This is a genomic window from Streptomyces sp. NBC_01016, assembly GCF_026341035.1.
GTDB lineage: Bacteria > Actinomycetota > Actinomycetes > Streptomycetales > Streptomycetaceae > Streptomyces.
On sequence record NZ_JAPEOQ010000002.1, the window covers coordinates 913,335 to 971,005 of the forward strand.

At 71.3% G+C, this 57,671-nt stretch carries 49 protein-coding genes (2 of these 49 cut by a window edge); 27 read left to right on the top strand and 22 right to left on the bottom strand.

Annotated elements, in window-relative coordinates:
- The 9 genes from OG746_RS30845 to lgt form a co-directional block, all read left to right on the top strand.
- Nucleotides 1-256, top strand: the end of a protein-coding gene (locus tag OG746_RS30845; protein ID WP_266720652.1) for a TIGR02234 family membrane protein. It extends 401 nt beyond the left edge of the window; the window shows 256 of its 657 coding nt (coding positions 402-657); its start codon lies off the left edge, out of view; the stop codon is at nt 254-256.
- Between the two features lie 127 nt (nt 257-383).
- A complete protein-coding gene (locus tag OG746_RS30850) occupies nt 384-635 on the top strand; it encodes an HGxxPAAW family protein (protein WP_266720653.1) in 252 nt (83 codons plus the stop codon).
- A 121-nt stretch (nt 636-756) separates the two neighbouring features.
- Nucleotides 757-1,194: a DUF2752 domain-containing protein gene (locus OG746_RS30855; RefSeq protein WP_266725543.1), complete on the top strand. Its 438-nt coding sequence runs from the start codon at nt 757-759 to the stop codon at nt 1,192-1,194.
- A gap of 125 nt (nt 1,195-1,319) precedes the next feature.
- Nucleotides 1,320-2,126 (top strand): indole-3-glycerol phosphate synthase TrpC, encoded by an 807-nt coding sequence (gene trpC, locus OG746_RS30860; RefSeq protein ID WP_266720654.1) that lies wholly within the window; start codon nt 1,320-1,322, stop codon nt 2,124-2,126.
- A gap of 10 nt (nt 2,127-2,136) precedes the next feature.
- On the top strand, nt 2,137-2,283 hold the full coding sequence (gene trpM, locus OG746_RS45680; protein WP_425835010.1) for a tryptophan biosynthesis modulator TrpM: 147 nt from the start codon (nt 2,137-2,139) through the stop codon (nt 2,281-2,283).
- 219 nt (nt 2,284-2,502) lie between these two features.
- Nucleotides 2,503-3,789 (top strand): tryptophan synthase subunit beta, encoded by a 1,287-nt coding sequence (trpB, locus tag OG746_RS30865; protein WP_266720656.1) that lies wholly within the window; start codon nt 2,503-2,505, stop codon nt 3,787-3,789.
- The gene (gene trpA / locus OG746_RS30870) at nt 3,786-4,601 is read left to right on the top strand and encodes a tryptophan synthase subunit alpha (protein WP_266720657.1); all 816 of its coding nucleotides are present in this window, start codon (nt 3,786-3,788) and stop codon (nt 4,599-4,601) included. The genes trpB and trpA overlap by 4 nt, the downstream gene beginning before the upstream one ends.
- Before the next feature lie 96 nt (nt 4,602-4,697).
- Nucleotides 4,698-5,468 (top strand): DsbA family protein, encoded by a 771-nt coding sequence (locus OG746_RS30875; protein WP_266720659.1) that lies wholly within the window; start codon nt 4,698-4,700, stop codon nt 5,466-5,468.
- A 73-nt stretch (nt 5,469-5,541) separates the two neighbouring features.
- On the top strand, nt 5,542-6,462 hold the full coding sequence (gene lgt, locus OG746_RS30880; protein ID WP_266720661.1) for a prolipoprotein diacylglyceryl transferase: 921 nt from the start codon (nt 5,542-5,544) through the stop codon (nt 6,460-6,462).
- Between the two features lie 70 nt (nt 6,463-6,532).
- Here the strand turns inward: lgt and OG746_RS30885 are convergent, their stop codons facing one another.
- From OG746_RS30885 to OG746_RS30930, 10 genes are read right to left on the bottom strand one after another with little or no spacing between them, the layout of a single operon-like run.
- A complete protein-coding gene (locus tag OG746_RS30885; protein ID WP_266720663.1) occupies nt 6,533-7,378 on the bottom strand; it encodes an HpcH/HpaI aldolase/citrate lyase family protein in 846 nt (281 codons plus the stop codon).
- Entirely contained in the window at nt 7,375-8,586 is a 1,212-nt protein-coding gene (locus OG746_RS30890) for a CaiB/BaiF CoA transferase family protein (RefSeq protein WP_266720665.1), read from the bottom strand. The genes OG746_RS30885 and OG746_RS30890 overlap by 4 nt, the downstream gene beginning before the upstream one ends.
- The gene (locus OG746_RS30895) at nt 8,583-10,037 is read right to left on the bottom strand and encodes an ADP-ribosylglycohydrolase family protein (protein ID WP_266720667.1); all 1,455 of its coding nucleotides are present in this window, start codon (nt 10,035-10,037) and stop codon (nt 8,583-8,585) included. Before OG746_RS30895 ends, OG746_RS30890 begins: the two co-directional genes overlap by 4 nt.
- Nucleotides 10,037-11,176, bottom strand: coding sequence for an ADP-ribosylglycohydrolase family protein (locus OG746_RS30900; RefSeq protein ID WP_266720669.1), 1,140 nt, complete (start codon nt 11,174-11,176; stop codon nt 10,037-10,039). The genes OG746_RS30895 and OG746_RS30900 overlap by 1 nt, the downstream gene beginning before the upstream one ends.
- On the bottom strand, nt 11,173-12,639 hold the full coding sequence (locus tag OG746_RS30905; protein ID WP_266720671.1) for an ADP-ribosylglycohydrolase family protein: 1,467 nt from the start codon (nt 12,637-12,639) through the stop codon (nt 11,173-11,175). The genes OG746_RS30900 and OG746_RS30905 overlap by 4 nt, the downstream gene beginning before the upstream one ends.
- Complete coding sequence (locus tag OG746_RS30910; protein ID WP_266720673.1) at nt 12,636-13,781, bottom strand: ADP-ribosylglycohydrolase family protein; 1,146 nt, start codon at nt 13,779-13,781, stop codon at nt 12,636-12,638. The genes OG746_RS30905 and OG746_RS30910 overlap by 4 nt, the downstream gene beginning before the upstream one ends.
- Nucleotides 13,782-13,833: 52 nt before the next feature.
- Nucleotides 13,834-15,150: an ABC transporter substrate-binding protein gene (locus OG746_RS30915; protein ID WP_266720674.1), complete on the bottom strand. Its 1,317-nt coding sequence runs from the start codon at nt 15,148-15,150 to the stop codon at nt 13,834-13,836.
- Nucleotides 15,150-15,998 (bottom strand): carbohydrate ABC transporter permease, encoded by an 849-nt coding sequence (locus OG746_RS30920; RefSeq protein ID WP_266720676.1) that lies wholly within the window; start codon nt 15,996-15,998, stop codon nt 15,150-15,152. Before OG746_RS30920 ends, OG746_RS30915 begins: the two co-directional genes overlap by 1 nt.
- Complete coding sequence (locus OG746_RS30925; RefSeq protein WP_266720678.1) at nt 15,995-16,963, bottom strand: carbohydrate ABC transporter permease; 969 nt, start codon at nt 16,961-16,963, stop codon at nt 15,995-15,997. The genes OG746_RS30920 and OG746_RS30925 overlap by 4 nt, the downstream gene beginning before the upstream one ends.
- 16 nt (nt 16,964-16,979) lie before the next feature.
- A complete protein-coding gene (locus tag OG746_RS30930; protein ID WP_266720680.1) occupies nt 16,980-18,053 on the bottom strand; it encodes a LacI family DNA-binding transcriptional regulator in 1,074 nt (357 codons plus the stop codon).
- A 304-nt stretch (nt 18,054-18,357) separates the two neighbouring features.
- On the opposite strand from OG746_RS30930, the gene OG746_RS30935 reads away from it, so the two are divergent.
- The 3 genes from OG746_RS30935 (at nt 18,358) to gltD (ending at nt 25,483) form a co-directional block, all read left to right on the top strand.
- The gene (locus OG746_RS30935; protein WP_266720682.1) at nt 18,358-19,089 is read left to right on the top strand and encodes a VIT1/CCC1 transporter family protein; all 732 of its coding nucleotides are present in this window, start codon (nt 18,358-18,360) and stop codon (nt 19,087-19,089) included.
- 339 nt (nt 19,090-19,428) lie between these two features.
- Entirely contained in the window at nt 19,429-24,027 is a 4,599-nt protein-coding gene (gltB, locus tag OG746_RS30940) for a glutamate synthase large subunit (protein WP_266720683.1), read from the top strand.
- The gene (gene gltD / locus OG746_RS30945; protein ID WP_266720685.1) at nt 24,020-25,483 is read left to right on the top strand and encodes a glutamate synthase subunit beta; all 1,464 of its coding nucleotides are present in this window, start codon (nt 24,020-24,022) and stop codon (nt 25,481-25,483) included. Before gltB ends, gltD begins: the two co-directional genes overlap by 8 nt.
- Before the next feature lie 126 nt (nt 25,484-25,609).
- Here gltD and OG746_RS30950 read toward each other — a convergent pair whose 3' ends face one another.
- The 4 genes from OG746_RS30950 to OG746_RS30965 form a co-directional block, all read right to left on the bottom strand.
- Nucleotides 25,610-26,512 carry a chitosanase gene (locus tag OG746_RS30950; RefSeq protein WP_266720687.1) on the bottom strand — a complete coding sequence of 301 codons (903 nt, stop codon included), beginning with the start codon at nt 26,510-26,512 and terminating at the stop codon, nt 25,610-25,612.
- A gap of 685 nt (nt 26,513-27,197) precedes the next feature.
- Nucleotides 27,198-28,133: an acyl-CoA dehydrogenase family protein gene (locus OG746_RS30955; protein WP_266720689.1), complete on the bottom strand. Its 936-nt coding sequence runs from the start codon at nt 28,131-28,133 to the stop codon at nt 27,198-27,200.
- A complete protein-coding gene (locus OG746_RS30960; RefSeq protein ID WP_266720691.1) occupies nt 28,133-29,272 on the bottom strand; it encodes an acyl-CoA dehydrogenase family protein in 1,140 nt (379 codons plus the stop codon). Before OG746_RS30960 ends, OG746_RS30955 begins: the two co-directional genes overlap by 1 nt.
- A complete protein-coding gene (locus OG746_RS30965) occupies nt 29,269-30,150 on the bottom strand; it encodes an enoyl-CoA hydratase (protein WP_266720693.1) in 882 nt (293 codons plus the stop codon). Before OG746_RS30965 ends, OG746_RS30960 begins: the two co-directional genes overlap by 4 nt.
- 89 nt (nt 30,151-30,239) lie before the next feature.
- On the opposite strand from OG746_RS30965, the gene OG746_RS30970 reads away from it, so the two are divergent.
- The 7 genes from OG746_RS30970 to OG746_RS31000 all read left to right on the top strand — a co-directional run bounded on the left by OG746_RS30970 (nt 30,240) and on the right by OG746_RS31000 (nt 36,390).
- Complete coding sequence (locus tag OG746_RS30970) at nt 30,240-31,028, top strand: SDR family oxidoreductase (RefSeq protein ID WP_266720695.1); 789 nt, start codon at nt 30,240-30,242, stop codon at nt 31,026-31,028.
- Complete coding sequence (locus OG746_RS30975) at nt 31,025-31,618, top strand: TetR/AcrR family transcriptional regulator (RefSeq protein ID WP_266720697.1); 594 nt, start codon at nt 31,025-31,027, stop codon at nt 31,616-31,618. The genes OG746_RS30970 and OG746_RS30975 overlap by 4 nt, the downstream gene beginning before the upstream one ends.
- 22 nt (nt 31,619-31,640) lie before the next feature.
- Nucleotides 31,641-32,798: an acetyl-CoA C-acetyltransferase gene (locus OG746_RS30980; protein ID WP_266720699.1), complete on the top strand. Its 1,158-nt coding sequence runs from the start codon at nt 31,641-31,643 to the stop codon at nt 32,796-32,798.
- On the top strand, nt 32,795-33,574 hold the full coding sequence (locus OG746_RS30985; RefSeq protein ID WP_266720701.1) for an SDR family NAD(P)-dependent oxidoreductase: 780 nt from the start codon (nt 32,795-32,797) through the stop codon (nt 33,572-33,574). Before OG746_RS30980 ends, OG746_RS30985 begins: the two co-directional genes overlap by 4 nt.
- 76 nt (nt 33,575-33,650) lie before the next feature.
- On the top strand, nt 33,651-34,289 hold the full coding sequence (locus tag OG746_RS30990) for a TetR/AcrR family transcriptional regulator (RefSeq protein WP_323179704.1): 639 nt from the start codon (nt 33,651-33,653) through the stop codon (nt 34,287-34,289).
- 173 nt (nt 34,290-34,462) lie between these two features.
- Nucleotides 34,463-34,666, top strand: a complete 204-nt coding sequence (locus OG746_RS30995; RefSeq protein ID WP_266720703.1) for a cold-shock protein — start codon at nt 34,463-34,465, stop codon at nt 34,664-34,666.
- A 131-nt stretch (nt 34,667-34,797) separates the two neighbouring features.
- Nucleotides 34,798-36,390, top strand: a complete 1,593-nt coding sequence (locus OG746_RS31000) for a DEAD/DEAH box helicase (protein ID WP_266720705.1) — start codon at nt 34,798-34,800, stop codon at nt 36,388-36,390.
- A gap of 177 nt (nt 36,391-36,567) precedes the next feature.
- Here the strand turns inward: OG746_RS31000 and OG746_RS31005 are convergent, their stop codons facing one another.
- The 5 genes from OG746_RS31005 to OG746_RS31025 are packed head-to-tail and all read right to left on the bottom strand — an operon-like array spanning nt 36,568 to nt 41,048.
- Nucleotides 36,568-37,521 (bottom strand): tyrosine-protein phosphatase, encoded by a 954-nt coding sequence (locus OG746_RS31005; RefSeq protein WP_266720707.1) that lies wholly within the window; start codon nt 37,519-37,521, stop codon nt 36,568-36,570.
- 41 nt (nt 37,522-37,562) lie between these two features.
- Nucleotides 37,563-38,612: an NAD(P)H-dependent flavin oxidoreductase gene (locus tag OG746_RS31010; protein WP_266725546.1), complete on the bottom strand. Its 1,050-nt coding sequence runs from the start codon at nt 38,610-38,612 to the stop codon at nt 37,563-37,565.
- A gap of 50 nt (nt 38,613-38,662) precedes the next feature.
- Entirely contained in the window at nt 38,663-39,430 is a 768-nt protein-coding gene (locus OG746_RS31015; RefSeq protein ID WP_266720708.1) for a CoA-transferase subunit beta, read from the bottom strand.
- Nucleotides 39,427-40,281, bottom strand: coding sequence for a CoA transferase subunit A (locus tag OG746_RS31020; RefSeq protein WP_266720709.1), 855 nt, complete (start codon nt 40,279-40,281; stop codon nt 39,427-39,429). Before OG746_RS31020 ends, OG746_RS31015 begins: the two co-directional genes overlap by 4 nt.
- Nucleotides 40,278-41,048, bottom strand: a complete 771-nt coding sequence (locus tag OG746_RS31025) for an enoyl-CoA hydratase family protein (protein WP_266720711.1) — start codon at nt 41,046-41,048, stop codon at nt 40,278-40,280. Before OG746_RS31025 ends, OG746_RS31020 begins: the two co-directional genes overlap by 4 nt.
- A 131-nt stretch (nt 41,049-41,179) precedes the next feature.
- Here OG746_RS31025 and OG746_RS31030 point away from each other — a divergent pair, with 131 nt between their 5' ends.
- Both OG746_RS31030 and OG746_RS31035 read left to right on the top strand, forming a co-directional pair.
- On the top strand, nt 41,180-41,920 hold the full coding sequence (locus OG746_RS31030; RefSeq protein ID WP_266720712.1) for an SDR family oxidoreductase: 741 nt from the start codon (nt 41,180-41,182) through the stop codon (nt 41,918-41,920).
- 1 nt (nt 41,921) lies between these two features.
- Complete coding sequence (locus tag OG746_RS31035; protein ID WP_266720714.1) at nt 41,922-42,878, top strand: SDR family oxidoreductase; 957 nt, start codon at nt 41,922-41,924, stop codon at nt 42,876-42,878.
- A 110-nt stretch (nt 42,879-42,988) separates the two neighbouring features.
- Here OG746_RS31035 and OG746_RS31040 read toward each other — a convergent pair whose 3' ends face one another.
- Nucleotides 42,989-43,909, bottom strand: a complete 921-nt coding sequence (locus tag OG746_RS31040) for a zinc ribbon domain-containing protein (protein ID WP_266720716.1) — start codon at nt 43,907-43,909, stop codon at nt 42,989-42,991.
- 212 nt (nt 43,910-44,121) lie between these two features.
- On the opposite strand from OG746_RS31040, the gene OG746_RS31045 reads away from it, so the two are divergent.
- Nucleotides 44,122-47,274 carry an endo-alpha-N-acetylgalactosaminidase family protein gene (locus OG746_RS31045; RefSeq protein WP_524540544.1) on the top strand — a complete coding sequence of 1,051 codons (3,153 nt, stop codon included), beginning with the start codon at nt 44,122-44,124 and terminating at the stop codon, nt 47,272-47,274.
- 104 nt (nt 47,275-47,378) lie between these two features.
- On the opposite strand, the gene OG746_RS31050 is transcribed toward OG746_RS31045, so the two are convergent.
- Nucleotides 47,379-49,124 carry a glycoside hydrolase family 35 protein gene (locus OG746_RS31050; RefSeq protein ID WP_266720720.1) on the bottom strand — a complete coding sequence of 582 codons (1,746 nt, stop codon included), beginning with the start codon at nt 49,122-49,124 and terminating at the stop codon, nt 47,379-47,381.
- A gap of 137 nt (nt 49,125-49,261) precedes the next feature.
- Between OG746_RS31050 and OG746_RS31055 the strand changes: the two genes are divergently transcribed.
- The 5 genes from OG746_RS31055 to OG746_RS31075 all read left to right on the top strand — a co-directional run bounded on the left by OG746_RS31055 (nt 49,262) and on the right by OG746_RS31075 (nt 57,256).
- Nucleotides 49,262-50,149, top strand: a complete 888-nt coding sequence (locus OG746_RS31055) for a helix-turn-helix domain-containing protein (protein ID WP_266720722.1) — start codon at nt 49,262-49,264, stop codon at nt 50,147-50,149.
- A 6-nt stretch (nt 50,150-50,155) separates the two neighbouring features.
- Entirely contained in the window at nt 50,156-50,479 is a 324-nt protein-coding gene (locus OG746_RS31060; RefSeq protein ID WP_266720724.1) for a chorismate mutase, read from the top strand.
- Between the two features lie 177 nt (nt 50,480-50,656).
- Nucleotides 50,657-53,146, top strand: coding sequence for an aminopeptidase N (gene pepN, locus OG746_RS31065; protein WP_266720726.1), 2,490 nt, complete (start codon nt 50,657-50,659; stop codon nt 53,144-53,146).
- A gap of 1,210 nt (nt 53,147-54,356) precedes the next feature.
- Entirely contained in the window at nt 54,357-55,826 is a 1,470-nt protein-coding gene (locus OG746_RS31070; RefSeq protein ID WP_266720727.1) for a pyridoxal phosphate-dependent decarboxylase family protein, read from the top strand.
- On the top strand, nt 55,823-57,256 hold the full coding sequence (locus tag OG746_RS31075) for a lysine N(6)-hydroxylase/L-ornithine N(5)-oxygenase family protein (protein ID WP_266720728.1): 1,434 nt from the start codon (nt 55,823-55,825) through the stop codon (nt 57,254-57,256). Before OG746_RS31070 ends, OG746_RS31075 begins: the two co-directional genes overlap by 4 nt.
- Nucleotides 57,257-57,274: 18 nt before the next feature.
- Here the strand turns inward: OG746_RS31075 and OG746_RS31080 are convergent, their stop codons facing one another.
- Nucleotides 57,275-57,671 carry the end of a bifunctional metallophosphatase/5'-nucleotidase gene (locus OG746_RS31080; RefSeq protein WP_266720729.1) on the bottom strand. Its footprint extends 1,409 nt past the window's final position, so only the last 397 of its 1,806 coding nucleotides appear in the window; its start codon lies beyond the right edge, outside the window; it ends in the stop codon at nt 57,275-57,277.

The following is a 57,671-nucleotide window of genomic DNA, read 5'->3' on the forward strand; positions in this document are numbered from 1 at the left end:
GGCCGCGGGGGACGCCTCCGCCACCATCCACGCGCTCAGCAACACCGCATGGCCGTACGTCTCCGCGGCCGGCGGCGCACTCATCCTGATCGCCGGGATCCTCGCCGTGATCTACGGCGCGGCCTGGCCGTCGATGGGCGGCCGCTACGAGCGCTCCGGCGCCCCGCGGACCCGCCGCGCCAAGGCCGTGGACCCGGACCGCCCCGAGGAGCTCTGGAAGGCCCTCGACCGCGGCGAGGACCCGACCGGCGCATAGGTCCTGGACCAGGTCCTGGACGTAGGCCCGGACCCCGCGTTCCGAGCTGGTGCGCGGGTGCGGGACAATAGATAGGAACGTCGTACGTCATGCGTACGCATAGGCCATAAGCAACGAGGAGCAAGCCATGGCGGACAGCAGCCACGGACACACCCCGGCCGCCTGGACCGGTGTCATCATCGCCTTCATCGGTTTCTGTGTCGCGGGCGCCTTCATGGTGATCGGCAACGTCGCCGGTTTCTGGGTCGGCATGGCCCTGCTGGCGATCGCCGCGGTCGCCGGCGGCCTGATGAGCGCCATGGGCATGGGCAAGCCGAAGCGTGCCGAGCTGCAGCTCAAGTCCACCGGGGCGGCGCGGCCCGCGGGCTCGGAGGCCTGAGTCCTCGCACATACCCGCGAAAGGGGTGGAACGGCCGACCGACCGGCCGTCCCGCCCCTTTCGTGTTTTCCGGGGAGCGGTCCCGGGCCCGCGGATGCAGAATTCACGGGTGACCGTGGAGATGTCGGAGCAGACCGAGAAGACCGAGAAGACCCCCCGTTCCGGCGCTCTGCGCCGACTCGCCGTCCCGCTCGGCGTGCTCGGCGGTGTCGCCCTCGCCTTCGCCTATGTGGGCGCCGTCGACCCCAATGAGCCCGGCCACTACCCGGCCTGCCCGTTCCTCCAGCTCACGGGCGCCTACTGCCCCGGCTGCGGCGGGCTGCGCAGTGCCCACGCGGTCGCGCACGGGGATCTCGCGGGCGCGTTCGGGGCCAATGCCCTCGCCGTCGTCGGCTACGCGCTGTTCGCGGTGATCTGGACGGTGTGGGCGGTGCGGGCGGCCCGCGGCAGGGCCGTGAGCCTCGCGCTGGGCCGCGTACAGCTGTGGATCGTCGGCGGGGTCGTGCTCGCCTTCACCGTTGTCCGGAACCTGCCCTTCGGTGGCTTCCTAACCCCTTGATCAACTGCGTTTGTCCAGGTAGTGGGACCGGCGTCAACCGGATGCGGGACCTTCGCCCATTGACGGATACCATTCACAAGGACCAGATGAACACCCAGGGGATGCCCGGAAAGGAGTCCGCTCGCGTGAGTGTGCTCGACGAGATCATCGACGGAGTCCGTGCCGACCTTGCGGAGCGGCAGGCGCGCGTCAGCCTCGACGAGCTCAAGGAGCGCGCGGCGAAGGCTCGCCCGGCCAAGGACGGGGTTGCCGCGCTCAAGGGCGACGGCGTCAAGGTGATCTGCGAGGTCAAGCGGTCCAGCCCCTCCAAGGGCGCGCTCGCCGCGATCGCCGACCCTGCCGCCCTCGCCGCCGACTACGAGGCGGGCGGCGCGGCCGTCATCTCCGTACTCACCGAGCAGCGCCGTTTCGGCGGCTCGCTCGCCGACCTGGAGGCCGTCCGCGCCAAGGTCGACATCCCGATCCTGCGCAAGGACTTCATCGTCACGTCGTACCAGCTGTGGGAGGCCCGCGCGTACGGCGCCGACCTCGCGCTGCTGATCGTCGCCGCCCTGGAGCAGCCCGCCCTGGAGTCCCTCATCGAGCGCGCCGTCTCCATCGGCCTCACGCCGCTCGTCGAGGCGCACGACGAGGACGAGGTGGAGCGCGCGATCGACGCCGGGGCCAAGATCATCGGCATCAACACCCGCAACCTCAAGGACCTTTCGGTCGACCGCGGCACCTTCGAGCGCGTCGCCCCGGACATCCCGGACCACATCGTCAAGGTGGCCGAGTCCGGCGTGCGCGGCCCGCACGACCTGATCGCGTACGCCAACGCGGGCGCGGACGCCGTCCTCGTCGGCGAGTCCCTGGTGACCGGCCGTGACCCGAAGTCCGCCGTCGCCGACCTCGTCGCCGCCGGCGCCCACCCCGCCCTGCGGCACGGACGGTAAACTCTCCGCCATGGCCATTGCCTCCCGCCTCGCTCCCGGTTGCCGCCCCCGCGGCTGCCGGGCTCCGGCGCGCCGTGTGCGCGGCAGGCGGGTCAGGTACCACATCGGCGCGGAGCCGGGCCAGATCAACGGCATGCGATGGCGAGGCGCCCTTTAGGGGCGCGGGTTTCTCCTGACAGGCGGCCACCTCACAGTCGGCCACTGGACAGACGGCCACCTCACAGGCGGCCACCGCCACGCGGGCGCGTGCGTCATCGCAGCCCGCGGTCGAGTACGTACCTTTGGCCCCATCAAGGGGCGCGGGACCGTGCCTGACAGCGACCACCCACGCCCCCACGGCGACCAGTCACCACCCAACTCACCGTGAGGGTTACGCATGCCCAGCGAGTACTTCATTCCCGACCCCGAGGGTCAGATCCCGAGCGCCGAGGGCTACTTCGGCGCGTTCGGCGGCAAGTTCATCCCGGAGGCCCTCGTCGCCGCCGTGGACGAGGTCGCCGTCGAGTACGACAAGGCCAAGAACGACCCGGAGTTCGCCCGCGAGCTCGACGACCTCCTCGTCAACTACACCGGCCGCCCCAGCAGCCTCACCGAGGTGCCCCGGTTCGCCGAGCACGCCGGTGGCGCCCGGATCTTCCTCAAGCGCGAGGACCTGAACCACACCGGCTCGCACAAGATCAACAACGTCCTTGGCCAGGCCCTGCTCACCAAGCGGATGGGCAAGACCCGCGTCATCGCGGAGACTGGCGCGGGCCAGCACGGCGTCGCGACGGCCACCGCCTGCGCGCTGTTCGGCCTCGAGTGCACCATCTACATGGGCGAGATCGACACCCAGCGCCAGGCCCTGAACGTGGCCCGCATGCGCATGCTGGGCGCCGAGGTCATCGCCGTGAAGTCCGGCAGCCGCACCCTCAAGGACGCCATCAACGAGGCGTTCCGCGACTGGGTCGCCAACGTCGACCGCACGCACTACCTCTTCGGCACGGTCGCGGGACCGCACCCGTTCCCCGCGATGGTCCGCGACTTCCACCGCGTCATCGGCGTCGAGGCCCGCCGCCAGATCCTGGAGCGGGCAGGACGACTCCCGGACGCCGCGATCGCCTGCGTCGGCGGCGGCTCCAACGCCATCGGCCTGTTCCACGCGTTCATCCCGGACGCCGACGTCCGCCTGATCGGCTGCGAGCCGGCCGGACACGGCATCGAGACCGGCGAGCACGCGGCGACGCTCAGCGCGGGCGAGCCCGGCATCCTGCACGGCTCCCGCTCCTACGTCCTCCAGGACGAGGAGGGCCAGATCACCGAGCCGTACTCGATCTCGGCGGGCCTGGACTACCCGGGCATCGGCCCCGAGCACGCCTACCTGAAGGACTCGGGCCGCGGCGAGTACCGCGCGGTCACCGACGACGCCGCCATGCAGGCGCTGCGCCTCCTGTCGCAGAGCGAGGGCATCATCCCGGCCATCGAGTCGGCGCACGCGCTCGCGGGCGCGCTGGAGGTCGGCAAGGAGCTGGGCAAGGACGGGCTGATCATCGTCAACCTGTCCGGGCGCGGCGACAAGGACATGGACACCGCGGCCCGCTACTTCGGCCTCTACGACACGGACGCGGCCGTCGCCGCGGACGCCGAGGGCGAGCAGGCCGAGATCGAGGGGGATGCCAAGTGAGCGGCAACGTACAGCTGTTGAACGACACCCTGGCCGGTGCCAGGGCCGAGGGCCGCTCCGCCCTCATCGCCTACCTGCCCGCCGGGTTCCCGACCGTCGACGGCGGCATCGAGGCGATCAAGGCCGCCTTCGACGGCGGCGCCGACGTGGTCGAGGTGGGCCTGCCGCACTCCGACCCGGTGCTCGACGGACCGGTCATCCAGACCGCCGACGACATCGCGCTGCGCGGCGGCCTGAAGATCAAGGACGTCATGCGCACCGTGCGCGAGGCGCACGAGACCACCGGCAAGCCGGTCCTCGTCATGACGTACTGGAACCCCATCGACCGCTACGGCATCGAGCGGTTCACCGCCGAGCTCGCCGAGGCGGGCGGCGCGGGCTGCATCCTGCCGGACCTGCCGGTGCAGGAGTCCGCGGTGTGGCGCGAGCACGCGGACAAGCACGGTCTCGCGACCGTCTTCGTCGTCGCGCCCAGCAGCAAGGACGAGCGCCTCGCCACCATCACGGCCGCCGGTTCGGGCTTCGTGTACGCGGCGTCCCTGATGGGCGTCACCGGCACCCGCGAGTCCGTCGGCAACCAGGCCAAGGAACTCGTCGAGCGCACCAAGGCCACGACCGACCTTCCCGTGTGCGTGGGCCTCGGCGTCTCCAACGCGACGCAGGCCAAGGAGGTCGCGGGCTTCGCGGACGGGGTCATCGTCGGCTCGGCGTTCGTGAAGCGGATGCTGGACGCCCCGGACGAGAAGGCCGGACTCGAAGCGGTGCGCGCCCTCGCCGGTGAACTCGCCGCGGGCGTACGGGCCAAGGCCTAGTAACCACCCCGTAGTAACAGGGAGTTACGTCACCCATACGGATGGAAACCGGACCGGGAAGGCACGCTCGTGCCTTCCCGGTTCGTTGGCGCTGGTGTGAGCGAGAAGAACCGAGAGGGAAAGCGCGCGGCCCGCGAACGCCTTGCCGCCGAGCGCCAGAAGCAGAAGTCCGCTGAGAAGCGGCGCAGGACCTTGATCGTGGGCGCCACCGTGGTGTGCGTGCTCGGCCTGGCCGCGGTGATCGGGGTGGTCGCCGCGAATTCGGGCGACGACAGTTCCAGTGATGCCGGGCCGGTGGTCGCGCCCAAGGGCGCCACCGGCAAGGACAAGCTGGCGATCCCGGCGGGCGAGGACACCGCGAAGTCGACGCTCACGGTCTGGGAGGACTTCCGCTGTCCCGCCTGCAAGAGCTTCGAGGACGCGTACCGGTCGACGATCCATGAGCTGGAGGACTCCGGTGAGCTGAAGGTCGAGTACCACCTCGTCACGCTCATCGACTCGAACCTGAAGGGCACCGGCTCCCTGCGCGCGGCCAACGCGGCGGGCTGCGCCCAGGACGCCGGGAAGTTCCGCGACTACCACGACGTGCTGTTCGAGAACCAGCCGGAGGAGACCGACGACGCCTTCGCGAACAACGACAAGCTGATCGAGCTCGCGGGCAAGGTCGACGGCCTGGACACGTCGACGTTCAAGTCGTGTGTGAACGACGGCAAGCACGACAGCTGGGTGAACAAGTCGTACAAGGCGTTCCAGGACGCGGGCCACTCGGGCACGCCGACCGTGCTGCTCAACGGCAAGAACATCCTGGAGGACCAGAGCCTGACCCCGGCCAAGTTCAAGAAGATGGTCGAGGCCGCGAACAAGTAGTCGGAGCCGTTACTCAGCCGTTGCCGGGCTGCCCGCCGTGCGCGCGGCCCGGCACGGTAGCGTCGGACCTGCCATGGAACTTGCCTTCATTCCCAGCCCCGAGCGCGGAGTGGTCTATCTCGGACCCATTCCGCTGCGCGGCTACGCGTTCTGCATCATCATCGGCGTCTTCGTGGCCGTCTGGCTCGGCAACCGCCGCTGGGTCGCCCGCGGCGGGCGGCCCGGCACGGTCGCCGACATCGCCGTGTGGGCGGTGCCCTTCGGCCTGGTCGGCGGTCGCCTCTACCACGTGATCACGGACTACCAGCTGTACTTCAGCGAGGGCCGTGACTGGGTGGACGCCTTCAAGGTCTGGGAGGGAGGCCTCGGAATCTGGGGCGCCATCGCGCTCGGCGCGGTCGGCGCCTGGATCGGGGCCCGCCGCCGCGGCGTCCCGCTGCCGGCCTATGCCGACGCGATCGCGCCCGGTATCGCCCTCGCCCAGGCCATCGGCCGCTGGGGCAACTGGTTCAACCAGGAGCTGTACGGCCGGGCCACCGATGTGCCCTGGGCCCTCAAGATCACCTCGGACACGGACGGGCGGGTGCCGGGCACGTACCACCCGACGTTCCTGTACGAGTCGCTGTGGTGCATCGGCGTCGCGCTGCTTGTCATCTGGGCCGACCGGAAGTTCAAGCTCGGGCACGGGCGGGCGTTCGCGCTGTACGTCGCGTCGTACTGCGTGGGCCGGTTCTGGATCGAGTACATGCGCGTGGACGACGCGCACCACATCCTCGGCCTGCGGCTCAACGACTGGACGGCGCTGGGTGTCTTCGTCCTCGCGGTGATCTACATGGTGGTGTCCTCGAAGAAGCGTCCCGGACGCGAGGAGGTCGTCGAGCCGGGGGTCTCCGACGGTTCGGCGGACGAGAGCGACGGTGACGGTGACAGCGCCGTCGAGGACGACGTCGACCTCACGAAGAGCGAGGCGAAGAGCGAGGCGAAGAAGACCTGACGGTCTTCGGCTGTACGTCCATGGGGCGCCGGACCAGTTGGTTCGGCGCCCTTTGCTTGTGCCTGATGTCCTAGAGCGCGCTCGATGACGGGCTCGATCGGGCCAGCCTCAGCGTTCTGCGCGCGGCCGCGACCACTGCCGCGTCGACGAAGCGGCCGTCCGGGAGGGCCAGGGCGCCCGCCTCCGTGGCCGCCGCGCACACGATTTCCTCGGCCGCCCGCACCTCCGCCTCGGTCGGGCGGAAGGCCTCCTCGATCACCGGGAGCTGGCGGGGGTGGATCGCCGTGCGGCCGAGGAAGCCCAGGGCGCGGCCCTCGGCGCAGGACCGGGCCAGGCCCTCCGTGTCGCGGACGTCCGGGTAGACGGACTGCGGCGGTGGCGGCAATTGGGCCGCACGGGCCGCCACGACGGCCCGGCCGCGCACCCACGCGAGGCCCGCCGCGTCCGTGACGCCGAGGTCGGCGCGGAGATCCGCCTCGCCGAGCGCGATGCCGTGCACGGCGTGGTGCGCGGCGATGTCATAGGCGTGCTCGACGCCCGTCGCCGACTCCAACAGGGCGTACAGGGGCGGCACTTCGACCGCCCAGTCCTGTACGCGGGTCAGGTCCGCGGGGCCGCCCACCTTCGGCAGGCGCAGCGCGTCGAGGCCGGGGAGCGGGGTGAGGCGGCGTACCTCCTGCTCGGCGAGCGGCCCGTCCAGCGCGTTGACGCGGACGTGCACCGGGGTCTTGTGCTTGTCGGCGAGGAGCTCGACGGTGGCGTCGAGCGCGTACGCCTTGCGGTCGGGGGCGACCGCGTCCTCCAGGTCGACCAGGACGACGTCGGCGCCCGAACCGAGCGCCTTGGTGACGACGTCGGGGCGGTCCCCGGGCACGTAAAGCCAGGTCAGGAACGTCTTTTCCAGCGACTCGCTCATACCGCACCAGCCTCCCGCAAGGACACGATGTCCGCCTGCGACAGGCCGAGGCCGTCCAGGATCTCGTCGGTGTCCGAGCCGTGCGGGCGGCCCGTCCACTGGATGGAGCCGGGGGTCTCGGAGAGGCGGAAGAGGACGTTCTGCATCTTGACCGTGCCGAGGTCCGGGTCGGGGAGCTCGGTGATCGAGTCGAGGGCCTGGTACTGCTCGTCGGCCAGGACGTCGCGGATGTCGTAGATCGGGGCGATGGCGGCCTCCGCCTTTTCGAAGGCCGCGACCACCTCGTCGCGGGTGTGGGAGCCGATCCAGCCGCCGACGGCCGCGTCGAGTTCGTCGGCGTGCTGCGCGCGGCCCGAGCCCGTCGCGAACCACTCCTCGTCGATGAACTCGGGCCGTCCCACCAGGTGCATCACACGCTCCGCGATCGACTGCGCGGACGTCGACACCGCGACCCACTTCTCGTCGCGGGTGCGGTACGTGTTGCGCGGGGCGTTGTTCGTCGAACGGTTGCCGGTGCGCGGCTGGACGTAGCCGAGCTGGTCGTACCAGGTGGCCTGCGGGCCGAGGATCGACAGCATCGGCTCGATGATCGCCATGTCGACGACCTGGCCGCGGCCCGTCGTGTCGCGTCCGCGCAGCGCCGCCATGATCGCGTACGAGGTGGCGAGCGCGGCGATGGAGTCGGCGAGGCCGAACGGCGGGAGGGTCGGCGGCCCGTCGGGCTGTCCGGTGATCGCGGCGAAACCGCTCATCGCCTCCGCGAGCGTGCCGAATCCGGGGCGGCGCGCGTACGGGCCGAACTGTCCGAAGCCGGTGACGCGGGCGAGTACCAGGCGCGGGTTGGTGGCGCTCAGCTCGTCCCAGCCGAGGTGCCACTTCTCCAGGGTGCCGGGGCGGAAGTTCTCGATGACGACGTCGGACTCGGCGACCAGCTTGAGGAGGATCTCGCGGCCGCCGGGCGATGACAGGTCGAGGGTGAGGTTCTTCTTGTTGCGGCCGAGGGTCTTCCACCAGAGGCCGACGCCGTCCTTCGACGGGCCGTGGCCGCGGGAGGGGTCGGGCCTGCGGGGGTGCTCCACCTTGATGACCTCGGCGCCGAAGTCGCCGAGCATCGTGGCGCAGATCGGCCCGGCGAAGAGGGTGGCGAGATCGAGGACGCGCAGGCCGGTCAACGGGCCCTTGGAAGTGTCCTGTTGAGGGTTCGTCATGTGCGGGCCTCCAGGGTGAGCCGGGCCAGTTCGTCGAAGCCGATGCCGTCGAAGCCGGCGACGGAGGTCGACAGGCGGTTCTTCAGCGGATGCGTCCAGCGGTCGCCGAGCGCTTCGGGGTGACCGGCGAGCAGGCCCGCGATCGAGCCGGCGGTCGCGCCGTTGGAGTCGGTGTCCCAGCCGCCGGACACCGCGCGGCAGATGGAGCCCTCGAAGTCGCCGTCGGCGTGGGTGAGGGCGGCTGCGAGGAGGGCCGCGTTGGGGAGGACGTGGACCCAGTGGTGGTCGGCGTAGGCGGCGTGCAGCTCGTCGACGACGGTGTCGAAGTCCGGGTGTTTCGCTGCCAGTTCGATGCCGAGGTTGATGGCTTGGGCGTAGCGCGAGTGCGGTGGTACGACGGCGAGACCGGATCGGAGCGCGGTGTGTACGTCGGCCGTGCCCGTAGCGGCGGTGGCGATGGTGGCGGCCGTGAACATCGCGCCGTACACGCCGTTCGCCGTGTGTGTGAGAACGGCGTCCCGATGGGCGAGACGGGACGCGAGGGCCGGGTCGCCGGGGGCGATCCAGCCGAAGACGTCGGCGCGGATCTGGGCGCCGATCCATTCGCGGAAGGGGTTGCGGTGGGTCGCCGTGTGCGGGGGTTCGAGGCCGGTGAGGAGGTTGCGGTAGGCGATGCGTTCGGCGGTGAAGGTGCGGCCCGCGGGGAGCTCGTCGAGCCAGAGCTTGGCGACGTCGGCCGTGGTGAAGTCGGTTCCGTGGCGCTGGATCAACAGCAGGGCGAGGAGGGGGTAGTTGAGGTCGTCGTCCTCCGGCATGCCGTTGATGTTTTCGGCGAGGGAGGTGGGGGCGCTGCGGCGGTTCCACGGGTAGCGGGTGGCGAGCTCCGGGTCCAGGCCGGCCTCCGTGAACCAGCCGCTCAGCGGCCAGTTCCCGGTGGACCGGGCGATGGCCCGGATGCCCTCGAGCGGGAGCTTTTCCACGGGTTTGCCGAGGAGGCAGCCGACGGCTCGGCCGAGCCAGGCGGCGTGGAGGCGATCCCCCACCCCGCCCCTTCCCGAAAGTCCTGCCGGACGGGCCGCCTCAATCGCCGGCGGGGCTGGATATTCAGCCCCTCCGGCGTTTGAGGAGCGGGGGTCTGGGGGCGGAGCCCCCAGTTTCGGGAAGGGGCGGGGTGGGGGAGAGTCCTTCGTTGCGGATTCGATCGACGTCAGGTCCGTCGGCTCCGGAAGGGGGGAGGTCAGCGTCGCGAGTTCGTCGAGCAAGTGCTCGGCCAGGGCGCGTAGTTCGGGTGACGCCGGGACGGCGGACGCGCCGGCGCGGTCCGGCGCCAGGTGACCGCCCGCCGCCACCCAGCGGTCCCGCACCGAGGACGCGTCCCGGCCGTCCTGCGCCGCCTGGCGCAACTCATGGCCGATCAGATCCTCGGGCTGCACCCAGGTGACGCGGAGCATCACAGCCCCGCCACCGCCGCGAACGCGGCATCGTGATCCCGGCGCCGGTCCAGATCCTTCGCGTACACCTCACGCGTGACCCGCGCGAGCGAGGCCGCGGGACCGTGCAGGTCCAGCTTGCTGGCCCGCGCGATCTCGGCGCTCCACTCCTTGGGCACGGCCCCCTCCCCGTACAGCGCGCCGACGATCGCCCCGCTCATCGTGGCGATCGAGTCGCAGTCGCGGCCGTAGTTGACCGAGCCGAGCACGGTGTGCCGGAAGTCGCCGCGGCCGACCAGGAGCATGCCGAGGGCGACCGGGAGTTCCTCGATGGCGTGCAGGCGGGAGGGGCGGCGGGCGCCGAGCGAGGGCTTGCGGTACTCGGGGCCGACCGTGTCGAAGGGGGTGACCGCCTCGCGTAGCGGCTTCAGTGCGTCCTCGAAGTCGTCGTAGCGGGCGGCCACTTCGCAGACCGCCTCGATCGCCGACCGCGTGCCGTCCTTGGCGAGGGCGAGGGCGTCCTCGACCACCGACTCCGGCGTCGCGCCCGGCTTGTACGCCGCCGCGACCGCCGCCGCGAAGACGCCTGCCGCCTCGCGGCCGTACGAGCTCTGGTGGGCCCCGGCGACGTCGAGTGCCTCTTCGTACGCCTTCAGCGGGTTGCCCGCGTTGACCGCGCCGACGGGGGCCATGTACATCGACGCGCCGCAGTTCACGATGTTGCCGACGCCCGCCTCGCGCGGGTCCACGTGCCCGTAGTGGATGCGCGCGACGATCCACTTCTCGGCGAGGAAGAGGCGCTGGAGGGGGAGGGCCTCCGCTTCGAGTTCCGGGATCCAGCGGGGAGTTGTGATGAGGTCGGGGACCAGGTGGTCGGCGACCGCGTACGCGTCGAGGTGGTCGCGGACCTTCTCGTAGACGCGGATCAGCGCGTGCGTCATGAGGGTGTCGTCGGTGACGTGGCCGTCGCCCTTGTGGTACGGCGCGATGGGCCGCGCCGTCTTCCAGTCGTCCTTGTAGAACGGCTCCACGATGCCGCGGACCCGGCCGCCGTGCCGCTCCGCGATGGCCTCCGGTGTCCAGCCCTCGACCGGGCCGCCGAGCGCGTCGCCCACGGCCGCGCCGACCAGGGCGCCGGTGGTGCGGTCTTCCAAGCTCATGCTGAAGTTCCTTCCGCTGCAAGGGAGTTCGAGGTGGTGCGGGCGAGCCGGTCGGCCAGGGTGGTCAGCTCGGTTCCCGCGAGTTGCGGCAGCGCGCAGCCCGCGAGGATGTCGCAGGCGTCCCGCCAGGTGTGCGGCAGCGCGTCCGCGCCGCCGATCGCGCCGGTGAGGGCGCCGGTCAGGGCCGGCGCCGAGTCGGCGACGCGGGACAGGCAGGCCGCGGTGGGTACGGCCTCGGTGACCGATCCTGCGGCGGCCGTCGCCATGGCGAGCGCCACCGGGACGGTCTCGGCCGCAGCGATGCCGTAGCTGTAGACGTGGTCGACGATCTCGTGTTCCAGGACGGGGACCAGCGCGAACGCGTTGCCGGGCTGTCCTGGGCGGGCCGCCGCGGCGGCGCGTCCGAGCTCTACGGCCCTGTGGGCGTTGCGGTGGATCTCGGTGCCGGCGGGGAGTTGGGCGAGTGCGGCGTCCACGCAGGCGTCGACGTCCGCGCCGCCGAGTGCGGTGGCGACGGCCGCCGCCATCGCGCGGGCGCCGTGCACGCCGTCGCCGTCCTGGGTGTAGCGGGCGTCGAACTCGGCGAGTTCCGCGGCGAGTTCGGGCTGGCCGGGGTGGACGACCGCGAGGACCGCGGCGCGGACGCAGGCGGCGTCGTCGAAGTAGTGCGGGTTGTCGTGGCCGGTGGCGGGTGGGCGCAGGCCCGCGGCGAGGTTGCCGAGGCCGGCGCGTACGGAGATGCGGGCGCGCAGCGGGATGTCGGCGGATTCGATCTCGTCGGCGCGGGCCGCTGCCGCGGCGATCTCGTCGGAGAGGGTGTTCCACGCGAGGGAGAGGGAGGAGCGGACGCGGTGGTCGGGTGGGAGGTCGCCGAGGCCGTGGGCGTAGGCGGCGAGGACGGCGTGTGCGGTGAACGCGGCCCATTCGGCGTCGTCCGACGGGCCGAGGCGGAGGGGTTCCGGGGGTTGGTTCAGGGCGATGGGGACGGGGAGGGTGGTGGTGGCGTTCTGCTCCGCGAAGGTGTCCAGTTCGCGGGTGAGGCGTCTCGTCCAGTCCGGGAGCCGTGCCGCGCGGTGTCGCCCCGAGGGCCACCCGGCCGCGTCCCCTGCGGCGATTCCGAGGAGCAGCCCCTCGATACGGTCGGCGCCGGTGGCGGCGGATGCGGTTGCGGTCGCGGGGCGCTGCCCCGGACCCCGCTGCTCAATCGCCGCAGGGGCTTGAATGTCCGGACCTGCGCTTGAGTGCGCCGCAGACGCTTGATTGGCGGATGTTGCCCCGCTCGCGGGGCTCTGCCCCGGGCCCCGCTGCTCAATCGCCGCAGGGGCTTGATTATCCGGACCTGCGCTTGGGTGCGCCGCAGACGCTTGAATGTCCGGGCCTGCGCTTGGGCGTGCCGCAGGGGCTTGATTGGGGGACGTGGTCCCGTTCCCGGGGCGGAGCTCCGAGGTGTGGTCGGCGGTCATGCCACCGCCCCCTCGCGGTCCGGCGGAGGTGGGGTCAAGCGGTCGGCCACGTCCAGGACGTGGCGGCCTGCCATGGAGGGGAGGCAGCTGCCGCGGACCGGGCCGATCGCCGTCGCCCAGTGCGAGGGGATCGCCGATTCGCCGCACAGGGCACCGGCCAGCGCACCCGCCACCGCCGCCGTCGTATCCGCGTCGCGGCCCATGTTGACCGCCGTGAGGACCGATTCGCGGAAGTCGCCGCGGGCCACCGCGAACGCGCCGAACGCGAGGCCGACCGCCTCGGGGGCGAGGTCCGTCCACGGGTAGCCGCCGATGACGACGGCCTTGCGGACCGCCCGCTCCATGGAGAGCTGCGTGCCGTCCGGGTCGCGGCGCGCGCGCCGCGCCGTGGAGACCGCGCGGTGCAGGGAGCGCCCCGTCCACGAGTCCTCGGGGACGACCGAGAGCGCCGCCTGGACCACCGCGTCCGGGTTGTGGCTCACCATCGCTGCTGCCACACCCGCCGCGACCGCGCGGCCGCCGTGGATGCCCTCCCCGTCGTGCGACACCGTGCCGTCGATCGACACCAGGCGGGCCGCCTCCGCGGGGCGGCCCGCCGCGTACACCCCGAAGGGCGCCGCGCGCATCGCGAGGCCGTCGCTCCAGGCGTGCCGGTGCTGGGCGGAGATGGGGGCGGCGAGACCCCGGCGGAGGTTTTCGAGGGTGCCGCGTTCGCTGAAGCCGGCTCCCTTGAAGGGGCCCTCGTCGCGGTCGGCGATCCACGTGTGCCAGGCCTTCTCCACGTGCCCGATGGTGAGGCCCGCGCCGTGCTCGGCGAGGAGCAGGCCCGAGAAGATCGCGTACTCCGTGTCGTCCGTGCCGGCCGGGTCGGCGGACACGAACCCCTCGATGCGGCCCCAGCGTTCGCGGATCTGGGACGGCTTCATGTTCTCCGCGGGCGCGCCGAGCGCGTCACCGACGGCGAGGCCGAGGAGCGCCCCGCGGGCGCGGTCCCGCAGGGAGATCGCGGCCGCGGGGGGCGGGTGCGGAACGGTACGGAGTCTGCGTGGCTGTGCCGGCCCCTCCGAGGAAGGCCCCTCCGAGGAAAGCCCCTCCGAAGGAGGTCCCTCCGAGGGAGGGTCCGGTTCGACGCTGACGCTCATGGTGTGTTCGTGCTCATCTCTGGGGTTGTGCTGGTGGTGCGAGTGGTGGTGCTCAGCGTTGGTAGCGGTTCAGAATCAGATTGCCGTCGTCCGCCAGGCGCTTGCGCAGCTCTGTTACGCCGAACGCGCCGTTGTAGTACTCCTGGAAGGCCGGAGTGGCGATCTTGTCCTTCCACTCGGCGTAGCCCCGCACCCCGAGCACCGGGGACGGGCGCAGCGAGGCGGCCATCTCGGAGCCGGTCTTCCAGCCGTACTTGTCGGTGGTCAGGGACGGGTCCTTGAGTGCCTCGCGGCTGGTGGGCAACAGCCAGTCGCCGCGCGCCAGTTGTACCTGGTGGTCGGCCTGTGTGAGGTAGGCGATGAACTGGGCCGCCGCCTTCTTGTGCTTGCTGTCCTCGGAGACGGACAGGGTCTGCGGGGCGACGCCCTGGGCCAGGCCGCCGGAGCCGGAGGGCATCGGCAGGACGGTCCAGTCGAAGCCCTTGGGGGCCTGCTGCTGGACCTGCTGCCGGAACGAGAAGTTGAGCGGCAGCATCGCGTACTTGCCCGCGAAGAAGCCGGGCAGCGTGTCGGAACCGGCCATGCCGAGCGCCGATTTGGGCGCACTGTGCGCCTTGTTGACCTGCCGGTTGATCAGTCGTGCGACGGCCGAGTCGGCGGCGCCGTAGCGGATCTCGTTCTTGCCGTCCTTGTCCTTGTAGAAAAGCTTGCCGCCGGTGGAAAGGGCGAGGTTCACGGACTGGGTGACGGGCTCCTTCATCGACCAGGCGACGCCGTACTGCTCAGGCTTGCCGTCCTTGTTCCTGTCGCGCGTGAGCTTCTTGCTCGCACGCTCGAACTCGGCCCAGGACCAAGGGTGTTGGACCGTGGGTGTACGTACGCCCGACTGCTTCAGGAGCTTCTTGTTCACGACGAGTACGCGCGGCTCCTGGAGGAACGGGATGCCGTAGATCTTCTTCCCGTACGTCGTCGTGGCCCAGGACGCCTTCGGGATGTCCGCGCGCAGCGACTTCGGCAGGTAGGGGCTCAGGTCGGCGAGGTAGCCGCCGTGCCCGAAGTCGGTGAGGTCGGAGGCGTCGTCGTGGAAGATGTCCGGCGCCTTGCCGCCCTCGAAGGAGGTCAGCATCTGGTCGTGGATGCTGTCCCAGACGCCCTGGACGTACTTGACCTTGACCTTGGAGTGGGTGTCGTTCCACTTCGCGACCAGGGCCTTGTTCGCCTCGATGGACTCCTTCTGCCAGGCGAGGCTGAGGAATTCGAGGGTGACCGTGCCGTTCGCCGAATCGGAGTCCGAGTCGGACCCGGAGCAGCCGGCGAGCAGCGCGAGGGAGAGGGAGGCCGCGGCCGCCGCGAGGATCCTGCTGCGCATCAGCCCTTCACCGCCCCGCTGAGCATGCCGCCGACGAGCCGCCGCTGGAGCAGCGCGAAGAAGACGAGGCTGGGGATCGTGGCGAGGACCGAGGCCGCGGCGAGCGGGCCCAGGTCGGCGACGCCCTCGGCGCCGAGGAAGCGGGTGAGGATGACCGACATCGTCTGGTTCTCCGGGGACTTGAGGAGGACGAGGGCGAAGAAGAACTCGTTCCAGGCGGTCACGAAGCTGAACATCAGCGTGGCCACCAGGCCGGGCGCGAGGAGCGGAAGGACCACGCTGGTCAGCGTGCGCAGCCGGCCCGCGCCGTCCACCGCCGCGGCCTCCTCCAGGGAGCGCGGCACCGACTTCACGTAGCCCTGGAGCATCCAGAGCGAGAAGGGCAGGTTCCAGACGACGTAGACGATGATCAGGCCGAAGAGGCTGTCGATCAGCCGCAGGTTCTTCAGGACGAGGAACAGCGGGATGATGATCAGCACGAACGGGAACATCTGGCTGACCAGGATCCAGCCCGTGCCCGCCTGGCTGACCCGGGACCTGTACCGGACCATGACGTACGAGGCCGGGACCGCGATCGCCACCGAGATCACGGAGGCGCTGACCGCGACGACCAGGCTGTTGAGCGCCGAGTGCAGCAGCGGCTGCGCGTCGAACGCGGCGCGGTAGTTGTCCAGGCTCGGATGCTGCGGCAGCCAGCTCGGGTCGATCGCGCCCAGCTCCTGCGGGGACTTGAAGGACGTCGAGATCAGCCACAGGAACGGGAAGGCCAGGAAGATCATGTAGCAGAGCAGCGCCACGTACTGGCCTGCTCGGCCCGCGACCCGGGGGAGTGTCGTACTCGCGCTCATGCCGCCGCCTCCACGTCTTCCTTCAGCTTCTTACGGAGGAACAGCGTCAGCAGCACCGCGATCACCGCGACCATCGCAAGGCCCATCGCGGCGGCGTACCCGAACTGCCCGTATTTGAAGGCCTCTTCGTACGCGAACAGCATCGGGAGCCGCGTCTTCCCGCCGGGCCCGCCCTGCGTCAGTACGTAGACCAGGCCGAAGGAGTTGAAGTTCCAGATGAAGTTGAGCGCGGTGATGGCGATGACCACCGGCTTCAGGGCCGGCCAGGTCACGGCCGTGAACCGGCGCCACATCCCCGCGCCATCGATCTGCGCGGCTTCACGCAACTCGACCGGCACGTTCTGCAGTCCGGCGAGGAGCACCACCGTCGTCTGCGGCATGCCCGCCCAGACGCCCACGACGATCACGGCGGGCAGCGCGTACGACAGGTCCGCGAGCCAGTCGACGTTCTCGTGGATCAGGCCGAGCTGGGTCAGCGTCTTGTTGAGGATGCCCGCGTCCGAGTGGTAGACGAGCCGCCACATGATGCCGACGACGACCTCGGGCATCGCCCACGGGACCAGCGCCAGGGTGCGGGCCATCCAGCGGAAACGCAGATTCTGGTTGAGCAGCAGCGCGAGGCCGAGCGCGAAGACGAACTGCAGTGCCGTCACGGACACCGCCCAGACCAGGCCGATCCGGAACGACTCCCAGAACAGCGAGTCGTGGCGCAGGTCGAGGAAGTTGTCCAGGCCGATGAACTGCGTGGGAGCGGTCCGTCCCGCCTGCGAGTCGGTGAACGCGAGCGACAGGCCGTACAGGAGCGGGACCACGCTGAGTATCAGAATCGGGATCAGCGCGGGCATCAGCAGGAACCACGCGCCCCGGTCCAGGCCGAGCGCTCGCTTGCGCTGACCCGGCGTGCGGGGTGGTGGTGTGCCGCGGCTGCCGGGGACGGCGTTGTCCCGGGGCGCGGTGAGACTCATGGGAATCCTCGATGTCTCAACTGTCGGGCGCCGCCCGGCCCGTGGAGGCGCGGACGACGAGGCGGGGAGGGGCGGTGGTGGAGCGGGGAGCGGGGTTCTCTGCGGTGCTTCCGGGGGCTTCCGGGGCGGCGAGGCGGTGCAGCAGCAGTTCGGCGGCGCGTCGCCCGCGCTCGGTGGAGCCCAGGTCGACGCTGGTCAGCGGGGGCCAGCCGGCCTGCGCGAGCACGCTGTCGTCCATCCCCGCGACCGCGACGTCCTCGGGTATCCGCAGGCCTCGGGCGTGCAGGGCGCGGGCGGCGCCGAGGGCCAGCTGGTCGTTGGCGCCGAAGACCGCGTCGGGCCGCAGGTCGAGGAGCGACTCGGCGGCCGCGGCCCCGGACTCGATGCCGAAGTCCGTGTGCACGACGAGCTCCGGGTCGTATACGAGGCCGCAGTCCGCGAGGGCCTTGCGGAAGCCCTCGCCGCGCTTGCGGCCGGGGACCGTGTCGGCGGGGCCGTTGACGAAGGCGATGCGGCGCCGGCCCGTCTCGTACAGATGACGCACCGCGAGCGCGACGCCCTCGACGGAGTCGGCGCGCACGCTGTCGACGGGGACGCCGCTGGGCAGTGAGCCGATGACGACGACGGGGCCCGAGGCCGAGCGCAGCGCGTCCACGTGGGCGTCCGTGATGCGGATGGGGCACAGGATGAGGCCGTCGCTGGTGCGGTCGCCGAGGCTGCGGAGCACGGCGAGTTCGTCCTCGGCGACGGCGTCCGTGGAGTGCAGGAGGAGGCGGTACCCGGCGGCCTTCGCGACGGACTGGATGGCGCGGACCATCGCCACATAGACCGGGTTGCCGATGTCGGGCATCGCGAAGGTGAGCTGGCGGGTGCGGCCGTCCTTGAGGGAGCGGGCCACCGCGTTCGGCACATAGCCGAGTTCGGCGGCGGCGCGCTCGACCTTCTCGACGGTCGCGGGGCGGGCCCCGATCCCGTTCAGCACGCGGGAGACGGACGCGATGGAGACCCCCGCGCGCTCGGCGATGGAGATGATCGTCGGCTGACCGCCACCGGTCGCCGCCGCCGTCGCCTGCGTCGTGGTCCTCGGCACCGCGCCTGCTCCCTTCGCCGTCATGCTGTCGCCGTCATGCTGTAAACGTTTCCCGCTTCTGTAAACGTTTACGGATGTTGCGTCCTTGTTTCCCTGCCCGTCAACGCACCCATCATGTGATCCACCTCACGGGCTAGTCCGGGAAGGTGGAGGTCAGCGTGTTGCGCAGGGCGCAAAACCGCAGGTAAGTACGGCCTTCCTTGCTGGCAGGGCCGATTTTTCGCGCGTACTTTCGGACTCGTCAACGGCAGCTCGCAAACGGCAGTCGGTAGTCAGCAGTCACAGGGGAGCGGGGTCCACGAGCATGACCATCATCGAGACCGGGGCGGATCTGCACGACGCCCACCGGGACAACCACACCCACCGCGATGTCAACGGTGGCTGGCTGCGGCCCGCGGTCTTCGGCGCGATGGACGGGCTCGTCTCCAACTTCGCGCTCATGGCCGGCGTCGCGGGCGGCGCCGTCTCGCAGCAGACGATCATCATCACCGGCCTGTCGGGCCTCGCCGCCGGAGCCTTCTCCATGGCCGCGGGCGAGTACACCTCCGTCGCCTCCCAGCGCGAGCTGGTCGAGGCCGAACTCGACGTCGAGCGGCGCGAGTTGCGCAAGCACCCGGCCGACGAGGAGAAGGAGCTCGCCGAGCTGTACGTCTCCCGTGGCGTCGAGTCGAAGCTTGCGCACGAGGTCGCCGCGCAGCTGTCGCGGGATCCCGAGCAGGCCCTGGAGATACATGCGCGGGAGGAGCTGGGCATCGACCCCGGCGATCTTCCCTCGCCGACGGTCGCCGCCGTCTCGTCCTTCGGGTCGTTCGCGCTCGGCGCCCTGATCCCGGTGCTGCCCTATCTGCTCGGGGCGAGCGCGCTGTGGCCCGCCGTGCTGCTCGCGCTCCTCGGACTCTTCGCGTGCGGGGCCGTCGTGGCCAAGGTGACGGCGCGTTCCTGGTGGTTCAGCGGATTGCGGCAGTTGGTCCTCGGTGGTGCCGCGGCGGGTGTGACGTATCTCCTGGGGAGCATCTTCGGCACTTTTGCTGGTTGACGGGTCGCGGCCGTGGCCTGAAGATGCCTATACAGCGCCTTGCATAAGTAGTCGTTACCGCGCGGTTTCGATTGCGAGACCACGGGGCATGAGCCGTAAGCGCTGGGGGCAATGAGGCCCGCGGCGCACGCCAGCACCACCCCGGCCCTCGGTCATCGATCTGCCCGGCCAGGCCTCTCCCGCCGCCACCCGCGGTGTCCGCATGTTGGAACGCAGTATCCGGTTCCCGAGAACCGCTCCATCATGTAACTTGCACGAAATTTTTGAGTTGCACTTCTCCGCAGAGGGCCAACGTCGTCCCTCGGCACGTACCTTGCCACGACGACGACGGGAGAGCCGATGCGTACCTCGCGCCAGCCGTCCCAGCATTCCAACAGCGGCCAGACCTGGTCGCACATGGATGCTCGCCCTGCTGCCCAGGGCATGTACGACCCGCGAAATGAGCACGACGCCTGTGGCGTCGGGTTCGTGGCCACCCTCACCGGCGAGGCGAGCCACACGCTGGTCGAGCAGGCGCTGACCGTCCTGCGAAACCTGGAACACCGCGGTGCCACCGGCTCCGAGCCCGACTCGGGCGACGGCGCGGGCATCCTGTCCCAGGTTCCGGACGCCTTCCTGCGCGAGGTGGTCGACTTCGACCTCCCCGAGGCCGGTTCGTACGCTGTCGGTATCGCCTTCCTGCCCGAGGAGGGCACCGAGGAGTTCGTCTCGCGGATCGAGACGATCGCCGCCGAAGAGGGCCTGAACGTCCTCGGCTGGCGCGAGGTCCCGGTCGCCCCGCAGCTCCTCGGCGCCACCGCCCGCTCGACGATGCCGGCGTTCCGCCAGGTCTTCGTCGCGGACGGCACCTCCAAGGACATCGCGCTCGACCGCAAGGCGTTCGTGCTGCGCAAGCGCGCCGAGCGCGAGGCCGACGTGTACTTCCCGTCGCTCTCCGCGCGCACGATCGTCTACAAGGGCATGCTGACCACCGGCCAGCTTGAGCCCTTCTTCCCGGACCTGTCCGACCGCCGCTTCGCTTCCGCGATCGCGCTCGTGCACTCCCGGTTCTCCACGAACACGTTCCCGTCGTGGCCGCTCGCGCACCCGTACCGCTTCGTCGCGCACAACGGTGAGATCAACACCGTCAAGGGCAACCGCAACTGGATGCGTGCCCGTGAGTCGCAGCTCGGCTCCGAGCTGTTCGGAGACTCGGACAACCTCGAGCGGACCTTCCCCGTCTGTACGCCGGACGCCTCCGACTCCGCCTCCTTCGACGAGGTCCTTGAGCTGCTGCACCTCGGTGGCCGTTCGCTGCCGCACAGCGTCCTGATGATGATCCCGGAGGCCTGGGAGAACCACGCCTCCATGGACCCGGCCCGGCGCGCCTTCTACCAGTACCACTCCAACCTGATGGAGCCCTGGGACGGCCCGGCCTGCGTCACCTTCACCGACGGCACCCAGGTCGGCGCCGTTCTCGACCGCAACGGTCTGCGTCCCGGCCGCTACTGGGTCACCGACGAAGGACTCGTCGTCCTCGGCTCCGAGGTCGGCGTCCTCGACATCGACCCGGCCAAGGTCGTCAAGAAGGGCCGCCTGCAGCCCGGCCGGATGTTCCTCGTGGACACCGCCGAGCACCGCATCATCGAGGACGAGGAGATCAAGAACGCTCTCGCCTCCGAGCACCCCTACGAGGAGTGGCTCGAGGCCGGCGAGATCGAGCTCTCCGACCTCCCCGAGCGCGAGCACATCGTGCACACGCACGCCTCCGTCACGCGCCGCCAGCAGACCTTCGGCTACACCGAGGAAGAGCTCCGCATCCTCGTCGCGCCGATGGCCAAGGCCGGCGCCGAGCCGATCGGCTCGATGGGCACGGACACCCCGATCGCGGCGCTCTCCGCCCGCCCGCGGCTGCTGTTCGACTACTTCACGCAGCTGTTCGCGCAGGTCACGAACCCGCCGCTGGACGCGATCCGCGAGGAGCTCGTCACCTCGCTGCGCTCCCCGCTGGGCCCCGGCAGCAACCTGCTCGAGCCCACGGCCGCCACGTGCCGCGCGGTCACCCTGCCCTTCCCGGTGATCGACAACGATGAGCTCGCGAAGCTCATCCACATCAACGCCGACGGCGACATGCCCGGCATGAAGGCCGTCACCCTGTCCGGCCTGTACCGGGTGCACGGCGGTGGCGACTCGCTCGCCGCCCGGATCGACGAGATCTGCGCCGAGGCCGACGCCGCCCTCGAGGCCGGCGCCCGCCTGATCGTGCTCTCCGACCGGCACTCCGACGCCGAGCACGCGCCGATCCCGTCGCTGCTGCTCACCGCGGCCGTCCACCACCACCTCATCCGTACGAAGAAGCGCACCCAGGTGGGCCTCCTCGTCGAGGCCGGTGACGTGCGCGAGGTCCACCACGTCGCCCTGCTCATCGGTTTCGGTGCCGCGGCGGTCAACCCGTACCTCGCCATGGAGTCGGTCGAGGACCTGGTCCGCGCCGGCACGTTCCTCAAGGACATAGAGGCCGAGGACGCGATCAGGAACCTGATCTACGCGCTCGGCAAGGGCGTCCTCAAGGTCATGTCCAAGATGGGCATCTCGACCGTCGCCTCCTACCGCGGCGCCCAGGTCTTCGAGGCCGTCGGCCTCGACGAGGCCTTCGTCGAGAAGTACTTCAACGGCACCACCACCAAGATCGGCGGCGCCGACCTGCGCGTCATCGCCGAGGAGGTCGCCGCCCGGCACGCCAAGGCGTACCCCGCCTCCGGCATCGCGCCCGCGCACCGCGCGCTCGACATCGGCGGCGAGTACCAGTGGCGCCGCGAGGGCGAGCCTCACCTGTTCGACCCGGAGACGGTCTTCCGCCTCCAGCACGCCACGCGCTCGGGCAGCTACGACATCTTCAAGAAGTACACGGACCGCGTGAACGAGCAGTCCGAGCGGCTCATGACGCTGCGCGGCCTGTTCGGCTTCAAGGCCGAGGGCCGCGAGCCGATCTCCATCGACGAGGTCGAGCCGGCCTCCGAGATCGTCAAGCGGTTCTCGACCGGCGCCATGTCGTACGGCTCCATCTCCATGGAGGCGCACGAGACCCTCGCCATCGCCATGAACCAGCTGGGCGGCAAGTCCAACACCGGTGAGGGCGGCGAGGACCCGGAGCGCCTGTACGACCCGGCGCGCCGCTCGTCGATCAAGCAGGTGGCCTCCGGCCGCTTCGGTGTGACCTCCGAGTACCTGGTCAACTCCGACGACATCCAGATCAAGATGGCCCAGGGCGCCAAGCCCGGTGAGGGCGGCCAGCTGCCCGGCCACAAGGTCTACCCGTGGGTCGCCAAGACGCGTCACTCGACGCCGGGCGTGGGCCTCATCTCCCCGCCGCCGCACCACGACATCTACTCCATCGAGGACCTGGCTCAGCTGATCCACGACCTCAAGAACGCCAACCCGCAGGCCCGCATCCACGTGAAGCTGGTCTCCGAGGTCGGCGTGGGTACGGTCGCGGCCGGTGTGTCGAAGGCGCACGCGGACGTCGTCCTGATCTCGGGTCACGACGGCGGCACGGGCGCCTCGCCGCTCACGTCGCTGAAGCACGCCGGTGGTCCCTGGGAGCTCGGCCTCGCCGAGACCCAGCAGACGCTGCTGCTCAACGGCCTGCGCGACCGCATCGTCGTGCAGACCGACGGCCAGCTGAAGACCGGCCGCGACGTGCTGATCGCCGCGCTGCTCGGCGCCGAGGAGTTCGGTTTCGCGACCGCGCCGCTCGTCGTCTCCGGCTGCGTCATGATGCGCGTCTGCCACCTGGACACCTGCCCGGTCGGCATCGCCACGCAGAACCCGACGCTGCGCGAGCGGTTCTCCGGCAAGGCCGAGTACATCGTCAACTTCTTCAAGTTCATCGCCGAAGAGGTCCGCGAGCTGCTCGCCGAGATGGGCTTCCGCTCCATCGAGGAGGCCGTCGGCCACGCCGAACTCCTCGACACCGAGCAGGCCGTGAACCACTGGAAGGCGCAGGGCCTCGACCTGGAGCCGCTGTTCCACGTGCCGGACCTGCCCGAGGGCGCCGTCCGTCACCGGATCATCGAGCAGGACCACGGCCTGGAGAAGGCGCTCGACAACGAGCTGATCAAGCTCGCCGCCGACGCCCTCGCCGCCAACGACCAGACGGACGCCCAGCCGGTGCGCGCCCGGGTCGCCATCCGCAACATCAACCGCACGGTCGGCACCATGCTCGGCCACGAGGTGACGAAGAAGTTCGGTGGCGCGGGCCTGCCCGACGACACCATCGACATCACCTTCACGGGCTCCGCCGGCCAGTCCTTCGGCGCCTTCGTGCCGCGCGGTGTCACGCTCCGTCTCGAAGGCGACGCCAACGACTACGTCGGCAAGGGCCTCTCCGGTGGCCGCGTCATCGTCCGCCCGGACCGCGGCGCCGACCACCTCGCCGAGTACTCGACGATCGCCGGCAACACCATCGCGTACGGCGCGACGGGCGGCGAACTGTTCCTCCGCGGCCGCACCGGCGAGCGCTTCTGCGTCCGCAACTCCGGTGCCACGGTCGTCTCGGAGGGCGTGGGCGACCACGGCTGCGAGTACATGACCGGCGGCCACGCGGTGATCCTCGGCGAGACGGGCCGCAACTTCGCGGCCGGTATGTCGGGCGGCATCGCGTACGTCATCGACATGAAGCTCGCCGACGTGAACGCCGGTAACCAGTCCGCGGTCGAGCCCCTCGACGACACCGACAAGCAGTGGCTGCACGACGTGGTGCGCCGCCACGCCGAGGAGACCGGCTCGACGGTGGCCGAGAAGCTCCTCGTCGACTGGGACGCCTCGGTGGCCCGGTTCACGAAGATCATCCCCAGCACGTACAAGGCAGTGCTCGCCGCCAAGGACGCCGCCGAGCGAGACGGTCTCTCGGAGACCGAGATCACCGAGAAGATGATGGAGGCGGCGACCAATGGCTGATCCCAAGGGCTTTCTCAACCACGGGCGCGAAGTCGCCCAGACCCGCCCGGTCGACGAGCGCGTCAAGGACTGGAACGAGGTCTACGTTCCCGGGTCCCTGCTCCCCATCATCAGCAAGCAGGCGTCCCGCTGCATGGACTGCGGCATCCCGTTCTGTCACAACGGCTGCCCGCTGGGGAACCTGATCCCCGAGTGGAACGACTACGCGTACCGCGAGGACTGGTCGGCCGCGCAGGAGCGCCTGCACGCGACCAACAACTTCCCGGAGTTCACCGGTCGCCTCTGCCCGGCGCCCTGTGAGTCGGCGTGCGTGCTCGGCATCAACCAGCCGGCCGTGACCATCAAGAACGTCGAGGTCTCGATCATCGACCAGGCGTGGGACCGGGGCGACGTCGCCCCGCAGATCCCCGAGCGCCTGTCGGGCAAGACCGTCGCCGTCATCGGCTCGGGCCCGGCAGGTCTCGCCGCCGCCCAGCAGCTGACGCGGGCCGGCCACACGGTCGCCGTCTACGAGCGCGCCGACCGCATCGGCGGCCTGCTCCGCTACGGCATCCCCGAGTTCAAGATGGAGAAGCGCCACATCAACCGCCGCATCGAGCAGATGCGCGCGGAGGGCACCAAGTTCCGCACCGGCGTGGAGGTCGGCCGCGACATCGACGCCGCGGGCCTGCGCAAGCGCTACGACGCCGTCGTCGTGGCCGCGGGTGCGACCGTGTCGCGTGATCTCCCGGTCCCCGGCCGCGAGTTGAACGGCATCCACTACGCGATGGAGTACCTGCCCCTCTCCAACAAGGTGCAGGAGGGCGACTACGTCCAGCCGCCCATCACCGCCGAGGGCAAGCACGTCGTCGTGATCGGCGGCGGTGACACCGGCGCCGACTGCGTGGGCACCGCCCACCGCCAGGGCGCCGCCTCGGTGACGCAGCTGGAGATCATGCCGCGCCCGAACGACGACCGGAACACGACCACGCAGCCGTGGCCGACGTTCCCGATGCTCTACAAGGTCACCTCGGCCCACGAGGAGGGCGGCGAGCGCATTTACTCTGCGGGCACCACCCACTTCGAGGGCGACGAGGACGGCAACGTCCAGTGGCTGCACCTCGCCGAGGTCGAGTTCGTCGACGGCAAGCTCGTCAACAAGCCCGGCACCGAGCGCAAGATCCCGGCGCAGCTGGTCACCCTCGCGATGGGCTTCACGGGCACGGACCAGGAGAACGGCCTGGTCTCGCAGTTCGGCCTCGACCTCGACGCGCGCGGCAACGTCGCCCGCGACGACGAGTTCCAGACGAACGTCCCGGGTGTGTTCGTGGCGGGCGACGCCGGCCGCGGCCAGTCCCTCATCGTGTGGGCCATCGCGGAGGGCCGCTCGGCCGCCCGCGGCGTGGACCGCTTCCTGACCGGGGTGTCGGAGCTGCACGCTCCGATCCGCCCGACGGACCGCGCGCTGGCCGTGTAACGGTCCGCCGCTGAAACGTCCCGTACAACGGCGTACGGAACTGAGCGCGACGCTCGCCCTATAAAGTCCCCGACCGGACGCTGGGCGGGCGTCGCGGTGCGTTCGGGGGCTTCGGGCTCGGTCGCGTCAGTCGATGTGGAACGTCTCGCCGTACACCTTCCACGTCAGCGGAGTCTTCAGGGACAGGTTCCCGTCGTAGAGGAACTGGCGCTGCGCCGTGTCGATGCGGGTGGTGTCGCGGTCGGGGTTCTTGGACTTCATGGCCTTGCGGCGCAGGTCGAGGAAGATGTCGAGGTAGTTCTTCTCGCTGCCGCCCTGCGACGGGGTGTCGGCCTCCTTGAGGGCGGCCTCGCGCAGTCCGTAGAAGCCGTTCGGGCTTGTGCCGGGGCCGTGCAGGACCATCGCGTCGTAGTAGACGAACTGGCCGAGCGTGCCGAGGCCGTCGAGCTTGGCGAGGCGGACCGCGGGGTCGAAGTAGCCGCGGTCGCGCTCCTTCTCCTGGATGTCCCGGAAGGCCTTGTGCGTGGCCTCCTGCTTCCACGCCGCGGTGAAGCCGGGGTCGAGGCCCTTGTGGGAGTCCGTGCCGTCGACCTTGCGCAGGGCGGGGAGGTAGCGGGCGAGGCCGTTGTCCGGGTGGGTCTTGGTGTAGCGCTCGACCAGGGTCAGCAGGTCGTGGGTGCCGGTGCAGAAGCCGATGATGCCGGCCGTGTAGCCCTGGCCGTCGTCGATGTCCTCGATGTAGCCGTACTGGCCACGCCAGTTGAGGGTCGAGTTCTCGGCGCTGGCGACGATCTGCTGGGCCAGGTCCTTCTTCTGCGGGGCGGCGAGGCCGGGAGGCAGGCTCGCGATCACCTTGTCGTCGGCCTTGCGCTCCGCTTCCGACTGGTTGCCGGGGCGGGCCGGGGCGGAGGTGGTGGGGCGTGGGCCCGCGCCGTCCTGCTTGTCGTCCGGTGACAGGAGGTAGACGGCGGCGGTGGCGAGGGGGGCCACGGCGACGAAGGAGAGGAGCAGGCAGCCTGCGCGTTTCATGCGGCACACATTAAGCGAGTGTCTGTGCGACTTGGCGACCGGTGCCCGTTCCTGACCCGGCACGGGTCCTACGCCACGGGGCTCCGCCCCGGCCCCCGCTGCTCAAGCGCCGCAGGGGCTTGATGTGCATCGGCCCCACGTAGGGCCGGTCCGCCTTGGCCCACGCCGCGGGGCTCTGCCCCGGGCCCCGCGCCTCAATCGCCGGCGGGGCTGGTTTTGCCGGACCGGCGTTACGGATTCGGGGCTCCGCCCCGGGCCCCGCTGCTCAAACGCCGCAGGGGCTTGATTTGCCCACCCGCAGGCAATCGCCCGGCTCCCGCCCATCTCCCACCCACCCGCCCCCTCCGGGGGCGTCGGCCCGACGGGGTGCCGGCGCCGTCTTGGGCGATTCGGCGCCGTCCGCGGCTCCCCATCCGTCGCGGTCGACGTCGCCCCGTCTTGGGCAACCTCCGCCAACCGCTGCGGTCGACGCCGCCACGGCCATGGGCAATCCGCCGCAGGCACGGCTCCCCACCCGCTGCGGTCGACCGCACCCGCCTTGGGTAATCCGCCGCAGGCACGGCTCCCCACCCGTTGCGGTCGACCGCACCCGCCTTGGGCAATCTGCCGCCTGGGGCGGCAGGGTGGGCAAGGCGGCGCCCCGGTGCGGCGCAACCAGGACGGGAGGCGCCGGCCACGGCACGGGTTATGCCACGATCCGCGCGCGGCACGCGGACGGTGTGGCCCATGCGTCCCGGAGTGGGCGGGCCTTGCGGAGCCACAGGGACAGGTCCAGCTCCTCCGTGTAGCCCACGGCGCCGTGGAGTTGGAGGGCTGCGCGGGCTGCCGCGTAGGCCGCCTCGCCCGTTGAGAGCTTCGCCGCTGCGATGTCGGACGGGGACATCGTGAGTGCCGCTCCGAACAGCAGCGGGCGTGCGAACTCCAGGCCCACCAGCGCGTCCGCGAGGCGGTGCTTGACCGCCTGGAACGAGCCGACCGGGACGCCGAACTGCTCGCGCTGCCGGACGTAGTCGACCGTACGGCGGAGTAGTTCCAGGCCCACGCCGAGCGCCTGCGCCGCCGTCAGAAGTGACGCCATGTCCGACGCCTCCCGCACCTTCGCGCCACGCGCCACGACCTCGCCCCCTTCGGGCACGAACAGGCGCCGCGCGGGGTCGGCCGACTCCCGCAGCGGTCCGTGCCCGGCGGCCAGCCGTATCGCGTCACCGTCCACCATGAAGACGGCGTCCGCCGCGTCCGCGTCCAGCGCGTAGGGACCGGAGGGCAGGGTGGCCACCACCTCTCCCGCCGCGATCCGCGGCAGCCACTCCTTCGCGGCCTCCGTACCGTTCAGCAACGTCGCCACCGCCGCCGTCTCGACCACAGGACCCGGCACCGCGTGCCGCCCCAACTCCACGTACGACAACGCCAGTTCCACGGGAAGCGGGCCCACCCCCTCGTACGCCTCCGGCACCGCGAGCGCGAACACGCCCGCCTCCGCGAGCCGCCCCCACAGCGCCCGCCCGGGCCCCGCGTCGCCGCCCGCCCACGCGCGGACCACCGACGGGGTGTCCGCCGCCGTGAGCATCCGGTCGAGCGTGCGGCCGAACTCGGCCTGCTCCGCGTCCAGGAGGAACCTCATCAGCGGCGTCCCTTCGGCAGGCCGAGCAGCCGCTCGGCGATGATGTCGCGCTGGATCTCGTTCGTACCGGCGTAGATGGGCCCCGCGAGCGAGAAGGTGTAGCCCTCGGCCCACTCGCCGTCCGCCAACTCTCCGTCGGCGCCGAGAAGTTCGAGCGCCGTCTCGTGCAGCGCGATGTCGTACTCCGACCAGAACACCTTGTTCAGGCTCGACTCCGCCCCTATCTGCTCACCCGCCGCGAACCGCGACGCGTTGCCGTACGTGAACAGCTGGTACGCGCGCGCCCCCACCACCGCGTCCGCCACCCGGTCCCGCACCGCCGGGTCCGCGCCGCGCTCCCGCCACAGCTCGAGCAGCCGGTCCGCGGAGGCGAGGAAGCGGCCGGGGGAGCGGAGCATGAGCCCCCGCTCGTTCCCCGTCGTCGACATCGCGATGCGCCAGCCCTTGCCGACCTCCCCGATCACGTCCTCGTCGGGCACGAACACGTCGTCCAGGAACAGCTCGGCGAAGGCCGGCTTGCCGTCGATGCGGCCGATCGGCCGGACCGTGACACCCGGCGCGCGCAGGTCGAACATCAAGTACGTGAGCCCGTGATGAGGCCTGTCCGCCTCCGGGTCCGTACGGAAGATGCCGAACGCCCGGTCAGCGAACGCCGCACGCGACGACCACGTCTTCTGCCCGCGCAGCAGCCACCCGCCGTCCGTGCGCACCGCCCGCGACCGCAGCGCCGCCAGGTCGGAACCCGCCTCCGGCTCCGACCAGGCCTGCGCCCAGATCACCTCACCGCTCGCCATCGACGGCAGCACGCGCGCCCGCTGCTCGTCCGTGGCGTGGTCGAAGAGCGTGGGCGCGAGGAGGTTGATGCCGTTCTGTGAGACGCGGCCCGGCGCCCCCGCCGCGTAGTACTCCTCCTCGAAGATCAGCCACTTGAAGATGTCGACGCCGCGGCCCCCGAACTCCTCGGGCCACGAGACGACCGACCAGCGGTCCGCGGACATCTCGGCCTCCCACGCGCGGTGCGCGGCGAAGCCCTCGGCCGTTTCCAGGGAGGGCGGCGGCTCGGCCGGAACGTGCTCGGCGAGCCACGCCCGCGCCTCCTCGCGGAACGCGTCCTGATCCGGGGTGAACTCCAGGTTCATCGGGCGCCCGCCTCCTTCATGGCGTGGACGTCCATGCCGCCCAGGGAGTCCGCCGCCGTCTCCGCGTTGTGCGCGTGCGCCAGGTGGTGCAGGCCGAAGACGGAGTCCATGCCCGCGTGCAGGCCCTGGAGATCCTCCGCCTGGTTCACCGCGCGCTTGGTCAGCGCGAGCCCGAGCCGCGGCATCTCACCCACCCGGTCCGCCAAGTCGCGCGTGGCGGCGGCCAGTTCGTCCCGGGGCGCCACCCGGTTGACCATCCCCACCTCGTACGCCCTGCGCGCGCTCATCCGCTCGCCCGTGAACAGGAACTCCTTGGCGATCCGCGGCGGCATCACCCACGGGTGCGCGAAGTACTCGACGCCCGGTATCCCCATCCGGACGACAGGGTCGGCGAAGAACGCGTCCTCGCTCGCCACGATCAGGTCGCACACCCAGGCCAGCATCAACCCGCCCGCCACGCACGCCCCTTGCACCGAGGCGATCACCGGCTTCGGCAGCTCGCGCCAGCGCCTGCACATGCCCAGGTACACCTCCGACTCGCGGGCGAACCGCGACTCGGCGCCCCGCTTGTCGGAGTGGTCCCACCACAGCCCGGCCCGCCGCTCGAACGGCAGATGCGCGTCCCGCTCCGGCGTCCCGATGTCGTGCCCCGCCGAGAAGTGCTCGCCCGCGCCCGCGAGCACGATCACCTTCACGGCCTCGTCCTCGGCGGCCCGGTAGAAGGCGGAGTCCAGGGCGTACGTCATCGCCGAGTTCTGGGCGTTGCGGTACTTCGGGCGGTTCATCGTCACGTGGGCGACCCGGCCCCTGACCTCGTACAGGACGGGAGTGCCGGGACCGGTGTCGGGTCCGGTCTCGGCGGCGTGCGCTGCGGGCATCGGAATCATCCTTCCCTAACAAGTGTTTGGTAGGTTAGCTTATGGGCGTGGACAGCGTCGAGGCCTTCCCTGCCGAAAGAGGTGCGCGTATGAGTTCCGTCGCCCCTGACTACGTGCCCGGGCATCAACTGCTCGACGGGCGCGGCGCCGTCATCACCGCGGCCGCAGGCGCCGGCATCGGCGGCGCCACCGCGCGCCGCTTCCTGGAGGAGGGCGCCCGCGTCGTCATCAGCGACGCGCACGCACGCCGACTGAAGGAGAGCGAAGCGGCCCTCGCCGCCGAGTTCGGCGCCGACCGGGTCTCCGCGCAAGCCTGCGACGTCACCGACGAGGAGCAGGTGCAGGCACTCTTCGCGCACGCCGCGGAGCGGCACGGCAGGCTCGACATAGTCGTCAACAACGCGGGCCTCGGCGGCACTTCGGCGCTCGTCGACATGAGCGACGAGCAGTGGACGAAGGTCCTGGACGTCACCCTGAACGGGACGTTCCGGTGCGTCCGGGCCGCCCTGCGCGCCTTCCGCGACACCGGCCGCGGCGGCGTGATCGTCAACAACGCGTCCGTCATCGGCTGGCGCGCCCAGGCCGGACAGGCGCACTACGCCGCAGCGAAGGCCGGCGTGATGGCCCTGACCAGGACCGCCGCGATAGAGGCCGCCGAGTACGGGGTGCGGGTCAACGCGGTGGCGCCCAGCCTCGCCATGCACCCGCACCTGGCGAAGGTCACCTCGGAGGAACTGCTCGCCGAGCTGACCGAGAAGGAGGCCTTCGGCCGGTACGCACAGCCCTGGGAGGTGGCCAACGTGATGGTCTTCCTCGCCTCCGGCTACTCCTCGTACATGACCGGCGAAACCGTCTCCGTCAGCAGCCAGCGCGCATGAGCCCCACGCCCGAGCGGCGCCAAGAGCTCCTCGCCGCGGCGGCCGGGGTCTTCGCGGCGCAGGGCTACGACGCCACCACCGTGCGCCGGATCGCCGACGCCGCGGGGATGCTCGCGGGCAGCCTCTACTACCACTTCGACTCCAAGGACTCGATCGTCGAGGAGATCCTCCGCGGTTTCCTCGACGAGCTGTGGGGCCGCTACGACACCGTGCTCGCCGCCGGACACGGGCCGCGCGAGACGATGCGGGCCCTGGTCACCGAGTCGTTCCGGGAGATCGACCGGCACGGGCCCGCCGTCGCCATCTACCAGAAGGAGTCGAAGGCGCTCGCGGCCAGGGAGCGGTTCGCGTTCCTCGCCGCGTCGCAGCGCAAGTTCGAGCAGACCTGGCTGACCACCCTCCAAGAAGGCGTGGCGGCCGGGGCGTTCCGCGCCGACCTCGACATCCGCCTCACCTACCGGTTCGTACGCGACACCGTGTGGGTCGCCGCGTCCTGGTACCGGCCGGGCGGCCGGCACAGCCCCGAGGAGATCGCCCGCGAGTACCTCGCGATGGTGCTCGACGGGATAGCCCAACCCCACCACCCTTAGAAGAGACTGGAGTTGATGCGTCATGGCCGAGGCCTACATCGTCGATGCGGTCCGTACGCCCGTCGGGCGGCGCAAGGGCGGGCTCAGCGCCGTCCACCCCGCCGACCTGGGCGCCCATGTCCTGAAGGAGCTCGTCGCGCGCACCGGGGTCGACCCGGCCGCCGTCGAGGACGTCGTCTTCGGCTGCCTCGACACCGTCGGCCCGCAGGCCGGCGACATCGCCCGCACCTGCTGGCTCGCCGCGGGGCTTCCCGAGGAGGTGCCGGGCGTCACGGTCGACCGGCAGTGCGGCTCCTCCCAGCAGGCCATCCACTTCGCGGCGCAGGGCGTGCTTTCCGGGACGCAGGACCTCGTCGTCGCGGGCGGCACGCAGAACATGTCGATGATCCCGATCGCCTTCGCCTCCCGGCAGGCCGCCGAACCGCTCGGCCTCACCGAGGGCCCCTTCCTCGGCAGCGAGGGCTGGCGCGCCCGCTACGGCGACGCGCCCGTCAACCAGTTCCACGGCGCCGAACTCATCGCCGAGAAGTGGGGCATCACGCGGCAGGACCAGGAGGAGTGGGCGCTGCGCTCCCACCAGCGGGCGCTGCGCGCGATCGACGAGGGCCGGTTCGCGAAGGAGTCCGTCGCCTACGGGGACGTCACCGCCGACGAGGGGCCGCGCCGGGACACGACCCTGGAGAAGATGGCGGGCCTGAATCCGGTCGTCGAGGGCGGCACCATCACCGCCGCCTGCTCCTCGCAGGTCTCCGACGGAGCGGCGGCCCTGCTGATCGCCTCCGAACAGGCCGTACGGGAACACGGGCTGACGCCCCGGGCCCGCATCCACCACCTCTCCGTACGCGGCGAGGACCCCATCCGGATGCTGTCCGCGCCCATCCCGGCGACCGCGTACGCGCTGAAGAAGACCGGCCTGACCATGGACGACATCGACCTCGTCGAGATCAACGAGGCGTTCGCTCCGGTCGTCCTCGCCTGGCTCAAGGAGACCGGCACCGACCCCGAGAAGGTCAACGTCAACGGCGGCGCGATCGCCCTCGGCCACCCCCTCGGCGCCACCGGCAGCAAGCTGATGACGACCCTGCTGCACGAACTGGAGCGCACCGGCGGCCGGTTCGGCCTCCAGACGATGTGCGAGGGCGGCGGCCAGGCCAACGTCACGATCATCGAGCGCCTGTGACGAGCCCCCGTCGTACGACGACGAGTGAGCGGCATGGACAACTGGCCGGGAAGGTCGCCCTCGTGACCGGCGCGGCCCGCGGCATGGGGGAGGCCATCACCCGCGAACTCGTGGCGCGCGGGACACGGGTCGTGCTCGGGGACGTCCTCGTGGCCGAAGGAGAGAAGGTCGCCGATGATCTCGGTGACGCCGCGCGGTTCGTGAGACTCGATGTCACCGAAGCGGCTTCCTGGGCGCACGCCGTCGACGTCGCCGTCCGTACGTACGGGCAGCTCGACATCCTCGTCAACAACGCCGCCATCTACACGACGTCCCCCATCGTCGACGAGGATCCGGCCCAGCTGGAGCGGATCCTCAAGGTCGACCTCGTCGGCCCGTTCCTGGGCGTCCAGGCCGTCGTCCCCGCCATGCGGGCGGGGGAGCGGGGCGGCGCGATCGTCAACATCTCCTCGCAGGCCGGCGTCCAGGGCATCTGGGGGCACGGCTCGTACGGCGCCGCGAAGTGGGGGCTGCGCGGGCTGAGCCGCACCGCCGCCCTCGAACTCGGCGGCGACGGCATCCGCGTCAACGCCGTCTTCCCCGGCGCCATCGACACGGCGATGACCGCCCACCTCGGCACCACCGAGCACCCGGCCGCCGCGCTCGGCCGCATCGGCCGGCCCGAGGAGGTCGCCCGGCTCGTCGCCTTCCTCGCCTCCGACGACGCCTCCTACCTCACCGGCGCCGAAGTCTCCGCCGATGGCGGCGCGTCGGCCGGACGGATGCCCCGGTCATGACGATCCGCCCGTGCCGATGGGGTGATGGGCGGGGACCACTTCGCCCGGCGACCCCGATGCCCGGGACAATGGGCCCGTGCCTACGAAGTCAACGAAGCCCGCGAAGCCCGCGAAGAAGAAGTCCCAGTCGACGAACGCCGCGCCCGAGCGGCGCGGCGAGCTCCTGCACACCGCGGCCGAGGTCTTCGCCGAGCAGGGCTACAACGCCACGACGGTCCGCAAGATCGCCGACCACGCGGGCATGCTCGCCGGCAGCCTCTACTACCACTTCGACTCCAAGGAATCGATGCTGGAGGAGATCCTGCGCGGCTTCCTCGACGAGCTGTGGTCCGGCTACGACACCGTGCTCGACGACGCACTCGGGCCGAGGGAGACGCTGGAGGCGCTGGTCACCGAGTCCTTCCGGGAGATCGACCGGCACCGCGCCGCCGTCGCCATCTACCAGCGGGAGTCCCAGCAGCTCGTCGCGCAGGAACGCTTCGCGTTCCTCGCCGAGTCGCAGCGCAGGTTCGAGAAGACCTGGCTGACCACCCTGGAGCGCGGCGTCGCCGACCAGGTCTTCCGCGCCGACCTCGACATCCGCCTCACCTACCGGTTCGTACGCGACACCGTGTGGGTCGCGGCGTCCTGGTACCGGCCCGGCGGGAGGCACAGTCCGGAGGAGATCGCGCGCCAGTATCTGTCGATGGTCCTGGACGGGATCGCGGTCCGGTGACGTCGCATGCTAAGATTCACGACGTTGCAGTTTTGGTACCCATAGACTTTATGTGCGCCTGACGGGAATGTTCCTCAGGCGCATTATTGTTTTCCCGGGAAATTTCCTGGTTTCCGGCGTTCACCTGGGCGTTATTGGAATGGGGACTGCTACCTGTTCTTAAGGAGAACGACATGGCCACCGGTATCGTTAAGTGGTTCAACTCGGAAAAGGGCTTCGGCTTCATCGAGCAGGACGGCGGCGGCGCCGACGTCTTCGCCCACTACTCGAACATCGCCACCTCGGGCTTCCGTGAGCTCCAGGAGGGCCAGAAGGTGACGTTCGACGTCACGCAGGGCCAGAAGGGCCCGCAGGCGGAGAACATCCTCCCCGCCTGATCTCGCTCGTAGATCACTCGACACCGCCGGGCTGACCGGCGGGTGTCGGATCGAGCATCACCGGGCCGGGGCCCGCACCGCTATGGTGCGGGCCCCGGTTCCTGCTGTCCCGTCCCGGAAGGCATCGCCGCATGGCCAGTTCTGCCCGCCCGTCCCGCCGCCCCCGTCCCGCAGCCGGGCAGCGCCGCGCCCCCGAGCAGCGCCGCAGGCAACAGTCCGCGCCGCCGAGCGAATTCACCATGCCGGAGAACACCACTCCCGCGCTGCCCGCGGTGGACAGCTTCGCCGAGCTCGACATGCCGGCCGCCCTTCTGAAGACGCTGGGTGAGCAGGGCGTCACGGAGCCGTTCCCCATCCAGGCCGCGACGCTCCCGAACTCGCTCGCCGGACGGGACCTCCTCGGCCGCGGCCGCACCGGCTCCGGCAAGACCCTCGCCTTCGGCCTCCCGCTGCTCACCCACACGACCGGCGCCAAGGCCGAGCCGAAGTCCCCTCTCGCGCTCGTCCTCGTCCCCACCCGTGAGCTCGCCCAGCAGGTCACCGACGCCCTCACCCCGTACGCCACCGCGCTGAAGCTGCGCCTCGCGACCGTCGTCGGCGGCATGTCGATCTCCCGCCAGGCCGGCGCGCTGCGCCGCGGCGCCGAGGTCGTCGTCGCCACCCCCGGGCGCCTCAAGGACCTCATCGAGCGCGGCGACTGCGTGCTCGGCTCGGTGCGCACGACGGTGCTCGACGAGGCCGACCAGATGGCCGACATGGGCTTCATGCCGCAGGTCACCGCGCTCCTGAAGCAGGTCGAGCGGGGCGGCCAGACGATGCTGTTCTCCGCGACGCTCGACAAGAACGTGGACCGGCTCGTCAAGCAGTTCCTCAGCGACCCCGTCGTGCACTCCGTCGACCCGTCCGCGGGCGCGGTGACGACGATGGAGCACCACGTCCTGCACCTCGCCGACGAGACCGACAAGAAGGCCGTCACCGCGCGCATCGCCGCCCGCGAAGGCCGCGTCATCCTCTTCGTCGACACCAAGCGCTCCGCCGACCGGCTCGCCAAGCGGCTTCTCGCCGCCGGCGTGTACGCGGCTCCGCTGCACGGCGGCCGCAGCCAGCCGCAGCGCAACCGCACCCTGGAGCAGTTCAAGGACGGCCGGGTCACCGCGCTCGTCGCCACGAACGTCGCGGCGCGCGGCATCCACGTCGACGACCTCGGCCTCGTCGTCAACGTCGACCCGCCCACCGAGCACAAGGACTACCTGCACCGCGGCGGCCGCACCGCCCGCGCCGGCGAGTCCGGCAGCGTCGTCACCCTGGTCCTGCCCGAGCAGAAGCGCGATGTGCAGCGCCTGATGCGGGACGCCAAGATCCAGCCGCGTACGACGCAGGTCCGCTCCACGGACGAGGCACTGACGGAGATCACCGGCGCGCGCGAGCCGTCCGGTGTCGCCGTGGCCATCGCCGTGCCGGAGCCGGCCGCTCCCGCCGCCGCGGCCAAGCCGCGCCGCTCCCGCCGCTCCCGCGGCGGGAGCGGCAATGGCGGCGGCAACGGCCGCGCCGCGGGCACCGGTGCGGGTCGCGCCGCGGGCGCCGAGGGCCAGCGCACGAACTCGGGTGGCGCGGCCGGTGGCCGCCGCCGCTCCGGATCCGCCAACGGCGGCGCGGCCTCGTCCGGCTCCGGCGGCAACCGCCGAGGCCGCGGCCCCCGCGGCCCGCGCCAGCAGGCGGCGTAACCACATCAAGCGCCTCCGGCGTTTGAGGAGCGGGGCCCGACAATCCAAGCTCCGTGGTCTTCGTCCCGCGCGGGAGCAGCAGTCCGGCGGGGATCGGCATTTTTAGCCCCGCCGGCGATTGAGGCGCGGGGTCCGGGGCAGAGCCCCGCGGCCTCCGCCCCGCAGCGGCGCAACACGTCACTCCACCAGCCGCGCCCGCAGCATCCCCACCGCGCGGCGATCCACGCCAAGCCCCTCGGTAACGTACCGACGCATCCCGCCGAAGGCGTACCGCACCTGCTCACGCGCCGCGTCCAGATACTCCATGCGCACCTCCTGGACGGGGATCAACAGGTCGGGGTCCCGCATCAGCCCCGCCTGCCGCAGCCCCTCCCGCACCTCGGCGTCATGCGCGGAGCGAAACGCGTTCGACGCCAAGTAGTCGCGCTCCACGGCCCGTTGGTCCACGCCGAGCAGGCTCAGCAGCACGTACGTCATCCAGCCCGTGCGGTCCTTCCCTGACGTGCAGTGGTACAGCAGCGCGCCACGACCGCCGTACGCCGCGTCCCGGAGCGTCTCCCCGAACCGCGCACGGTTGGCCGCGTCGTTCACGAACATCCGGTACGTGGCGCGCATCGCCGCGGCAGCCTTGCCGTTCCCGAGCAACTCCTGCTGCACCGCCGGGTCTTTCGAACCGATCGCGGCCATCAGCTGCTCGTACTGGCCGCCGTCGGATACGGACCGCGCGGTCACCGTAAGGCCTGCTGGCAGCCGGTCGGCGCCGTCCGTGCGCACCTCGAACGGCACCCGGAAGTCGACCACTTCGGCGAGCCGCAGGCCGTCGACCCGCGCCACGTCCGCGTCGGTGAGATCGCTCAGCGCGTCGGCCCGGTAGACGAGCCCGTACCGGACCCGGCCGCGGCCTCGCGCCCGGTAGCCGCCGATGTCCCGGACGTTCACCGCGCCCTTGAGGGGGATCTGCCGGATGCCACCGGTGGCCGGACGGCCCTGCGTCGCCGCGGCGACCGGGGCCGCGGCGAGCGCCGTGACCGTGCCGAGCGCGGCGCCGAGCGCCCGGCGCCGCGAGAGCGCCGCCGCTGCGTACGTGTTCCCTGTTCCGTGCGCGTGCCCTGTTCTGTACGTGCGCGGCATACATGAACTCCCTTGCGGAGGCGGGCCGTTGTCGTGCCCGGTCAGGGTGGGGTGGGGAGGGACTCCAGCGTCTTACGGGCCTCGGTCATCACGCGGTCGACCAGCTCCGCGCAGCTGGGCAGGTCCTCTATGAGGCCCGCGACCTGGCCCGAGGCCATGACGCCCAGGTCGGTGCGGCCCTCGACCATGGAGGCCTTCAGGAGCATCGGGGTGTTCGCGGCCAGCAGCACCTGGCTCCACGTGAGGTCCTTGCCGTGCTTCATGGCGAGGCCGTCCCGCACCATCTGCGGCCAGCTCAGGCCCGAGAGCTTCTTGAAGCCCGTGGCACGACGCACGGCGTGCAGCAACGCGCGCGTACGCCCCGCGTTCTCCAGGGAGTCGACCAGTTCCGAGCGCAGCATGCGGTGCGGAAGGCCGTCCACCGCCGTCGTCACCGTGACGTCCTTGACGCTCGCCGCCAGATACTTCGCCTTCACCGCGTCCGGCACCGTCGAGTCCGACGTCAGCAGGAAACGCGTCCCCATGGCGACCCCGGCCGCCCCGTAGGCGAGCGCGGCGACCAGGCCCCGGCCGTCGCGGAAGCCGCCCGCCCCGACCACCGGGATGTCGACGGCGTCCACCACCTGCGGCAGCAGCACCGACGTCGCCACCTCGCCGGTGTGCCCGCCGCCCTCGCCGCCCTGCACGATCACCGCGTCCGCGCCCCACGCCGCGACCTTCTCGGCGTGCCGGCGCGCCCCGATCGAGGGGATCACGACGGCGCCCGCGTCCTTCAGTTCGGCGATCAGCTCGCGCGAGGGGGCCAGCGCGAACGAGGCGACCTTCACGCCCTCGTCGACGATCACCTTGACCCGCTCGCGCGCGTCCCCCGCGTCGGCCCGCAGGTTCACCCCGAAGGGCTGGTCCGTGCGCGACTTCACCTCGCGTACGGCGGAGCGCAGCTGGTCGAGCGTCATGGTGGCGGACGCGAGGATGCCGAGCGCCCCCGCGTTCGCCGCCGCCGACACCAGGCGAGGCCCCGCGACCCATCCCATGCCGGTCTGCACGATGGGGTGGCGCACGCCGGTGAGCCGGGTCAGGGGCGTCGGGATCGTGAACGCGGCGGAGGCCGGGGCCGGTTCGGAAGGCGGCGTGGGTGGCGTCATACCGGCTTGACCTCCCGGTCCCGCGTCGCCTTCGGGTCGATGACCTCCCGGATCAGCCGCAGCTCCGCGGCCGTGGGCTCCCGCGTGCGCGGCACCTCGCCGCCCTCCGGGAGCACCAGTGCGAACCCCGTCGCCTCCTGGACCTCCTCCACCGTGACGCCCGGATGCACGGAGACCAGCCGCATCGCGTGGTCCTCGGTGTCGAAGTCCAGGACGGCCAGATTCGTGACGACACGGGGGATGCGGTGGAACCGCGTCGCCGAAGGGCCCGCCGCGGCCGCGCTGTCATAGCCCACCCCGCTGATCATGTCGACCTTCTCGACGAAGACCCGGCGGCTGTGCTTGGGGACCCAGTAACTCACCGGATTGTTCAGCGTGTTGACCGGGGCGCCGCGCACCCCGAGGAGCTGCCGGTCGGGCCGCTCCCAGTCGCCGATGCACGAGATGTTCTGGTTGCCGAACCGGTCGATCTGGCTCGCGCCCATCATCACGTGCCGCTTCCCGCCGGTGACCATCGTCAGATGCTGCCGGTACGGGAGCCAGCCCTCCGCCGCGCCGTCGAGCCCGACCACCATCGCCTCGCCGTCGGTCAGCAGCAGGCCGGGGGAGAAGGTGCGCTTGGCCAGGCGCGCCCCCACGGACGGGATCAGTCCCATCGGGCTCGCCAGCACCTCCCCGTTGTCCCGCCAGGCCTCGGCGCACGCGATCACGCAGTACTCGGCGCGGGACACATCCGTAGCGGTGACACTGCTGGTGACGCTCACTTCTGCTCCTCGTGCCAGGCCTGGACGGCGGACTGGTACTGCTTCTCGTCACCGCCGGGCGGCAGGAACCGCTCGGCGAACTCGGGCCAGGGCGTGCTCGCGTACAGCTTCTGGAACGCCTCGTCGCGGCCGTAATCGGGCACGCAGGACGTGAAGTGCGCCCCGTTCGGCGTCTCCACGACACCCGTCACGGAATGCCGCTTGACCAGCAGCGTCTGCGGCACGGTGTCCGCCCCGAAGCCGTCGACCAACTGCTCGCACGACACGTACGCGCTGTCCGCCGCCTCGCAGAACAGATCGTCGAAGTACGGGTCAGGGCCCAGGTACTGGCCGTTGCCCGCGCGGTCCGCCCGGTTCACGTGCACCAGAGCAGCGTCGAGGCGCAGCGCCGGCATCGCCACGAACGTCTCCCCGTCCTCGTACGGCGAAGTCACCGTCCGCAGGCCCGGGTTGACCCGCATGACGTCCGAGCCGATCCCGGCCCGCACGGGCAGGAACGGCATCCGGTTCGCCGCCGCGTGCAGCCCCCACATGAACATCGCCTCGTCGATCTCCATCAGCTCGAACGCGCCGTTTTGGCGCGCCGCCCTGAAGTTCGGCTCGAGCGGGATGGAGTCGAGCGTCGCGAACGCCGCGACCAGCTTGCGGATCTTCCCGGCGGCCGCGAGCAGCCCGACGTCCGGGCCCCCGTACGAGACGACGGTCAGGTCCGTGACATCGCTGCGCAGCAACGCCCGCACCAGCGCCATGGGTTTGCGGCGCGAGCCCCAGCCGCCGATGCCGATCGTCATGCCACTGCGCAGCCGCCCGACCACCTCGTCGGGCGTCATGCTCTTGTCCGGTGTGGTCATCGCTCGGTCTCCTGTCCGAAGGTGTCGCGGACCCGGTCGGCGACCCCGCTCAGGTTCGCCTCGAAGGTGAAGCCCTGCTCGAAGCGGTAGCTGCGGTGCACGTCGACCGGGTCGATCCCGTTGAGCGCGGACTTGGCGAGGCGGAGCAGATAGCCGTCCTTGCGGGCGATGTCGCGGGCCAGCTCCAGGGCCGCCTCGCGCAGCTGCCCCCTCGGCACGACCTGCCACACCGACCCGTGCGCCTGCAGTTCGGCGGCCGTGGCCGTACGGGATGTATAGAACAGTGCGCGCATCAGGTGCTGCGGGACGAGGCGGGACAGGTGCGTGGCCGCGCCGAGCGCGCCACGGTCCAGCTCGGGCAGGCCGAACGTCGCGTCGTCGCTCGCCACGATCGCGTCCGCGTTCCCCACGAGTCCGATGCCGCCGCCCAGGCAGAACCCGGCGACCGCCGCGATCACCGGGACCTCGCACTGGTACACCGCCGAAAACGCCTCGTAGCAGCCGCGGTTGGCGCCGAGAAGCGCGCTGTGGCCGCCGCCCGCCGCAGCCGTCTCGCGCTGCATCTCCTTGATGTCCACCCCCGCGTTGAACCCACGGGAGGTCTCGGCCGCGGTCAGCACGACGCAGCGCACATCGGGATCGCGGCCCGCGGCGCGCACGGCGTCCGCCAGGTCGTACCAGCCCTGCACCGGCAGCGCGTTGACGGGCGGGAAGTCGACCGTGACGACGGCGATGCCCTTTTCGGGTGAGGAGGTGGAGACACCCATGGCGTTCAGCTACCTTTCCACCTAACGTTTGTTTGGTACGTCGATGACGGTAGCAGGCGGCGAGGGGGAGCGGAATGGGGCGGGCAGCGGTCGGCGCAAGTGGACCCGAAAGGGTCGGGAAGGGGTCCGGGATGGATCTGAGCGGTCGGGTCGTCGTCGTCACCGGCGGCACGAGAGGAGTGGGCGCCGGGATCGCCGGGGCCTTCGCGCGGGCCGGGGCGCGAGTGATCATCTGCGCCCGCAGACCGCCCGAAGAGCCGCTGGACGGCTGCGAGTTCATACCGGTCGACCTGCGGGACGCGGCGGCCGTGGAGGAGCTGTTCGCGGGCCTAGACCGGGTGGACGTGCTGGTGAACAACGCGGGGGGCACGCCGTACCGCCCGCTCGCCGAGGCGGACGCGGTCCGGCACGCGCGCGTGCTCGAGCTGAATCTGACGGCGGCGCTGACCGCGTCCCTGGCCGCCCGCGAGAAGCTCGACGCCGCGCGCGGCTCGATCGTGATGATCGGCAGCGTCAGCGGCAGTCGCCCCTCGCCGGGCAGCGCGGCGTACGGGGCGGCGAAGGCGGGCCTGGAGCACCTCGCGCGGTCCATGGCCGTGGAGTGGGCGCCCCGAATACGGGTGAACACCCTGGTGCTCGGCATGGTCCGTACCGAACTGAGCGAACTGCACTACGGCGATGAGGCGGGCATCGCCGCGGTGGGCGCGACCGTGCCCATGGGGCGCCTGGCCGAGCCGCGCGAGGTCGGCGACGCCGCCGTGTTCCTGGCGTCGGACGCCGCCTCGTACATCACCGGGGCGAGCCTGCTGATGCACGGCGGCGGCGAGCTCCCCGCGTTCCTGGACGCGGCAACTGCCAACAAGGAGGCGTGAGATGACGGATGCGAAGCCGGTCGGCGAAGACGGTGGAGCCGGTGGCGGAGGCCTGTGCGCGGGGCGGGTGGTCGCCGTCACGGGAGCGGGCCGCGGACTCGGACGCGCGCACGCCCTCGCGTACGCGGCCGAGGGCGCGAAGGTCGTCGTGAACGACCTGGGGGTGGGCCTGGACGGCGCCCCCGCCCCGGACAGCCCGGCGGCCCAAGTCGTCCAGGAGATACGGGCATCCGGCGGCGAGGCCGTGGCGCACGGCGGGGACATAGCGACCTCCGAAGGTGCCGCCTCGCTCGTCGCGGCGGCCGTCGACACCTTCGGGCGCCTCGACACACTGGTGAACAACGCCGGGTTCCTGCGCGACCGGATGCTTGTCAACCTCGACGAGGACGACTGGGACGCCGTGATGCGGGTCCACCTCAAGGGTCACTTCCTGCCGCTCAAGCACGCCGCCGCGTACTGGCGGGCGGAGTCGAAGGCCGGACGCACACCGGCGGCCCGGGTCGTCAACACGTCCTCCGGAGCGGGCTTGTTGGGGTCCGTCGGGCAGGGCAACTACAGCGCGGCGAAGGCCGGGATCCTCGGCCTGACCCTGGTCGCGGCCGCCGAGATGGGGCGCTACGGCGTGCAGGTCAACGCGATAGCACCGGCCGCCCGCACCCGGATGACCGAGGCGACGTTCGCCGAGACCATGGCGGCACCCGGGTCCGGAGCCTTCGACGCGATGGCGCCGGAGAACGTGTCGCCGCTGGTCGTATGGCTCGGCTCGGGGGCCGCGGCGGACGGCGTGACCGGGCGGGTCTTCGAGGTGGAGGCGGGCCGGATCACCGTGATGGAGGGCTGGCGGCCGGGCCCGACCGTCGACAAGGAGGAGCGGTGGACGCCGGTGGGCGCGGGGGACGTGGCCCGTGAGCTGCTGGCGCGCGCGGCCGTGCCGGGGGGTGTGTACGGGGCGTCGTGACGCTCGCGAGGCGGTTCGGCGGTTCGGCGGGGGAGTTCGGCCACGCACTCTCCCGCCGCAGCGCCGTAGCCGCCTTCTGGAGGCGCGTCTTCAAGAGGCGCGCGGTGCGCCTACGTGTCGCACTCCCACACCGTCCGGCACAGCGCGCACCGCGCCCGCACCCGGCCCCGCACCGGCACCCGGATCCGCTGATGACACGTCGGGCACGCGAACGCCACCCGCAGCCCACCACCCCGCCGCGACGCCCCGTCGCCGTCGGCCGCGGCCGAGAACGTGTAGGGGCTCGCCGGGTCGAGCCCGCGCGGCCCATGGTCCTGCGCGTACCGGCGGTCCTTCGCATAACGCCGCCGCCCCGCCCACCCCGCCGCGGTCATCGGCGGCTGCCGCTCGTCCCGCCGCGCCTGCTCAAGACCCCGCTCGTACGCCGAGTACGCCTGCGGACTCGTGAACCACGTCTCCGGCCCCTCACCGAAGACGAGGGACCGCTTCGCGAGCACGTACCCGAACTCCTCGGGCGTCAGATAGCCCAGCTTCTGCGAGGACGCCGCATCCTCCCGGAAGGCGTCCAGCAACAGCCAGCCCGCACCCAGATACGTGGCCGCCGTATCGGTCAGGATCTCGTTGTCCCGCGTCCCCGGCAGCGACAGGTCAAGACGGTGCAGATACACATGCATGATCTCGTGGGCGAGCGCCGCGCCGATGTCCCGGCGATGCGTACGGAACCGGTCGTTCAACTCGATGAAGTACTCGGGGCCCGCCGCCAGTTCCACGCTCGCCGCATGCCGCATCTCCCGGAAACTCACGATCATCCGCGCGTCCGGGAGCCGATAGTGCCGCACCAGCTCACGCGCCACCCGCTGCACACCCAGATACAGATCGTCGACGTCACTGAACGCCACATCGACCGGGGCGACACTCGACGAGAACGTGTGCACCGAGTCGTAGGAGAGCCGCTTGTAGAGCGCGGTGATCGCCGACCGCACCGTCTCCAGATGTGGATAGCCGTGCACCACCGGTCCGCCGTCCGCCACGCGCGCACCCCCTGGGTCCGCCGGGCCGGTACCCGGCGCCTCCAGAGTACGGCCATTAATCCAAGACCTGCCGCCCCTTTGTCCATGGGCTCTCCCGCCCCGCCCGGCGCATCGTGATCGACACGCCAAGCCGCCGTGAGAAGGAGTGCGCCGTGCCCGAGCAGCCCCAAGGCCAGCCGTCGGAGAACTCGGAGAGTTCGAGGGGCGAGGAGGTGGAGCCGGGCCGCCCCGGCCGGCCGGCCCGACCCGGCAGCGACCCGCGGGACGCGACGCCCGGCCCCAGCCGCAGATCCCTCGTCGCCGCCGGGGCGGTCGGCGGGGCCGGTGCCGCACTCGGCCTCGCCCTGACCGGCACGGCCCGCGCCGCGACCCCCACGGCCCCGGCCACCGCGACCGCCGCCGACGGAGCGGTCATCCGCTCCCGGGGCCTCGACGTCCGCGTCAGTACCGCCTTCCCCCTCGTCGTCTCCTACACCGACCGCGCCACCGGCGCCGTCCTGCACGCACAGCCCGACCCGGTCACGACGCTCCTGATCGACGGCGCCGAGCACACCCCGAAGGTGACGTGCACGCCCGCCGCCGACCGCGCCGACTACCGCCTCACTCTGACCGGCGGCACCACCATCGACGTCCGTATCGCCGTCGAGGGGCACCAGGTCGACTGGCGCGTCACGAAGATCAGTGACACGGCGCAACTGCGCGTCGGCACCCTCCAGTTCCCCGGCCTCGCCCTGCTGTCCGTCCGCAGCGACCAGCCCGGCGCCGCCCTCCTCGCCGCCACCGTGCAGCTCGACAAGGCCAAGAGCGGCGACACCCTCGTCACCCCGACCACCGACAGCGCCGCCCAGGCGCCCACCGGTTGCGCCTACGCCGTCGTCGCCCACGACAGGCTCGGCGGCGCGATCGAGACCAACACCAGCTACGACAAGCCCGACGGCGCCGCCGGAACCACCTGGGAGAACGGCCGCCTGTGGCGCGAGACCGTGCGCCGCGAAGGCCACACCGCCGCCCGACTCGCCCCCGGCCAGTGGACACACCGCGCCGCCACCGCCCCGGTCGACGCCACCGAACCCCTCCCGTACGCGACGGTCGTCGTGACGGGCGACCGGAACGGCGACGGCAAGGTCGACTGGCAGGACGCCGCCATCGCCTTCCGCGACATCGCCCACACCCCGCGCGGCGCCGACGAGCAGCATCTGCGGGTCGTCCCGCACATCCCGTTCAACTTCGCGTCACAGGCCACCAACCCGTTCCTCGCGACCCTCGACAACGTCAAACGGATCCACCTGGCCACCGACGGGCTGCGCCAGTACACCCTCCTCAAGGGCTACCAGTCCGAGGGCCACGACTCCGCGCACCCCGACTACGCCGGGAACTACAACGCGCGCGCGGGCGGCCTCGACGATCTCAACACCCTGGTCCGCGAGGGCAAGAAGTGGAACAGCGACTTCGCCGTCCACGTGAACGCCACCGAGTCCTACCCCGTCGCGAACGCCTTCTCCGAGAAACTCGTCGACAAGAGCGACGAGCAGTGGGACTGGCTCGACCAGAGCTACCGCATCGACCAGCGCCGCGACCTCGTCTCCGGCGACATCGTGGGGCGCTTCGCCGACCTGCGCCGCGACACCGACGACGGCCTCAACACCCTCTACATCGACGTGTTCCGGGAGTCCGGCTGGACCTCCGACCGCCTCCAGCGCGCCTTCCGCGACCAGGGCTGGAACGTCACGTCCGAATGGGGCCACGGGTTCGAGAGGTCCTCGCTCTGGTCGCACTGGGCCACCGAGACCGACTACGGCCCCGACACCTCGCGCGGCATCAACTCGAAGCTGATCCGCTTCATCCGCCACCACCAGAAGGACGTCTTCGCCGACAAGTGGCCCACCCTCCTCGGCGTCGCCCGCATGGGCAACTTCGAGGGCTGGACCGGCAAGACCGACTGGACGGACTTCTACCGCCTCATCTGGACGCACTCGCTGCCCGCCAAGTACCTCCAGGCGCAGCCGATCAAGACCTGGGGCGAGCACGAGATCACGTTCTCCGGCGCCACGAAGACGAGCGTCACCGACGCCTCCGGCGCCCGCCGCATCACCACCGACGGCCGCCTCGTCTACGACGCCGGCACCTATCTGCTGCCCTGGGAACCGCGCAGAGCCACCGACCCGACGAAGCTGTACCACTACAACCCGCAGGGCGGCAGCACCAGTTGGCGGCTCCCGCGTGCGTGGGAGAGCAGGTCCAAGGTGGCCCTGTACCGGCTCACCGACCAGGGCCGCGTCTTCGACTCGTACGTCACCGTGTCCGGCGGAAAGGTGACGCTGAAGGCCGACGCCGACCGGCCCTACGTCCTCTACCGCGACCGCACCGACCTCGACCGCACGCCCGACTGGGGCCAGGGCACCCCGTTGCGCGACCCGGGCTTCAACTCCGGTTCCCTGAAGGGCTGGACGGTCACCGGGCCCGCCTCCGTCGAGCGCAGCGACCTCGGCGACCACGAACTCGTCATCGGCCCCGGCGCCGCCGCCACCGTCTCTCAGCGCCTGACCCGGCTCGCCCCCGGCAGCTACGCCGCGTCCGTGCAGGTCGAGGTCGGCGCCAAGGCGGGGGAGCGGCGCACGGCCACCCTGGAGGTGCGCACCGTCGACGGAGTGACCGCCGCGAACCGCACCGACACCTCCACCGCCGGCAACCACGTGGCCGCCGACCGCAAGCACGACACCCGCTTCCAGCGGATGACCACGTACTTCACCGTCCCGTCCGGCGGCGGCCCCGTCACCCTCGCCCTGCGCGCCGCGGCCGGTTCGGCGCGGGTCCGTTTCGACAATGTACGCATCGTGAAGGCGCCCGCACCGAACCTGCCCGCCGGAACCGTGGCCCACGAGGACTTTGAACACGTCCCCCAGGGCTGGGGCCCCTTCGTGAAGGGCGACGCGGGAGGCTCCACCGACCCGCGCACCCACATCGCCCAGCGGCACGCGCCGTACACCCAGCGCGGCTGGAACGGGAAGGCGATCGACGACGTCGTCGACGGCACCCAGTCCCTCAAGTCGCGCGGCGAGAACACCGGCCTCGTCTACCGCACCGTCCCGCACACGGCCCGCTTCGAGCCCGGCAAGCGGTACCGGGTCTCCTTCCGCTACGAGAACGAGAAGGCCGGCCAGTACGCCTGGATCACCGCGGCCGACAGCCCGGAGGCCAAGGAACTGTCCCGCGAGGACCTGCCCGTGGCCACCCAACCCGCGACGCTCACCTACGAGTTCACCGCACCGGACAAGGGGGAGGCCTGGGTGGGCCTGCGCAAGACGGGCGACGACGGCACCGCCGAGTTCGCCCTGGACGCCTTCGAGGTCACCGAGATCGTCTGAGCCGAGATCGTCTGAACCGAGATCGCCTGAACCGAGATCGCCTGAGGCGGATCGCCTGAGGCGCCGAGGCAGGCCCCGGGGTACGCCCCCGGGGCCCGCCCGCGTCAACGCAACACGACCCGCGGCTCCCCGGCCCGATCGAGCTCCAGCACCCACACCTCGTTCACGCCCTCGCGCAGCACCGGACCCGGCACATACAGAGCGTCCTGCGGTCCAGCCGACCAGTAGCGGCCCAGACAGAACCCGTTCACCCACACGAACCCCCGCCCCCAGCCCGGCAGTTCGAGCGCCGCGTCCCCGGCCCCCGACACCTGGAACGACCCCCGGTACAGGCCCCGCCCCTCGCCCTCGGCCGCCGCGGACGGCAGCCCGGCAACCCCGGAAGCCGTGAACGCGTCCAGGCGCAGCCCACGGGCCCGCACCCCGTGCAGGAACTGCCGCTCGTGCAGCAGCCCGCCCGTGATCCCCTTCGACTCACCCGTGCGCGGCCCGTAGTTGACCCGCCCCAGGGACTCCACCCACAGCTCCACGCGCGCGTGCCCCGCAACCGGCTCGGCCAGGGCGGGCTCCTCCTCCGTGAGCACCCCGGCCCGCTCCCCGTCGACGTACACGAGAGCCAGATCCCGCAGCCCGCGCGCCCGCAGCGGATACGGCTGCCGAGGCCCCGGCACCGTCACCGCGTACCGCGCCAGGCCACGGTCCACGTCGAGGTCCTCGAACGACGGCGGCACCGCGTACTCCGCCTCAGGACCGCCCAGCGCCTCCAACACCCCGTCCAGGGACGTGAACGCCGTCAGATGGGCCGTGACCGGACCCGCGAGGGCCTGGGGCTGCGGCGGCACCTCGGGCAACGGTCCCTCCGCATACGCGGCGAGCACCTCCCGGAACAGCCAGAACTTCTCCGTGGGGCGGCCGAACTCGTCGATCGGGGCGTCGTAGTCGTACGACGTGACATCCGGCTCCAGCGGCCCTTCGTGCAGCTCGCCGCCACCCCGGTTCGCGCCCGCCCAACCCCCGAAACTCGTCCCGCCGTGCGCCATGTACAGATTCACCGACGCCCCGCACTCCAGGATCTCCCGCAGCGCCTGCGCAGCCTCCCGCGGATCCCGCACGACGTGCTTCGCACCCCAGTGGTCGAACCAGCCGCACCAGAACTCCATGCACATCAAAGGCCCCGTGGCCTGGTGCCTACGTAGCGCCTCGAAGGCCTCACGCGCGCGGGAGCCGAAGTTCACCGTCGCCAGCACCCCAGGAACCGAACCCCCGCTCAGCATGTGGTCCTCGGGCCCGTCCGACGTGAACAGCGGCACCGTCACCCCGAGCCCCACCAAAAGATCGGCAAGAGCCCGCAGATAACGGTGGTCCGAGCCATAACTGCCGTACTCGTTCTCCACCTGAACCATCAGCACAGGGCCGCCCCGGTCGACCTGCCGCTCCACGATCTGCGGCAGCAGCACCCCGAACCAGCGCTCCACCGCCGCCATGAACTCCGCGTCCCCGGTCCGCACCCGCGCCCCCGGCCGCCCCGTCACCCAGTGCGGAAGCCCCCCGTTCTCCCACTCCGCGCAGATGTACGGCCCCGGCCGCACGATCACCCACAGCCCCTCCCGCCGCGCCGCATCCAGGAAGCGCCCCACCGCCGCCACGTCGCGCACCTCACCGGGGCGCGGCTCGTGCAGATTCCACGGCACGTACGTCTCCACACAGTTCAGGCCCATCGCCCGCAGCATCCGCAGCCGGTGCGCCCACTGCTCCTCGTGCACCCGGAAGTAGTGCAAGGCCCCCGACAGCAGCCGCACCGGCCGCCCGTCCACCTCGAAGCCGTCCCCGCCCACCCGGAAATCCGTCATCACGTGCTCCTCTTTGCCCGATGGGCGCGGCACCCACCGGCCGCCACCCTCACCTCTGGCGGCCGACGGGGTCCATGGACAAAGATCGGCCGGTGTTGGACGGGGACGCCCGCACGCACCACCACGGGAGGGGACAAATGCCCACGTACCACACCTGGATGCGGTACTTCACGCCCAGCCCGGCCCACCACCGCCTCGGCCTCGTCTGCCTCGGCGTCGGACTCCAGCACGGGCCACTGCCCACCGTCGGACCCCGCACCCTCGACCACCACGTCGCCGTCGTCGTCACCGCGGGCAGCGGCTGGTACCAGGACACCGAAGGACCCCGCCGCACCGTCACCGCACCCGCCCTGATCTGGCTCGCACCCGGCCGCCCCCACCACTACGGAGCCGACCCCGACACCGGCTGGGACGAGTGCTTCGTCGACTTCACCGGGCCCGCCACCACCACCTACACCGAACTCGGCTACATCGAACCCGACCGCCCCGTCGTCCCCCTCTCCGACGCCGCCCAGGCCCGCGCCGCCGTCGGCCGCATCGCCCGCGCCGCCCGCCGCGGCAACCCGCTCCTCGAAGTGGAGACCGGCGCCGCCGTCCACGAACTCCTCGTCGCCCTGCGCCGCGCCCGCGCCGACCTGGCCCCCGACGGCCACCCCGTCCTCCAGGCCCTCGCCCGCGACGCCTTCCAGCCCCTCTCCGTCGCCGCACACGCCGCACGGCACGGCATGACCCCCGCCGAACTGCGCACCGCCGTCCGCCGCGGCGCCGGCTGCAGCCCCAAGGACTACCTCCTCGGCATCCGCCTCGGCCGCGCCAAGGAACTCCTCGCCGCCACCGAACTCCCCGTCGCCGCCGTCGCCCGCCGCGTCGGCTACGACGACCCCGCCTACTTCTCCCGCCTGTTCACCCGCCGCGTCGGCACCGCACCCGTCCGCTTCCGCGAACAACAGGGCCGCGCCGTGCCCGGCGGCTGGTCCGACAAGATCCCCGACCCCGACGACCCACCCATGCTCCACGTAGGCTGATCCGTCATGACCACCAGCAAGCCGAACGAGGTCGACCCGGCCGTGCGCGCCGAGCTCGCCCGCCTGCGCGACAGCATCGACAACATCGACGCCGCCGTCGTCCACATGCTCGCCGAGCGCTTCAAATGCACCCAGCAGGTCGGCCACCTCAAGGCCCACCACGACCTGCCCCCGGCGGACCCGGCCCGCGAATCCCGCCAGATCGAACGCCTGCGCCAACTCGCGGAGAACGCCAAACTCGACCCGGCCTTCGCCGAAAAATTCCTCAACTTCATCATCAGCGAGGTCATCCGCCACCACGAACTCATCGCGGAGGACACGAAACGGTGACCCATTTAAGCCCCTGCGGCGATTGAGCAGCGGGGTCCGGGGCGGAGCCCCGATCTTTCCAGCCCCGCCGGCGTTTGAGGCGCGGGGTCCGGGGCGGAGCCCCGAGGCCGCAACCCCGTCGAACCGCCACATGATCCACCCTGTCCCGATGTCAGTGGCATGCGGCAGCATTACCGCATGCCCGTACTGACGCGCAGCGAAGCGCAGACCCGAGCCCAGCTCATCGACGTCGAGCGATACACCGTCGACCTCGACCTCACCGTCGGGGACGACACCTTCGACTCCCGCACCGCGATCCGCTTCACCGCGCACACCGCGGGCGACACCTTCGTCGAGCTCAAGCCCGCCACCCTGCGCTCCGCCACCCTCGACGGGCAGCCCCTCGACCCCGCCGCCCTCACCGACAACCGGCTCCCGCTCACCGGCCTCACCGAAGGCGCCCACGAGCTGCGCATCGACACCTCCATGCGCTACTCGCACACCGGCGAGGGCATGCACCGCTTCACTGACCCCACCGACGGCGAGACGTACACGTACACGCAGCTGTTCATGGAAGACGTGCAGCGCGTCTTCGCCGCCTTCGACCAGCCCGACCTGAAGGCGACCTTCGACCTCACCGTCACCGCCCCCGAAGGCTGGACCGTCCTCGCCAACGGCACCACCGAACACGTGGGGGAGGGCCGCTGGCAGGCCGCCACCACCCCCCTCCTCTCCACCTACCTGGTGGCCGTCGCCGCAGGTCCCTGGCACTCCATCCGCACCGAACACCGCGGCCTCCCCTTCGGCCTGCACTGCCGCCGCTCCCTCGCACCCCACCTCGACGCCGACGCCGACGAAATCCTTGACGTCACGCGCGCGTGCTTCGACCGCTACCACGAGAAGTTCGAGGAGCCCTACCCCTTCGACTCCTACGACCAGGCCTTCGTCCCCGAGTTCAACGCCGGAGCCATGGAGAACCCCGGCCTCGTCACCTTCCGCGACGAGTTCGTGTACCGCTCCGCCGTCACCGACACCGAGCGACAGACCCGCGCCATGGTCATCGCCCACGAGATGGCCCACATGTGGTTCGGCGACCTCGTCACCCTCAAGTGGTGGGACGACATCTGGCTGAACGAGTCGTTCGCCGAGTACATGGGCTACCAGACCCTCACCGAGGCCACCCGCTTCACCGACACCTGGATCGACTTCGGTGTCGCCCGCAAAACCTGGGGATACGACGCCGACCAGCGGCCCTCCACCCACCCCGTCGCCCCCGAATCCGTGCCCGACACGGCCTCCGCACTCCTCAACTTCGACGGGATCTCCTACGCCAAGGGCGCCTCCGCGCTGCGCCAACTCGTCACCTGGCTCGGCGAGAAGGACTTCCTCGCCGGCATCAACACCCACTTCAAGCGCCACAAATTCGGCAACGCCACCCTCGCCGACTTCATCGAGTCCCTCGCCTCCGGCACCGAACGCGACGTGCACGCCTGGGCCGACACGTGGCTGCGCACCACCGGCGTCGACACCCTCACCACGTCGGTGACCGAGAACGACGGCGCCTGGAGCCTCGCCGTCGACCGACAGGGCAGCCGCCCCCACCGCATCGCCATCGGCCTGTACGACCACGCTCCCGCCGACGCGCGCGGATTCGTCCTGCGCGAACGCCTCGACGTGGAAGTCCCCTTCGCTGGAGGGGAGTTGACGTTCGGCGGCCGACGCCCCGCCCTGATCGTCCCCAACGACCAGGACCTCACCTACACCAAGGTCCGCCTCGACACCGCGTCCGAGGAAGCCGCCCTGCGCGGCCTGTCCGGCATCCCCGACGCCCTCACCCGCACCATCGTGTGGACCACACTGCGCGACATGGTCCGCGACGGCGCACTCGCACCCGCCAGCTACCTGGAGACGGTCGCCGCCCACCTCCCCGAGGAGAGCGACCTCGCCCTCGTCCAGGGCGTCCTCGCCTTCGCCCACACCCAGGTCGCCGACCGCTACACCGACCCCGCAGAGCGGCCCGAGGCACTCGGCCTCATCACCACCCTGTGCGAGGACCTCGTACGCCGCACCGAGGACGGCAGCCACCCAGGGCTCCGCCTCACCGCCGTACGCCACCTCATCGACGCCGCCCGGCACGCCGACGTCATCCGCGACTGGTACGACTCCGGGGCCGTCCCCGGCGGACCCGAACTCGACCCCGAACTGCGCTGGCGCATCCTCGGCCGGCTCAGCGTCCTCGGCGCCGTCGACGAAGCCGTCATCGAGGCCGAACTCGCCCACGACCCCAGCGCCTCGGGGCAAGAAGGCGCAGCCCGCTGCCGCGCCGCGCTGCCCGACCCGCAGACCAAGGCGGAGGCGTGGTCCGCGATGTTCACGACGAACCCCTCGGACGACCTGTCCAACTACCTCTTCATCGCCACCGCACAGGGCTTCTGGCAGCCCGAACAAGCCGACCTCCTGCGGGGCTACGTCCCCCGCTACTTCACCGACGCCACCGCGCTCGCCGCGCGCCGCGGCCCCGCGATCGCCGAGGCGGCGGGCCGCCACGCGTTCCCCGTCTACGCCATCGACCCGGACACGCTCCGCGTGGGCGAGCAGCACGCGGCGGACGCCACCCCCGCCTTGCGCCGCAAACTCTCCGACCAACTGGACGACCTGCGCCGGGCGTTGAAGGTGCGCGGGGCGTAGGGGCGGGTCACCGGGGCCGGGGCCCTCGGAACGGGTGCGCGGCACCGGCGCTTTGCCCCGTGCCGGGGCCGGGCATCGGGAACCGGGGTTTCGGGATATCGCCGGGGACGGCACCTGGGGGAGGGCGAAGGGCGCAGCGGGCGCACAGCCCCCGGTGCTCCCGCATGCCTTCCCCGCCCATCTCCCACCCACCCGCCCCCTCCGGGGGCGTCGGCCGCGCGGGGTGACGGACGTTTCCGCTGGTCGTTGTACTGGTCACGCCACACCGGGGTGTGAACGCAGCGCCGTGGCCGACGCCCGCCGTCCTTGTTGCCCGGCACCGTGGTTCCGGCATTGCCGTGGTCGGCGCCTAGGAAATGAGCGCGCGGCACCGTGCGCCGCCTTGCCCACCCTGCCGCCCCAGGCGGCAGATTGCCCAATGCGGTGACGGCCCACCGCCACGGGTGGGGATCCGTGCTCGGCGTCGGATTGCCCAGGCGGTGGCGGGGTGGTCTTCGTCGTCACGGGCGGGAAGCCGTGGTCGGAGGTGGGAGGTGGACTGCCAGGCGGCGCGGAGGCCGACCTGATCAAGCCTGTCCGGCGTTTGAGGACAAGTCCGCAGGGCGACGGGACCTGGCGCGCAGCCCTCAGGACCCAACCCCGGTGAGGGCCCACGGGAGCCGGGCCCCGGACGGTCCGGAGTCCTGGACGGTCCGGAGCCCCGGACTGACCGGAGCCCGAGACGAGCCGTAACCCCCGGAGGGCCCCGTGGGAGATGAGCGGGAAACAGGCCAAGCGGCACATGACCCAAGACGGAACGACGACCCCCAGCCCCGCGCGGCGGATTCACCCCTGCCGACCCCCGCCGACCCCACCCGGCGCAAGCCACCTCCTCCGCACCACCCCCGGACGGGCCTAGGGCCCTTCTGACGGATCTTGCTGGAGTCGCGGGCCCTGGCACGCCCATCTGCGGCGTTGTCGTCGGTTGCCAACGCTCCGCGTTGACGCCCTCCTCCGCCTTGCAGCTGCACGCACCAGCCCCCGCTCACCGGCACCGAACATTCACGGCCGCCCGCATCCAGCCTGATCCGTCAGAAGGGCCCTAGCACAGGCCCCCCACCCCCGCCCCCACCCATACCCCTTTCGGGTCAGCTTCGTAGGTACGGCGGACGCATCAGCAGGCAAAAGGCAAGCTGAGGCATCACGTACGCCAACCACGCAAAGGACCCGTATGCGCAGCACGCCGCCCCTCGCCGGAGGTACCCAAGGCCCCGACGCCCTGCGGCCGTTGCTCACCACCGTCCTCGACGCCCTGCACAAGGGAGCAGCACACCGGGGCGGCCCACTCCCGGCGGGCGGACCCGAGGCCGTCACGGCGCAACTCCACCACGACGTAGGGGAGTTGCTGCCCGTCCACGGCGCCGGAGCCGAAGAGGCGCTGCGCACCCTCGTCACCGCCCTCGCCGAAGGCGCCGCCGACCCCGCCGACCCGTTGTGCGCCGCCCACCTGCACTGCCCGCCACTCGCCGTCGCCACCGCCGCCGACCTCGCCGCGAGCGCGCTCAACCCCTCCATGGACTCCTGGGACCAGGCCCCCGCCGCCTCCGCCCTGGAAGCCCTCGTCACCACGACCCTCGCCCACGAGGTCTACGGCCCAGGCGCCCCCGCCTCACGCGAGCAGGCCGCACCCGCACCCACACGCGAGCACACCACCCCCACCCCCACCACACCCACCCACCCCACCCCCACCCCCGACGCCCTCGTCACCACCGGCGGCACCGAAGCCAACCAGCTCGCCGTCCTCCTCGCCCGTGAGGCCGCCGCCCCCGGCGAACCCGTCCGCCTCCTCGTCGGGGCCAACGCCCACCACAGCCTCGCCCGCGCCGCCTGGCTCCTCGGGCTCCCCGAACCGGTCACCGTGCCCGCCCCCGCCGGCACCCTCGACCCCGCCGCCCTCGACGAGGCACTCACCGCACTCCCGGGACCCAAACTCGTCGCCGCCACCGCAGGTACCACCGACGCAGGCCTCATCGACCCGCTCCCAGAAATCGCCGACATCTGCGAGCGGCACGGCGCCCGCCTCCACATCGACGCCGCCTACGGCGCAGGCGCCCTCTTCAGCCCCCGCGAAGCTCCCAAGCTGAACGGCCTCGCCCGCGCCCACACCGTCGCCCTCGACCTGCACAAACTCGGCTGGCAACCCGTCGCCGCCGGCGTCCTCGCCGTACGCGACATCGCCGAAACCGGCGCGCTCGGCCACCAGGCCGACTACCTCAACGCCGACGACGACACCGAAGCCGGGCTCCCCGACCTCCTCGGCCGCTCCCTGCGCACCACCCGCCGGCCCGACGTCCTCAAAACGGCCGTCACCTTCAAAGCCCTCGGCCGCACCGGACTCGCCGCCCTCGTCGACGACGTCACCGCGCTCGCCCACCACCTGGCCCAACTCATCGACGCACACCCGCACTTCGAGCTCTACGACACCCCCACCCTCACCGCCGTCCTGTTCCGGCCCACCGGCGCCACCGACGAAGCCATCGCCGCGATCCGCCGCACCCTGCTCACCGAAGGCCGCGCCGTCCTCGGCCGCGCCCGCATGGACGGAAAGCTCCACCTCAAAGCCACCCTGCTCAACCCGCACGCCACCCCCGAAGACCTCACCGCCCTCCTGGAACTGGTGGAAGGACACACGCCGCGATGACAGCCGCGCCCACCCCCAACCCCGCAACACGACCCACCGAAGAACCCCGCGACCTCGTCGGCATCGGCATCGGCCCCTTCAACCTCTCCCTCGCGGCCCTCGCCCACCCCCTCACCGAACTCGACACCGCCTTCTACGAACAGCGCCCCGCCTTCCACTGGCACCCCGGCCTGCTCATCGAAGGCGCCACGCTCCAAGTCCCGTTCCTCGCCGACCTGGTGACCCTTGCCGACCCCACCAGCCACTGGAGCTTCCTCAACTACCTCAAGACCCGCGAGCGCCTCTTCCCCTTCTACTTCGCCGAGCGCTTCCACATCCAGCGCGCCGAATACGACGCCTACTGCCGCTGGGTCAGCGAGAACCTCCCCGGACTCCACTTCTCCCACCAGGTCGACGCCGTCCGCTGGAACACCGAACGCGCCCTGTTCGAAGTCGACTTCACCCAACTCGACGCCGAAGGCGAAGCCGAAGCCCTCGGCCGCACCTACACCAAGAACGTCGCCATCGGCGTCGGCACCGCCCCCTACGTACCCGAACCCCTCAGGCCCCTCGAAGAAGCACCCACCGTCCCCGTCGTCCACTCCGCCGACTACCTCACCCACCGCGACCGCCTGCTCGCAGCCGAACACATCACCGTCGTCGGCAGCGGACAGTCCGGAGCCGAGATCTTCCTCGACCTCCTGCGCGCCCGCCCCGCCGGCCACGAGAAGATCACCTGGCTCGCCCGCACCGACGCGTTCGCACCCATGGAGTACAGCAAGCTCGGCCTCGAACACTTCACCCCCGACTACAGCCACTACTTCCACCACCTGCCCGAGGCAGAACGCGACCGCCTCGTACCCGCCCAATGGCAGCTCCACAAAGGCATCGACGCCGACACCATCACCGCCATCCACGAAGAGCTCTACCAGCGCACCCTGAACGGCGGCTGGCCCGACGCCACCCTCACCCCCGGCGTCAGCATCCGCACCGCCGGACGCGTCGCCACCACCAAGGTCGAACTCCACCTCGAACACCGCCAACAGGGCACCCGATCCCGCCTCACCACCGACGCCGTCGTCCTCGCCACCGGCTACAAGGAACGCCCCCTCAGCGGCATGCTCACCGGCCTCGACCCCTACCTGCGCCGCGACCACTCCGAACGCCCCCGCATCGACGACCAGTTCCGCCTCGTCCTCGACGACCGCGTCCAAGGCTCCGTCTACGTCCAGAACGCCGAACGCCACACCCACGGCGTCGGCGCCCCCGACCTCGGACTCGCCGCCTGGCGCAGCGCCACCATCCTCAACTCGCTGACCGGCAAGGACCCCTACCCGCAGCCCCGGCGCACCGCCTTCACCACCTTCGGCCTCACCGGACACGAAAACCGCGCCCCCCTGCCCGGACAACAGACAAGGGAACGCGGCACCATGGTCAAACTCCAGGACTGACCGCCGGACGGCTACAGCTCACTGCGCGAACACCGGCGTCCCGTCCCGCGTCAACTTCCAATCCACCGAAGCGAAGTCCGCCGTGTCGAGGACGCCCTTCGCCGTCACCCACTCAGCGATCCGCGTCCGGATCTCCGTCGACTCCGACCACAGCTCCTTCGCCGACGCCACATGCGGGAACGCGCCGCCACCGTTCGCCCGATAGTTGTTCACCGCGAACACGAACTGCGCCGCGTCATCCAGATCCTTGCCGTCGAACTTCACGTTCTTGATCCGGGAACCCGCCGCCTGCGCGATATCGATGTCGTACGTCAACCCCGACACATAGTCGTAGTTGTAGTCCGGCCGATTGCCCGCGTTCGTCAGCTTGTCCACATCCACCGCCGCGCCCGCCGCCGTCTGCACGAAGTACTCC

Excerpts from the sequence above, each read along its gene's own strand:
- OG746_RS30960 (WP_266720691.1), bottom strand. The coding sequence starts at position 29,272 with ATGAACCTGGAGTTCACCCCGGATCAGGACGCGTTCCGCGAGGAGGCG.
- OG746_RS31000 (WP_266720705.1), top strand. The coding sequence starts at position 34,798 with ATGGCCAGTTCTGCCCGCCCGTCCCGCCGCCCCCGTCCCGCAGCCGGG.
- OG746_RS30900 (WP_266720669.1), bottom strand. The coding sequence starts at position 11,176 with ATGAGCTTGGAAGACCGCACCACCGGCGCCCTGGTCGGCGCGGCCGTG.
- OG746_RS30955 (WP_266720689.1), bottom strand. The coding sequence starts at position 28,133 with ATGAGGTTCCTCCTGGACGCGGAGCAGGCCGAGTTCGGCCGCACGCTC.
- trpB (WP_266720656.1), top strand. The coding sequence starts at position 2,503 with ATGCCCAGCGAGTACTTCATTCCCGACCCCGAGGGTCAGATCCCGAGC.
- OG746_RS31075 (WP_266720728.1), top strand. The coding sequence starts at position 55,823 with ATGACAGCCGCGCCCACCCCCAACCCCGCAACACGACCCACCGAAGAA.
- OG746_RS31025 (WP_266720711.1), bottom strand. The coding sequence starts at position 41,048 with ATGGGTGTCTCCACCTCCTCACCCGAAAAGGGCATCGCCGTCGTCACG.
- OG746_RS30920 (WP_266720676.1), bottom strand. The coding sequence starts at position 15,998 with ATGAGCGCGAGTACGACACTCCCCCGGGTCGCGGGCCGAGCAGGCCAG.
- OG746_RS31035 (WP_266720714.1), top strand. The coding sequence starts at position 41,922 with ATGACGGATGCGAAGCCGGTCGGCGAAGACGGTGGAGCCGGTGGCGGA.
- OG746_RS31070 (WP_266720727.1), top strand. The coding sequence starts at position 54,357 with ATGCGCAGCACGCCGCCCCTCGCCGGAGGTACCCAAGGCCCCGACGCC.
- OG746_RS31050 (WP_266720720.1), bottom strand. The coding sequence starts at position 49,124 with ATGACGGATTTCCGGGTGGGCGGGGACGGCTTCGAGGTGGACGGGCGG.
- OG746_RS31005 (WP_266720707.1), bottom strand. The coding sequence starts at position 37,521 with ATGCCGCGCACGTACAGAACAGGGCACGCGCACGGAACAGGGAACACG.
- OG746_RS30850 (WP_266720653.1), top strand. The coding sequence starts at position 384 with ATGGCGGACAGCAGCCACGGACACACCCCGGCCGCCTGGACCGGTGTC.
- OG746_RS30910 (WP_266720673.1), bottom strand. The coding sequence starts at position 13,781 with ATGAGCGTCAGCGTCGAACCGGACCCTCCCTCGGAGGGACCTCCTTCG.
- OG746_RS31055 (WP_266720722.1), top strand. The coding sequence starts at position 49,262 with ATGCCCACGTACCACACCTGGATGCGGTACTTCACGCCCAGCCCGGCC.
- OG746_RS30885 (WP_266720663.1), bottom strand. The coding sequence starts at position 7,378 with ATGAGCGAGTCGCTGGAAAAGACGTTCCTGACCTGGCTTTACGTGCCC.
- OG746_RS31020 (WP_266720709.1), bottom strand. The coding sequence starts at position 40,281 with ATGACCACACCGGACAAGAGCATGACGCCCGACGAGGTGGTCGGGCGG.
- OG746_RS30935 (WP_266720682.1), top strand. The coding sequence starts at position 18,358 with ATGACCATCATCGAGACCGGGGCGGATCTGCACGACGCCCACCGGGAC.
- OG746_RS30965 (WP_266720693.1), bottom strand. The coding sequence starts at position 30,150 with ATGCCCGCAGCGCACGCCGCCGAGACCGGACCCGACACCGGTCCCGGC.
- lgt (WP_266720661.1), top strand. The coding sequence starts at position 5,542 with ATGGAACTTGCCTTCATTCCCAGCCCCGAGCGCGGAGTGGTCTATCTC.
- OG746_RS30980 (WP_266720699.1), top strand. The coding sequence starts at position 31,641 with ATGGCCGAGGCCTACATCGTCGATGCGGTCCGTACGCCCGTCGGGCGG.
- OG746_RS30915 (WP_266720674.1), bottom strand. The coding sequence starts at position 15,150 with ATGCGCAGCAGGATCCTCGCGGCGGCCGCGGCCTCCCTCTCCCTCGCG.
- OG746_RS30890 (WP_266720665.1), bottom strand. The coding sequence starts at position 8,586 with ATGACGAACCCTCAACAGGACACTTCCAAGGGCCCGTTGACCGGCCTG.
- OG746_RS30995 (WP_266720703.1), top strand. The coding sequence starts at position 34,463 with ATGGCCACCGGTATCGTTAAGTGGTTCAACTCGGAAAAGGGCTTCGGC.
- trpM (WP_425835010.1), top strand. The coding sequence starts at position 2,137 with ATGGCCATTGCCTCCCGCCTCGCTCCCGGTTGCCGCCCCCGCGGCTGC.
- OG746_RS30950 (WP_266720687.1), bottom strand. The coding sequence starts at position 26,512 with ATGAAACGCGCAGGCTGCCTGCTCCTCTCCTTCGTCGCCGTGGCCCCC.
- OG746_RS30895 (WP_266720667.1), bottom strand. The coding sequence starts at position 10,037 with ATGCTCCGCGTCACCTGGGTGCAGCCCGAGGATCTGATCGGCCATGAG.
- OG746_RS30970 (WP_266720695.1), top strand. The coding sequence starts at position 30,240 with ATGAGTTCCGTCGCCCCTGACTACGTGCCCGGGCATCAACTGCTCGAC.
- OG746_RS30905 (WP_266720671.1), bottom strand. The coding sequence starts at position 12,639 with ATGACCGCCGACCACACCTCGGAGCTCCGCCCCGGGAACGGGACCACG.
- OG746_RS30855 (WP_266725543.1), top strand. The coding sequence starts at position 757 with ATGTCGGAGCAGACCGAGAAGACCGAGAAGACCCCCCGTTCCGGCGCT.
- OG746_RS31060 (WP_266720724.1), top strand. The coding sequence starts at position 50,156 with ATGACCACCAGCAAGCCGAACGAGGTCGACCCGGCCGTGCGCGCCGAG.
- OG746_RS31030 (WP_266720712.1), top strand. The coding sequence starts at position 41,180 with ATGGATCTGAGCGGTCGGGTCGTCGTCGTCACCGGCGGCACGAGAGGA.
- OG746_RS30925 (WP_266720678.1), bottom strand. The coding sequence starts at position 16,963 with ATGAGTCTCACCGCGCCCCGGGACAACGCCGTCCCCGGCAGCCGCGGC.
- pepN (WP_266720726.1), top strand. The coding sequence starts at position 50,657 with ATGCCCGTACTGACGCGCAGCGAAGCGCAGACCCGAGCCCAGCTCATC.
- gltB (WP_266720683.1), top strand. The coding sequence starts at position 19,429 with ATGCGTACCTCGCGCCAGCCGTCCCAGCATTCCAACAGCGGCCAGACC.
- gltD (WP_266720685.1), top strand. The coding sequence starts at position 24,020 with ATGGCTGATCCCAAGGGCTTTCTCAACCACGGGCGCGAAGTCGCCCAG.
- OG746_RS30975 (WP_266720697.1), top strand. The coding sequence starts at position 31,025 with ATGAGCCCCACGCCCGAGCGGCGCCAAGAGCTCCTCGCCGCGGCGGCC.